The 43199-nt window shown below is 70.9% G+C and carries 24 protein-coding genes and 5 pseudogenes; 9 read left to right on the top strand and 20 right to left on the bottom strand.

Annotated elements, in window-relative coordinates:
* Positions 1-57: 57 nt before the first annotated feature.
* The 6 genes from ACFWRO_RS33685 to ACFWRO_RS33660 all read right to left on the bottom strand — a co-directional run bounded on the left by ACFWRO_RS33685 (position 58) and on the right by ACFWRO_RS33660 (position 16719).
* Entirely contained in the window at positions 58-585 is a 528-nt protein-coding gene (locus ACFWRO_RS33685; RefSeq protein WP_384517365.1) for a hypothetical protein, read from the bottom strand.
* On the bottom strand, positions 579-10976 hold the full coding sequence (locus ACFWRO_RS33680; RefSeq protein WP_384517361.1) for a LamG-like jellyroll fold domain-containing protein: 10398 nt from the start codon (positions 10974-10976) through the stop codon (positions 579-581). Before ACFWRO_RS33680 ends, ACFWRO_RS33685 begins: the two co-directional genes overlap by 7 nt.
* A 292-nt stretch (positions 10977-11268) precedes the next feature.
* Complete coding sequence (locus tag ACFWRO_RS33675; RefSeq protein ID WP_384517358.1) at positions 11269-12780, bottom strand: fatty acyl-CoA synthetase; 1512 nt, start codon at positions 12778-12780, stop codon at positions 11269-11271.
* A 106-nt stretch (positions 12781-12886) separates the two neighbouring features.
* A complete protein-coding gene (locus tag ACFWRO_RS33670; protein ID WP_384517355.1) occupies positions 12887-13984 on the bottom strand; it encodes a calcium:proton antiporter in 1098 nt (365 codons plus the stop codon).
* Between the two features lie 72 nt (positions 13985-14056).
* On the bottom strand, positions 14057-15613 hold the full coding sequence (locus ACFWRO_RS33665; RefSeq protein WP_384517353.1) for an acyl-CoA synthetase: 1557 nt from the start codon (positions 15611-15613) through the stop codon (positions 14057-14059).
* Positions 15610-16719: an NAD(P)H-dependent flavin oxidoreductase gene (locus ACFWRO_RS33660; protein ID WP_384517350.1), complete on the bottom strand. Its 1110-nt coding sequence runs from the start codon at positions 16717-16719 to the stop codon at positions 15610-15612. Before ACFWRO_RS33660 ends, ACFWRO_RS33665 begins: the two co-directional genes overlap by 4 nt.
* Before the next feature lie 170 nt (positions 16720-16889).
* Between ACFWRO_RS33660 and ACFWRO_RS33655 the strand changes: the two genes are divergently transcribed.
* On the top strand, positions 16890-18701 hold the full coding sequence (locus ACFWRO_RS33655; protein ID WP_384517347.1) for a serine hydrolase: 1812 nt from the start codon (positions 16890-16892) through the stop codon (positions 18699-18701).
* A gap of 26 nt (positions 18702-18727) precedes the next feature.
* Here ACFWRO_RS33655 and ACFWRO_RS33650 read toward each other — a convergent pair whose 3' ends face one another.
* The 6 genes from ACFWRO_RS33650 to ACFWRO_RS33625 all read right to left on the bottom strand — a co-directional run bounded on the left by ACFWRO_RS33650 (position 18728) and on the right by ACFWRO_RS33625 (position 27421).
* Positions 18728-19636 (bottom strand): LysR family transcriptional regulator, encoded by a 909-nt coding sequence (locus tag ACFWRO_RS33650; RefSeq protein WP_384517344.1) that lies wholly within the window; start codon positions 19634-19636, stop codon positions 18728-18730.
* A gap of 4 nt (positions 19637-19640) precedes the next feature.
* Complete coding sequence (locus tag ACFWRO_RS33645; protein WP_384517341.1) at positions 19641-20840, bottom strand: glycine C-acetyltransferase; 1200 nt, start codon at positions 20838-20840, stop codon at positions 19641-19643.
* A 57-nt stretch (positions 20841-20897) separates the two neighbouring features.
* Positions 20898-21926: an L-threonine 3-dehydrogenase gene (tdh, locus tag ACFWRO_RS33640; protein ID WP_384517338.1), complete on the bottom strand. Its 1029-nt coding sequence runs from the start codon at positions 21924-21926 to the stop codon at positions 20898-20900.
* A 170-nt stretch (positions 21927-22096) separates the two neighbouring features.
* Complete coding sequence (locus ACFWRO_RS33635; RefSeq protein ID WP_384517335.1) at positions 22097-23635, bottom strand: phytoene desaturase family protein; 1539 nt, start codon at positions 23633-23635, stop codon at positions 22097-22099.
* A 76-nt stretch (positions 23636-23711) separates the two neighbouring features.
* On the bottom strand, positions 23712-25973 hold the full coding sequence (locus ACFWRO_RS33630) for a tetratricopeptide repeat protein (RefSeq protein WP_384517333.1): 2262 nt from the start codon (positions 25971-25973) through the stop codon (positions 23712-23714).
* Between the two features lie 356 nt (positions 25974-26329).
* Entirely contained in the window at positions 26330-27421 is a 1092-nt protein-coding gene (locus tag ACFWRO_RS33625; protein WP_384517331.1) for a GNAT family N-acetyltransferase, read from the bottom strand.
* A gap of 202 nt (positions 27422-27623) precedes the next feature.
* Here ACFWRO_RS33625 and ACFWRO_RS33620 point away from each other — a divergent pair, with 202 nt between their 5' ends.
* On the top strand, positions 27624-27905 hold the full coding sequence (locus ACFWRO_RS33620; RefSeq protein WP_384517329.1) for a pyrimidine/purine nucleoside phosphorylase: 282 nt from the start codon (positions 27624-27626) through the stop codon (positions 27903-27905).
* Positions 27906-28015: 110 nt separating this feature from the next.
* Here the strand turns inward: ACFWRO_RS33620 and ACFWRO_RS33615 are convergent.
* Positions 28016-28159: pseudogene (locus ACFWRO_RS33615) on the bottom strand (DUF1345 domain-containing protein); the annotation flags it as partial.
* On the opposite strand from ACFWRO_RS33615, the pseudogene ACFWRO_RS33610 reads away from it, so the two are divergent.
* Positions 28146-28964, top strand: a pseudogene (locus tag ACFWRO_RS33610) (Tn3 family transposase); the annotation flags it as partial. The pseudogenes ACFWRO_RS33615 and ACFWRO_RS33610 overlap by 14 nt on opposite strands.
* 103 nt (positions 28965-29067) lie before the next feature.
* Here the strand turns inward: ACFWRO_RS33610 and ACFWRO_RS33605 are convergent.
* Complete coding sequence (locus ACFWRO_RS33605) at positions 29068-30330, bottom strand: MFS transporter (protein ID WP_384517326.1); 1263 nt, start codon at positions 30328-30330, stop codon at positions 29068-29070.
* A gap of 172 nt (positions 30331-30502) precedes the next feature.
* Between ACFWRO_RS33605 and ACFWRO_RS33600 the strand changes: the two genes are divergently transcribed.
* From ACFWRO_RS33600 to ACFWRO_RS33590, 3 genes and pseudogenes are all read left to right on the top strand, one after another.
* On the top strand, positions 30503-31063 hold the full coding sequence (locus tag ACFWRO_RS33600; protein ID WP_384517323.1) for a CGNR zinc finger domain-containing protein: 561 nt from the start codon (positions 30503-30505) through the stop codon (positions 31061-31063).
* Between the two features lie 759 nt (positions 31064-31822).
* On the top strand, positions 31823-32284 hold the full coding sequence (locus ACFWRO_RS33595) for a hypothetical protein (RefSeq protein WP_384517321.1): 462 nt from the start codon (positions 31823-31825) through the stop codon (positions 32282-32284).
* 353 nt (positions 32285-32637) lie between these two features.
* Positions 32638-34880: pseudogene (locus ACFWRO_RS33590) on the top strand (SpoIIE family protein phosphatase).
* Here ACFWRO_RS33590 and gdhA read toward each other — a convergent pair.
* From gdhA to ACFWRO_RS33575, 3 genes are all read right to left on the bottom strand, one after another.
* The gene (gene gdhA / locus ACFWRO_RS33585) at positions 34873-36219 is read right to left on the bottom strand and encodes an NADP-specific glutamate dehydrogenase (protein WP_384517318.1); all 1347 of its coding nucleotides are present in this window, start codon (positions 36217-36219) and stop codon (positions 34873-34875) included. The pseudogene ACFWRO_RS33590 and the gene gdhA sit on opposite strands and share 8 nt — an antisense overlap.
* A complete protein-coding gene (locus ACFWRO_RS33580) occupies positions 36216-36653 on the bottom strand; it encodes a hypothetical protein (protein WP_384517316.1) in 438 nt (145 codons plus the stop codon). Before ACFWRO_RS33580 ends, gdhA begins: the two co-directional genes overlap by 4 nt.
* A gap of 222 nt (positions 36654-36875) precedes the next feature.
* Positions 36876-38099 carry a cation:proton antiporter gene (locus ACFWRO_RS33575; RefSeq protein WP_384517313.1) on the bottom strand — a complete coding sequence of 408 codons (1224 nt, stop codon included), beginning with the start codon at positions 38097-38099 and terminating at the stop codon, positions 36876-36878.
* 102 nt (positions 38100-38201) lie between these two features.
* Between ACFWRO_RS33575 and ACFWRO_RS33570 the strand changes: the two genes are divergently transcribed.
* Complete coding sequence (locus ACFWRO_RS33570) at positions 38202-39092, top strand: MBL fold metallo-hydrolase (protein WP_384517311.1); 891 nt, start codon at positions 38202-38204, stop codon at positions 39090-39092.
* 64 nt (positions 39093-39156) lie between these two features.
* Here ACFWRO_RS33570 and ACFWRO_RS33565 read toward each other — a convergent pair whose 3' ends face one another.
* A complete protein-coding gene (locus ACFWRO_RS33565; protein WP_384517308.1) occupies positions 39157-40335 on the bottom strand; it encodes an acyl-CoA dehydrogenase family protein in 1179 nt (392 codons plus the stop codon).
* 173 nt (positions 40336-40508) lie between these two features.
* A complete protein-coding gene (locus ACFWRO_RS33560) occupies positions 40509-40709 on the bottom strand; it encodes a hypothetical protein (protein ID WP_384517305.1) in 201 nt (66 codons plus the stop codon).
* Between the two features lie 82 nt (positions 40710-40791).
* Between ACFWRO_RS33560 and ACFWRO_RS33555 the strand changes: the two are divergent.
* Positions 40792-41070 (top strand): annotated as a pseudogene (locus tag ACFWRO_RS33555) (siderophore-interacting protein); the annotation flags it as partial.
* Positions 41065-41526: a siderophore-interacting protein gene (locus ACFWRO_RS33550; protein WP_384517369.1), complete on the top strand. Its 462-nt coding sequence runs from the start codon at positions 41065-41067 to the stop codon at positions 41524-41526. The pseudogene ACFWRO_RS33555 and the gene ACFWRO_RS33550, both read left to right, overlap by 6 nt.
* Positions 41527-41547: 21 nt before the next feature.
* On the opposite strand, the pseudogene ACFWRO_RS33545 reads toward ACFWRO_RS33550, so the two are convergent.
* A pseudogene (locus ACFWRO_RS33545) lies at positions 41548-43199 on the bottom strand (AfsR family transcriptional regulator); the annotation flags it as partial.

The raw sequence follows: 43199 nt of genomic DNA, 5'->3' as shown, positions 1-43199 counted from the left end.
GGCGGGGTGGGCCGCCCGCCACGTGCGGCGGGCGCCCCCCCGACGGGTCAGGTGAAGCTACGACATGACTGTCGGGTTCTCCCCCGGAAAGTCCGGAGGAAGGCCGTCAGGTTCCACCGTGCCTGTCACCAGCCCGGTGAGGTACTCGGTGAGGGTGCCTTCGTACGTCGCCCAGTACCCGTTCCGCGTCTCGACGACGATGGTCCAGGAGTCGGGGCTGTTCCCCCCCGTGCGCCAGTAGAAGTTGTCGCCTTCCGCCGAGTCTCCCCAGGGGATCAGCCCCCCGGGCTCCGGATACGGAACGTACCCCTCGGTCATCTCTTCCTCGTGCAGTTCGGCGAGCGACCGCAACGTCTCCTTCATCCCTCGCACGAAGCCGACTTCCTCCCCGGGATCGGGAAGGTGGAGGCTCAGAAAATCGGCGAGAATGAACGCCGGGTACCGCTCGGCGAACTCCATGAAGTCCTGGGGGAGACCGGTTCCGAGTTCAGCGGAAACAGCAGCCCAGTTCAACGTCCTCGGCTGCGCCGACTTGATGGGACCGAGCGCCGGAATGGCTTGTTCGAGTCTGTCGATTTTCAACACGTCACCTGCGGATCCGGGATGTTCTTCACATTGACCGAGAACAGTCTCGTCTTCGTCTGCGTGAAGGCGTCCATCTGTATCGCTGTGGGTATGTTCTCGCGGCCGTTCCCGTATTCCAGTTTACCGAAGTAGAGAACCGGTTCAGACTTGAGGGTCTTCGCCATCCGATTCTCGCACCTCCTCATGTCGGGGGTGTTCATCTGCTGGAAGCCGGTGAAGATGTTCTCCTTGATCCAGTCCCCGTGGAACCTGTCGCCGAGAATGTGACTGCGATTGAAGGCGTACTTCTTGCCTCCCCGTTCCTGTTCGGAGACGAACCCCGGGGGCTCCCAAGTCCCCTTGCGGGGTCCGCGTGAGTTCGGAGGCTTCAGGTCCTTGGGACAGATGAGCGCGGCGACTCCCGTCGGCGTGTCACTGTCACCCTCGATGGTCCTCGCCCGGACCGTGGGCATGTACCGGAACCGCTCGGACCTGTCCCGGTCGCACGGGTTCTGGCCTCCGTTGGGCGCGCTGACTCCCGCGTCCGGGTTGTTGTACATTTCGGCGGCCTGTTCGGGTGTGAATCCGAAGGTCTGCATCATCTCCTGGAAGTCTTCCTGGGAGAACTGCTTCATGTACCCCGCGTCGAGCGTCCAGCGAGAGTCACCGGTGCCCCAGTCGAATTCGGGGCGTCGCGCCGGAGCCGGGTTGTTCGGGTTCTGAGCGATGATCTTGACGATGTTGACCACGGTCTTGCCAAGGCCACCACCGCCAGGTCCACGACCCGGACCAGAGCCAGGGCCGGGGCCGGGGCCGGGACCACGGCCTCTACCGCAATTCCGGGTACACGCGCCCGAGGCCGCGTTGCTGCTGTACGCCCAACTGCCGACAGTGCTGCGGGTGCCGATGTAGGGGCCTTGGTAGACGCTTGTCGTCGCCCAGCTGCCGACCGAGCTGGACGTCGCATTCATTGTCTGGTTTCGGATGTACTGGTCCGTGACCAGCACGGTGCCCGTGACGACCACGGTCCCGAAGATTCCCCAGAGCGCGGCTTCCCCACTGATGCCACCCGCCAACAGGGCGAGCGCACAAGGCGGGCAGTGACCCGTGGGGTCGGTCTCGTTGAGAGGGCCGGCGTTGCCGTACGTGTAGCGGTTGGCCTGGACGGACGGCGTGGGGTCGATCTGCCAGGTGTCGCGGCTGGTGAAGCCGCCGATCCCGGGCTGGTACCAGCGGGAGGCCATGTTGACCTCGCCTGTGGAGGCGTCGGTCCAGCCGGACTGGTAACCCAGAGCGGGGTTCGCGCCGTTGGCGGCGGTCACCTTGCCGAAGGGGTCGTAGGCCCGGGAGGACGCGACCTCGGTGCCGTCTGCCGTGAGGCCGGCGACGAGGTCGGTGTGCTGGTCGGTGACCGCCAGGCGGGCCGAACCGGCCGTTCCCGTCGTCGCGCTGGCGAGCAGAGTACCGCCGGGGTTGCGGATGTAACTGCTCGTACCGTCCTTGACGAGGTTGTTGGTGGCGCCGTCGTAGGCGAAGGCGGCGCCTCCGTGGCTCAGGACCCGGTCGAGGGAGTCGTAGGTGAAGGTGCTGGTGCCGTTGGTGATCGTGCGTTCGAAGGCGTCCGTGGCGATCTGGCGGCTGTTGCCGCCCTCGGTCACGGTCTTCTCGGTGCCGCGGGCGCTGTAGGTGATGCTCTGGCCGCCCCACGTCTCCAGCCGGTTGCGGGAGTCGTAGGTGCCGGTGATGTCCCCTCTCTTGGTCAGGTTTCCGGCCTTGTCCCACTCGAAGCCGGTCGTCGTGCCACCGATCGTCTCCGAGGTCATGCGACCCGCGAGGTCGTAGCCGTAGGTCTCAACGGCCGCCCCGGCCGTACCGGTGGCGCTCTTCTTCACCAGCCGGTCGTCGAGGTCGTACTCGTATGCCTGGCCCAGGACCTTGCCACCCGTGCCCAGCTTCGCGACGCTGTCGTCCACGAGTCGGCCCAGAGCGTCGTACGCGTACGAGCGCTTCGCGCCGATCGTCCACGTGCCGCCGGCGGCGGGGCGTGCGTACTCCTCCGCGGTCGGTCGCCCGGCCGCGTCGTAGCCGCTGCGCAGCTGTGTGCCGGTGAGCGGATCGGTCGTGGTGCTGAGGCGTCCGGCCTGGTCGTACGTGAAGCCCGTCGTGCCCGCGGCGTCGGTGCGGGAGGTCAACAGACCGTCCGCGTCGTACACGTAGGACGACGTGCCGGAGGGGCCGTCGGCGTTCAGGAGTTGACCGCGGTCGTTGTAGCCGTAGGTGTTGCCCGCGAGGACTCCGTCGCCCCCGAGGGCCGTGGGGCGGCCGGCGAGGTCGTACGACAGGCTGCGCGGCCTGGTGGCCACGGCGGTTCCGGAGCCGGTCTCACCGGTGAGACGGCCCAGGGCGTCGTACGTCTTCTGACGCTTGACGTTGCCCGGCAGCAGCTCGGTGAGGAGCTGCCCCGCCGCGTCGTAGACGTTCGTCCAGGTGCGGACGTCCGGGTTCCAGTGCTGGGTGGTGCCCGGTTCGATCGTGGACTCGGGCAGGCCCCACGTGTTGAACGTGTAGTACGTGGCCTTGCCGCGGCCGTCGGTCAGGCGCGTGCGGTTGCCCGCCGCGTCGTAGCCGAAGGTCGTGGTGATGGAGTCGGTGCCGGTGACCGGTTCGACCTGCTTGGTCATCCGGCCGAGGGCGTCGTAGGTGTAGGTCCGCCGGGCGCCGCCGGCGGAGACCGACGCGGTGACGTTTCCTTCGGCGTCGTACTCGGAGGACACCGAGCGCAGGACCGTCGTTCCGGTGCCGTAGTCCGACACCGTCAACGGCTTGCCGAGGACGTCGTACGCCGTGACGGTCTTGCGGCCGGTGGCGTCCTTGGACTCGGTCTTGCGGCCGAGGCCATCGTAGGCGGACCGGGTGACGCCGCCGAGCGGGTCGCTGACGGTCAGCGCCTCACCCGCGGTGTTGTACGTCGTCGCCGTACGGCGACCGCCGGGGGTCGTCCACTCGGCCAGGTTGCCCGCGTCGTCGACGACATAGCGGGTGACCAGGTGTTGCAGGGTCGGCTTGCGTTCGATCGTGGTGCCGGTGAGTCTGCGACCCAGTTCGTCGTAGGTGGACTCGGTACGTGCTCCTGTCGGGTCGGTCGCGGAGAGCCGCAGACCGGTCGGGGTCCAGGTGTAGGTGGTGACGCCCCCGCCGGACAGTGCCGTGGAAGTGCCGCCGAAGGTCGTGGCGCCGGGGGCTTGGAGGCCCTGGACACCGGCGATCGCCGGATCGGTCTTGCTGACGAGGTTGCCCAGCTGGTCGTACGCGTACGACGTCGTACGTCCGAGCGGGTCCGTGGTGGAGGCCGGCTTGCCCAGCCTGTCGTACGTCGTGCGCTTGGCAGCCGTGATCGGCGAGGCCGCGCCCGGCGCGGTGTAGTCGGGCAGCGTGACAGCGACGGGGCGGCCGAGCTTGTCCGTCTCCGTGCGGGTCACCAGACCACGTGCGTCACGCGTCTCGGTGACTTCGTCGAAGGTGTTGTAGCCGGTCAGGGTCGTGGGCGAAGCAGCCGTGGCGGCACCGCCGTTCTCCTCGACCTGCACCTGCGGCGCCGTCGCCTCGACCAGGCGGCCGAGCGCGTCATAACGGCTGGTGGCGGTGTTGCCGCGGGGGCTGACCTGGGCGAGAGCCAGTCCCCTCTGGTCGAAGGTGCCCGAGGTGACCCGGGTCCGGGTTCCGTCGGTGACGGTCGCCTTCTTCGTGTTGCCCGCCACGTCGTACTCGGTCGTGGAGGTCAGCTTCTTGCCGGAGCCGTCGATCGACTGCGTCTGCTCCGTGACCCTGTTGTCACCGTCGTAGGCGATCGTCGTCACGCGGTTGAGGCCGTTCGGGTCGAAGACGCTGCGCGTCGTCCGTCCGGTGGCGTCGACCGTGTGGACGGTCGTACGGCCGCCGTTCTCGGTCCGGGTGACCTCGTTGCCCGCGCCGTCGTACACCGCGGACTCCAGGACGATGTCCTTCTTGGAGCCGTTCGCCTGGGTGACACGCTTCGCCGTCTTCGACGCCTGGAGACCGTCGTCGTAGTAGGTGAAGGCGGTCGTGGCGCCCATCGCGTCGGTCGTCGAGGCCAGCCGGCCCGCCGGGTCGTACGCGTGGGAGGCAAGCACGAGGTCACGGGCCTGGCCGGACGGATCGCCCGTCCAGTCCTTCAGGACCGACTCGGCCGGCAGCCCGCGCTTGGTGAACGCGTGAGTGATCGCGTTGCCCGCGGGATCCGTCTCACGGATCACCCGGCCCAGCGCGTCATGGCCGAAGGTCGACTCGTTGCCCGCCGCGTCCGTGACGCTCTCGTTCAGGCCGAGGGCGTTGTAACGGTAGGTGGTGGTGCGGGTGGCGTCGCCGCCGGTGGTGTCCTCCGTCGACTCGGTGAGCAGCTGCCCGTCCGCGTCGTACGTACGGGAGACCTTCTCGGTGTGCGTGACACCGGTGATCTCGTTCTTGACCCCGGGGCCCGTCTCCGAGGAGACGCGCGACATGGAGTCATGGGCGAAGACGCGGGTGACACCCGCCGGGTGGGCGTCGGAGACCTCGGTCTCGGTCAGCTTCCGGCCGATGGCGTCGTACGTGTACGACACGACCAGCCCGCCGGGCGCCGTCGACTTCGCCACGTCACCGCTCGCGAAGTACGCGTAGGAGGTGGTGGCCCCGCCGGGGGTCTTCTGGGTGGCGACCAGCCCTCGAGGTGTGGTGCCGCCTCCCACGGCCGGCTCGCTGCCGGTCGTGTACGTGGTGACGACCGCGCGGCCGTCCGCCAGCATCACCGTGTCGGTCAGACCGAGCGCGGTGTACGAGGTGGTGGTCCGGTAGCGGTTGTCGCCCGAGCCGGTGGAGCGACCGTCGCGGACGGCCACCTGCTTGCCGTTGCGCGGGTCGAGCGGGTCGGAGGCGTTGTGGTAGTACTCCGCGAACGAGGTCCAACAGGAGTTCGCGTCCCGGCAGGTCGTGGTCGAGACGGTGTTTCCGCGCTCGTCGTGACCGGTGATGATCGCGTGACCGTTGGGGTCGGTGACCGTGTGGAGGAAGCCACCGACGTCGTACGAGAAGGTCGTGACCCCGCCGTCCGCGTCCGTCGACGCCGTCGGACGCTGGCCCCGGACTGCGTCGAAGGTGCTGCCGGTCTTCGCGCCCGTCGGGTCGGTGACCGTGACGGTCGAGGTCAGCGAGGAACCCGAGGCGTTGGTACGCGCACTGTAGTGCCGAGCGACCTGGTCACCGCTGAGGGTGCGCGGGTAGACGGCGACCTCGTCGATGCGACCGGTGAAGTACTGCACTCCGTCGCCCGGGGACGCGGGCCACCACTTGGTGTAGCCGGCGCCGATGTACGCGCGCTGGTTGGTTTCGTGGGTGACCGGAACAGTGGTGGCCTGGGCGACCTGCGCACCGTCGAGGTACAGCGTGTGGGTGGACCCCTGCGCTGTCACGACGGCGTGGTGCCACTCGTTGTCCGTGACCGTGTTCGGCGAGGTGTTGGTCGCGCCGACACCTCGGGTGAAGTACTGGCCGTGGAGCTTGTTGTCCGAGCCGACGTACAGGACCGGCGCGTAGGCGACGGCGTCCGGGAGCGGCTTCTCCTGGTCGCTGAAGAGCACACCCGGCTTGCTTGTCTTGAACCACAGCTCGACCGACAGGTCGGTGTTCGGCAGGTGGCCGCCGACGAGCTCGGCGTACCCGTCACCCGAGAACTCCGCCGCGGAACCGTCGCCGGGCCCGAAGGCGCCGGGGACACCGGGAGTCGCCTTGGTGTAGGTGCCGTGGGCACCGGCGGCCGCGACCTTGTTCACGACCGTCGTGCCGCCGGTCTCGTTCAGCTGCCAGTAGCCGGAGGGGGCGTCCGCCATGACGGCGCCCTGGTACTGGTCCCCGCTGCCGGTGACCAGGCGGTTGCGCGCCTTGTAGTGGTCGGCGACGGCCTGGGCGTCCAGCTCCTTCGTGTAGAAGGCGGCTTCGTCGAGTTGGCCGTTGAAGTAGCGGGTCGCACGGGCCTGCCCGTCCCACTCCTCACTGGAATAGCCACCGCCGAGGTAGGCGTGGGCCAGGGTCTCCGGCTTGACGACACCGGCCTTGGAACCGATCTTGGCACCGTCGAGGTACAGCGACTGACCGGTCGGCCCGCCGGTGATGACGACGTGGTGCCACTTGTTGTCGGTGACCTTCACCCCGCCCATCACGGGCCAGCCGGCGGACGGACCGTCCCACAGGTGGCCGCGGAGCTTGCCCTCTCCGTCGACGAGCAGACTCGCGTTCCACATCGTCGGGGTGGACCCGAGCTCGGCGTTCTGCAGACCGAGCAGGACACCACTGGGCTTGTCCGTCTTGAACCACAACTCGACGGAGAGCGAGGAGGCATCACTGATCGACTCGGACGGTACTGAGATCACGCCCTTGGACCCGTCGAGGGTCACCGCGCCGTCGTCACCGTCGAGGAAGGCGCCGACCCCGCCGAGGGTGACCCCTTCGCGGTAGGAGCCGTTGCCGCCGGCGGATATCTCGTCGACCGCCGCGGCGCCGCTGCTGTCGCCCAGGCGCCAGTAGTTGACGGGGTTCGCGGCCCGGACTGCGTCCGAGTAGGCCTGGGAGCCCGACGCGTAGCGGGGCGCGGAGATCTGCCACACGCCACCACGCTCGTCGGTGACCTTGGTGGCGCGCTCGGTGTCGCTGTCGTACTCGACACGTCCGCCGACCCGGCCCGAGGGCAGGGTGACCTTGGAGAGCTTCGAGGACCCGGTGCGGGCCGCGTGGTGCGCGCGCACGGAGCCGGCGTCGAGGGCACGGTGGTAGACCGCGACCTCGTCCATCAGGCCCTTGTAGTACCGGGTGCCGTACGTGCCGGCGCCGTCCCACGTGTGGTCGGTGAAGCCGCCGCCCAGGTAGGTGTACTTCTTGACGGAGTGGCTGACGGGACCGGCGAGGGTGCCGACGGCCTGACCGTCCAGGTAGAGCGTCTGACCGGTGCCCGTGCTGGTGAGCACGGCGTGGTGCCAGGCGTTGTCGGTGACGGTGGCCGTGGAGGTCATCGGGGTGAGGCCGCCATCGGCCTTCTCGAACGCTCCGCGCAGCTTGCCGGCCGAGTCGACGGCCAGCACCGGGTTGTAGACGTTGGGGTGCGTCGTGCCCAGCGGGTCGTCCTGGAAGCCGACGAGCACGCCGTTCGGCGTGTCCGTCTTGAACCACAGCTCCACCGACAGCACGGTGGACGAGGCCAGCGTCGACTCCGGCAGCTCCACCGAGGAGTTCGTGCCGTTGAACGAAGCGGCCTTGTTGCCCGTGCCGTTCAGGACCCCGGCGCTGCCGAGGGTGACATCACGGAAATGCCCGGCGTTCATGCCGGTACGGGAGACCGCCTCGCTCTGCGCGGCCTCGCCCTCGCTCTCGTTGAGCCGCCAGTAGGCCACCGGGTCGGCGTCCTGCACCATGCCCCGGTAGTGGGAGCCGCCGGTGTACTCGTACACCGTGCACGCGGTCGTGGACGAGGGCGGGCAGACCTTGGTCAGCAGGTCGCCCTGGTACGTGTACGACCAGACGAGCGCCGGTGCGGACGGGCCGACGGCGTCGGTGGAGACGGAGGCGACGTGCGCGCCGCTCCAGGTGAACCTCAGCGCCCGCTGCGACAGCGCGTCGGTGGCCTTGGTCAGCTTGCCGCCGGTGTAGGTGAGCAGCTGCTCACGGTCGTGACCGTCCTTGATCTTGGTCAGGAGTCCGGTCGCGTCGAAGGTGTACAGCGCCGCGGACGCGTCACGCAGCGTCCAGCCGCCGCCCTGCACGGACGTCAGTACGCCCATCGAACCGGATGGCGCGCTGTAGGTGCCGTCGCTGTTCTTGCCGAAGCGGACCTGTGCACCGTTCGCGAGGGTGATCACGACGCTGCCGTCGGGTTCGGCGGCCGCGCGCATGTCCCAGCGGGTGGCCCAGCCGGCGCCGAAGGCACTGGCCTTGCGCGGATCCTGCGAGTTGTACGTACGGACGACCACCAGCTCGGGGCCGATCGTGGGCACGGAGGCGTCGGTGGCCGCCGTGACGTAGTTGCCGGACCGTTCGCCGAAGGTCCTGCCGTTGTCGGCGCCGCCCAGGTGGGAGGTGATGACCGGCTGCGGGACCTGCGTGGTCAGGATCGACGGCACGGTCCGGGCCGACTGGTCCTTGCCGTCGTTGGCGTAGGCGTACCAGGCGTAGGTCTTCGCCCAGCTCAGCCAGCCCGAGGGAACGGTCCAGCTCGGCGAGGCCGCGTGCGTGTTGCCCCTGCAGTTCTTCCGCGTGTCCTTCCCCTCGACCTCACACACCTCGAACTGGTACGTCAGCCCGCTGGGGTACTTGTCATGGTCGGTGGCCGCGGTCCACAGAGTCGGAGTGAGGGTGTCCACGAGCGTGCCGCTGGGCGGACTCGCCGCGGTGACGTACGGCACCGCGTTGGCGGCGTCCACGCGCATCGCGGCAGGAGGCACGCCCTGTGAGGCGAAGGAGTTGACCTGGTACTCGTCCATCGTCCAGGCGATCGAGTACGTGCCTGGCGCGAGGGGCGCGATCCTGGCGTCGAGCGTGACCGTGGCACCCGGGGCCACGTCGTAGGGCATGTCGGTCCAACGGATCTTGGACCAGTAGTCCCCGCCGACCGGATTCCCGTTGCCGTCGTACAGGTCGTAGCGCAGCTTGAAGTTGCTGTTCTTGGGCCAGGTCTGCTGGCCCTGGTTGGTGACGGTGACCTTGAAGACGCCCTCGGAGGTCGCGGTGATGGGCGCGACGAAGTTGCCGAGCTGGTAGCTCGCGCCGTACTTGGTCCACGAGACATCGAGGCTGGGCACGCCGCTGCCGTCGTCGGAGTGGAACTGCTTCCAGCTCTTGGAGTCGTCCGTGGCCGCCTTGACCGCGAGGCCGTAGTTCGCCTTCCGGCCGTGCGTCCAGTCGTCGACGAGCTGACGCCCCTCGCCGCCGAGGGGGATGCTCTCCCAGGCCGGGGCGCAGGACCACGTCTCGGTGCCGGTGGGGCGCCAGCCGTGGGCGAAGCTCTTCGACCCGAGCGCCGGACCCGTGGCGGGACCGGGGAAGACGGACGTGCTGCCTTCGGACCAGTTCGACGTGATCGGGTGGACGGTCACCGGGCGCGCGGTGCACGACTGGGACCAGGAGTTGTACAGCGCCAGATTGGCGCTGATCACCCAGGCGTTCTTCAGGCTTCCGGTGTTCAGCCCGTCGAAGCGCAGGAAGCTCGCGGCCTTGTGGCCGCCGCCGTCGTACGTGCCGACCTTGAGCACGTCGGCACTGGAGAAGTTGGTGTTGTAGGGCGACTCGACGTACGTACCGGAGGTCGCCTTGACGCCGGTCACGGACGGGTCGACCTTGACGGGGTAGACCCGCTGGGGGTCCGCGAGCCACTTGCGGTCGAGGGAGACGACCAGCGTCTGGCGGCCCGCACGGCTCTCCAGGCGGTAGGTGACCCCGGAGGAGATGGCGCCTTCGGCGGCGTTCTCCGTGTGTCGGGAGTCCTCCATCCATCCTGCCGGCATGGCGGCCTGCTGCCGACCGGAGGCATCGGTGAAGACGACGCCGCCGTGGCCGTCCAGCTTGGCCGTGAGACCGTTCAGGACAAGGGGGAAGCGCCACTCGGTGGGAGCGGACCGGTCCTTGAGGACCAGCGTCTCCTTGACCGAGTCACTGCCCGCGACGAGCTGCACGTCCGCGGCGGGACGGACCTCCGAGTAGGTGATCGCGCTGCCTGTGGCCTCACCGATGGAGTGGGAGGCGCCCTCGATGGCGTACCCGAGCGAAGCGGTGTCGTTCACGCCGAGACGCACCAGGGGCGCGGCGTCGGCGTACGCGCCCAGGGCGATCTTGTTCTCGGAGGACTTGGGCTGCCAGGCGGGACTCGCGGCCGCTCCGCCGGACGGCGTCTCCGCGTTCCGGCTCTGGGTGAGCCTGGAGTCGATACCCTTCCACTTGCCGTCCCGGCCCAGGAAGTTGACCGGCTCGTTGTAGAACCGGGTGGTGTACGTCCCGTCCTTGTTCAGGAACGTACGGGCCTGCCTGCTGCGCTCGGCGGGCAGCTCGGCGCTGGTCTTCGGGTCGAAGCTCTTGCGCTGCGGCGTCGCGGGCGCGGCCACCTTGACGAAGGGCGTCCTGGCCGGCGGCCTGGGCGCACCGCCCAGCCCTTGGTCCGCGGTGCCGCCGTCCGGCGGGAGCTCGCCCGGCGCCTTGAGCGCTCCGCTGCGTCCCCCTCCCGCCGTGGCGTCGGTGGCATCGCCGGAGGCGCTGTGGCCCCGCCCGCGCGCCGTTCCCCAGCCCTGCTCGGGCAGTTCGCCGGCTCCACGGCCGGTCTTTGCGGTGACCCAGTTGTCCACCGCGAGTGCTGCCTGTTCTGTACCTGCCAGAACGGCCATGACAAATGCCACTAGGAGTACCAGTGGTCGCGCTGTGCGCACGGACTTCCCCCACATAGATGATCAGTGGGACTGTCCTACCGGCACACACAGCAAACTCACAACATTCGCCCGAATCCCTCACCCTCCCTCCGCAGCCCGAACACGGAGTCCCTCGCCTTGAAATAGTGACAAACCATCATGAACGCATGCCATCGCCCCTACTGGCACGTGAGAAAGGTCATGCAGGTTGCAGGAACTGTCTCTTCCTGTGCACATGCGACACCGTGCAAGGGCATCGGTTTCAGCCACCTCAGGCACTGTCCGGCGCGGCCGCGAAGCGGTCGCGGAGTTCTCGTTTCAGGATCTTGCCGCTGGCGTTGCGGGGGAGTTCGGGGACGAAGAGGATGCGCTTCGGGGCCTTGAAGGGGGCGAGCTTCTCGCGGGCGTGGGTGATCAGGGCGTGCTCGGTGACGTCCTCGTGGGGGACGACCACGGCTGTGATCGCCTCGATCCAGCGGTCGTCGGGGAGGCCGATGACGGCGACCTCGGCTACGGCCGGGTGGGTGTAGAGGGCGTCCTCGACCTGGCGTGAGGCGACCAGGACGCCGCCGGAGTTGATGACGTCCTTCACCCGGTCCACGACCGTGTAGTAGCCGTCGGCGTCGCGCACCGCGAGGTCGCCGGAGCGGAACCAGCCGCCGCGGAAGGCCTCCTTGGTCTCCTCGGGCTTGTCCCAGTAGCCGTCGCACAGCTGCGGGGAGCGGTAGACGATCTCGCCCGCCGTGCCGTCGGGAACCTCCTCGCCGTGCTCGTCGACGACCCTCGCCTCGACGTGGCGGACGGGGCGCCCGCAGGAGTCCAGGCGGCCCTCGTGCTCGTCCGGGCCGAGGACCGTGGCGAGCGGGCCGATCTCGGACTGGCCGAAGCAGTTGTAGAAGCGGAGTTCGGGGAGGTGCGAGCGCAGCCGCTCCAGTACGGGGACCGGCATGATGGAGGCGCCGTAGTACGCCTTGCGGAGGCCGGAGAGGTCGCGGGTCGCGAACTCCGGGTGGTTCGAGAGCCCGATCCAGACCGTCGGCGGGGCGAAGAGGCTGTCCGCGCGGCCGGCCTCGATCAGGTCGAACAGGACCTTGGGGTCCGGGCCGTCCACGATGGTGTTCTCGGCGCCGACGGCGAGGTACGGCAGCAGGAAGACGTGCATCTGCGCGGAGTGGTAGAGGGGCAGCGAGTGGACCGGCCGGTCGTCGGCGCTCAGGTCCAGCGCCTCGATGGCGCTCGCGTACTCGTGGACCAGCGCCCGGTGCGTCATCCGGGCGCCCTTGGGCAGCGCCGTCGTCCCCGAGGTGTAGAGGAGCTGGACGTACTCGCGGGCGTCGCGGTCGGTGTCGTACGTGTCGGGTTCGGCGAGCGCGGTGAGGAAGGAGTCCTCGGTGTCCCGCAGTGCCCGTACGGGCAGGTCGGCCGGGACGCGGTCGGCGAGCGCGGGGTCGGCGAGGACGAGCGAACTCCCCGACTGCCGCAGGATGTAGTCGAGGTCCTCGCCGGTGAGGTGGTGGTTGACCGGGACGTGGATGAGGTCCGCGCGCGAGCAGGCCAGGAAGGCGATCAGGTACGCGTCGGAGTTGTGGCCGTACGTCGCGACGCGGGCGGACTCCCCGAGCCCGTAGCGCTCCCGCAGGACGGCGGCCCCGGTGGTCACGGCCGCGTCCAGCTCCGCGTAGGTCCAGGAGCGGTCCGCGTACCGGACGGCGATCCGCTCGGGGGTGCGCTGGGCGGCCATGCGCAGGACGCCGTCGACGGTGCGGCTGAGGAGTCGTTCCATGGCGCGATCCTCGGCGGCCCGGGGTGGCGGGTCAAGTACGCATGCCGCCCCGTCAAGTACGCATGCCGCCCCGTCAAGTACGCATGCCGCCTCGGCGCCTTGGAGGTCAGGGGCTGAACGAGAGGAAGACGAAGGCCGCGAAGATGGAGAGGTGGACGCCGCCCTGGAGGAGCGTGGCCCGGCCGGGCACCACGGTCAGGGCGCTGACGACGGCGGTGAGGACGAGCAGCACCATGTGGACCGCCCCGAGGCCGAGGACCAGCGGCCCGGAGAGCCAGATGGAGGCGAGCGCGATCGAAGGGATCGTCAGACCGATGCTGGCGATGGCGGAGCCGTACGCCAGGTTGAGGCTGGTCTGCATACGGTCCCGGCGCGCGGCCCGTACGGCGGCGAGGGTCTCGGGGAGCAGCACCATCAGGGCGATGACGACGCCGACGACCGCCTTGGGCAGCCCGGCGGACTCGACGCCGTCCTCGATGGTGGGCGAGATGAGCTTGGCGAGGCCGACGACCGCGACGAGCGCGAGGACCAGGAGGCCGACGCTGGCCCAGGTCTGCTGCTTGGCGGGCGGATCGGCGTGGTCCTCCGCGGAGTCCTGGCCCTCCCGCGGGACGGGCAGGAAGTAGTCGCGGTGCCGGACGGTCTGGACGGCGACGAAGACTCCGTACAGGAACAGGGAGGCGACGGCGGCGAAGGCCAGCTGGGCGCCGGAGAACTCCGGGCCCGCGTGGCTCGTCGTGAACGTCGGCAGGACCAGCGTCATGGTCGCGAGGGTGCAGACGGTGGCGAGGGCGCCGCCCGATCCCTCGGCGTTGAAGACGGCGATGCGGTTGCGGAGGGCGCCGACGAGCAGCGAGATGCCCACGATGCCGTTGCAGGTGATCATGACGGCGGCGAAGACGGTGTCCCGCGCGTACGTGGCGGTCTTCTCGCCGCCGCCCGCCATGAGGGTGACGATCAGTCCGACCTCGATGACGGTGACGGCGACGGCGAGGACGAGCGAGCCGTAGGGTTCGCCGACGCGATGGGCGACGACCTCCGCGTGGTGGACGGCGGCGAGCACGGCGGCCAGCAGGCAGACGGCCGCGATCGCGACCCCGAAGCCGGCCAGATCACTTCCCCACGTGAGTGCGAGGTCGACGGCCGCCACGACCGGTCCCCATGTCGTCCACTGTCGCGCCAGGCCTGCCGTGCTCGAACTCATGATCTGTATCCTGCCACAAAGCGGCATTCGCCCGTGTTGCCCGGTCCGCCGTCAGGGTACGTGGGGGCGGCGTCAGAGGGGGCGGTCGTGGCCCTCCCAGTAGGGCTCCCTGAGCCTGCGCTTGTAGAGCTTGCCGTTGGGGTCGCGGGGCATCGTGGTGATGAAGTCCACGGACTTGGGGCGCTTGTAGCCGGCGAGGTGTTCCTCGCAGTGCGCCAGGATGGCGGCGGCGAGGGCCTCTCCCGGCGTGTGCCCCTCGGCCGGTTCGACCACCGCCTTGACCTCCTCGCCCCAGTCGGCGTGCGGGATGCCGAAGGCGGCGGCGTCGGCGACGGCCGGGTGGGTGAGGAGCGCCGACTCGATCTCGGCGGGGTAGATGTTGACCCCGCCCGAGATGATCATGTCGATCTTGCGGTCGCGGAGGAAGAGATAGCCGTCCTCGTCCAGCACGCCCAGGTCGCCGACGGTGAAGAAGTCGCCGATGCGGTTCTTCGCCGTCTTCTCCTTGTCCTTGTGGTACGCGAATCCACCCGTGGACATCTTCATGTAGACGGTGCCGAGTTCACCGGCCGGGAGCCGGTTGCCGTCGTCGTCGAAGACGGCGAGCTGGCTGATCGGCCAGGCCTTTCCGACCGTGCCCGGCTTCTTCAGCCAGTCCTCCGCGGTGGCGAACGCGCCGCCGCCCTCGCTCGCCGCGTAGTACTCCTCCACGCAGCTCCCCCACCAGTCGATCATCGCCCGCTTCACGTGGTCCGGGCAGGGCGCGGCGCCGTGGATGGCGTGCCTCATCGACGAGACGTCGTAGCGGCTCCGCACCTCCTCGGGGAGCGCGAGCAGCCGGTGGAACTGGGTCGGGACCATGTGGGTGTGGGTGCAGGCGTGCGCGTCGATGAGCCGCAGCATCTCCTCGGGCGTCCACTTGTCCATGAGGACGAGCGGATGACCGATGTGCAGGGCGGCGCTCGCGAACTGCAGGACGGCCGTGTGGTAGAGCGGCGAGCAGACGAGGTGCACGTTGCCGTCGAAGGGCCGGATCCCGAAGATGCCGAGGAAGCCGCCGAGGTACGTCTCCTCCGGGAGCTTGCCGGGCAGCGGGCGGCGGATGCCGCGCGGCCGGCCCGTGGTGCCGGAGGTGTAGTTCATGACCCAGCCGAGGGTGCGGTCCTCGGGCGCGGACTCCGGGAATCCGTCGAGGAGTTCGGCGTACGGGCGGAAGCCGGGGATCGCGCCGACGGCGTGGCGGTGGGTCGCGGGCAGTCCGGCCTCGTCGGCGGCGGCCGTCGCGGCGGCGGCGAACCGCTCGTGGGCGAGGAGCACCTTGGCGCCGGAGTCGGCGACGATCCAGGCGATCTCGGGCCCGACCAGGTGGTGGTTGACGGGCACGAGGTAGAACCCGGCCTGGGTCGCGGCGAGATGGGCGACGAGGAACTCGACGCCGTTGGGCAGGACGACCGCGAAGGCGTCACCGCGCTCCAGGCCCGCCGCGCGCAGTCCGTGGACCAGCCGGTTGGCGTCGGCGTGCAGCCGCCCTGCGGTCCACTCCTCGCCGTCGGGTGCGATCAGGACCGTACGGGAGGGGTCGGCGACGGCCTGGGACCAGAAGCCGTTGGCCTGCTGCTGCTCACTCATGAGGTGCTCCTTCCCGCGATGCGGTTGATGCGGTCGACGGCCTTCTCGAAGCCGCGGGTGAGCTCGTCGAAGACCTGCTGGACGCTGCGTTCGGCGTTCATCCGGCCGACGATCTGGCCGACCGGGGTGCCGAGCAGCGGCTCGACCTCGTACTTCTGGATACGGGAGACGGCCTCGGCGACCAGCAGTCCCTGGAGGGGCATGGGGAGCGTGCCGGGGCCGTCCGCGTCGTCCCATGCGTCGGTCCACTCGGTGCGCAACTGGCGGGCGGGCTTGCCGGTCAGGGCGCGGGAGCGGACGGTGTCGCCGGAGCCGGCGGCGAGGAGTTTGGCGGTCAGCGCGCGGGAGCGGAGGTCGGCCTCGGTGGTGGTGAGCCAGAGGGAGCCGAGCCAGACGCCCTGGGCGCCGAGGGCGAGTCCGGCGGCGATCTGTTCGCCGCTGCCGATGCCGCCCGCGGCGAGGACGGGCAGCGGGGAGACGGCGTCGACGACTTCGGGTGTGAGGACCATGGAGGCGATCTCGCCGGTGTGGCCGCCGGCCTCGTAGCCCTGGGCGACGACGACGTCGATGCCGGCCTCGGCGTGGTGGCGGGCGTGCCGGGCGCTGCCGGCGAGCGCGGCGACGAGGACGTCGTGGTCGTGGGCGCGCTGGACCACGTCGGCGGGCGGGGAGCCGAGGGCGTTGGCGAGGAGCTTGATGGGGTAGTCGAAGGCCACGTCGAGCTGGTTGCGGGCGACCTGTTCCATCCATCCGGTGATCCGCCAGCCGGAGACCTCGCCCTCGGCGAGCTCGGGGACACCGTGCTTGGCGAGGGTCGTACGGACGAACTCGCGGTGCCCCTCCGGGATCATCGCCTCGACGTCGGCCTCGCTCACCCCCTCGACCTTCTTCGCGGGCATGACGACATCGAGGCCGTACGGCAGTCCGTCGGTGTGGTCCTGCATCCAGTCGAGGTCACGGGCCAGGTCGTCGGGGGCGGTGTAGCGCACCGCGCCGAGCACGCCGAACCCGCCGGCTCTGGTGATGGCGGCGGCCACCGCGGGGAAGGGCGTGAAGCCGAAGATGGCGTGCTCGATCCCCAGTTTTTGGCTCAGCTCCGTCTTCATGGGGGGCAGGATGCCGCAGGGGCTCTGCCGAGGGAAGAGATTTTCTGATGCTGCGTCAGATTCTTTGTTCCGCCGCCCGCTTCCTTGACCCGCACCCACCCCGGTAAGAAAGTTTCAGGCGTTGCGCGTGTGGCCGAAGGATTCTTTCAGTGGCGTGGGAGAGGGTAGGGATGACGGAGGACTACATCGGTCGGCGGGCGTTCGGCGGCCGGCTGCTCGCCCTGGGAGGTGCGGTGATGGTCGGCTCGGTCCCGGGAGCCGCCGCGGCCTCGGAGCCCGGGGCCGGACCGCACGACGGGCGGCAGTCTTGGCCGCCGGGCGGGCGGACGACCCTGCGGCGCGGGTCCGCCGAACGGGCCGGGCTGCTCGCCGCGCACCTGGACCTGCTGGTCGCCGACGCCGAGACGTACCTCGCCCCCTCCCCCCGGCACCCGTGGTACGCGGGCGCGGTGCTGCTCGCCGGGCGGGGCGGGACGGTCGCGCTGCACCGGGCGATCGGGCACGCCGTCCGGTACGCGGCGTACGACGAGACGACCGACACCGGTGTCGAGCTGCCGGCGGAGCGGCGGATCCCGATGGCGGAGGACACGGTCTTCGACCTGGCCTCGGTCTCCAAGCTCTTCACCTCGATCCTGGCGGTGCAGCAGATCGAGCGCGGGGCACTGGAGCTCGAGGCGAAGGTCACGGCGTATCTGCCGGAGTTCGGGGGCGGTGGGAAGCAGGACATCACGGTCCGTCAGCTGCTCACCCACACCTCGGGGTTCCGCGCCTGGATCCCGCTGTACAAGGAGCCGACGCGGGAGGGAATGCTGCGGCTGCTGTGGGCGGAGGCGCCGGCGAACGCGCCCGGGACGCGCTATCTCTACTCCGATCTGAATCTGATCTCGCTGCAGCTGATCCTGGAGGAGATCACCGGTCGCACTCTGGACACCCTGCTCCGAACCGAGATCACCGCTCCGCTCGGGATGCACCGCACTCGTTTCAATCCCCCGCTCTCGTGGCGGCCGAAGATCGCGGCGACCGAGGACGCCCGGCTCCCCTGGTCCGGGCTCGACCGGGGCATGGTGTGGGGCGAGGTCCACGACGAGAACGCGTTCGGCCTGGGCGGGGTCGCCGGCCACGCGGGCGTGTTCTCCTGCGCCTGGGACCTCGCGGTCCTCACCCGCACGCTCCTCAACGGCGGGGCGTACGGTCACGCCCGGATCCTGGCCCCGGAGTCCGTGGAGCTGATGTTCACGGACTTCAACACCGCGTTCCCCGGCGACGAGCACGGCCTCGGCTTCGAGCTCTACCAGCACTGGTACATGGGCGCCATGGCGACGCCGCGCTCGGCGGGGCACACCGGCTTCACCGGAACCAGCCTGGTCCTCGACCCGACCACCGACGCGTTCCTCGTCGTCCTCGGCAACTCGGTCCACCCGGTCCGTTCGTGGCGCTCCGGCTCGGCGCCCCGCGTCGCCGCCGCCGACCACCTCGCCCGCGCAGTCCCCGTCCGCCCCGCGCGCGGCCGGTCCTCCTGGTTCTCGGGCATGGCGAGCGCGACGACCTCGATGCTGACCCTGCCGCCGGTGCCGGGCGCGGCCCGCGTGGAGTGCGCCCTGTGGTGGGACACCGAGCCGGGCGTGGACGCCGCCCACCTGGAGGCCTCCACGGACGGCGGCGCGACCTGGGCGCCGGTGCCGTTCACGACCGTACGCACGGGGCAGGAGCCGGTGCCGCACCCGGCGGGTTCGGTGAGCGGCTGGTCGGGGCGGGTCTGGCACCGGCTCACGGCGGACCACCTTCCGGCGGGCGCCGGCGCCGGCACCGGACCCGTACGGCTGCGGTGGCGGTACGCGACCGATCAGCGCTACGTCGGGCGCGGGGTGTACGTCGACACCCTCAGGGTCCTGGACGCCTCGGGGCGGCCCCTGTTCGACGACGCCCGGCCGGCGGACGCGTCCCGGATCGAGGCCGTGGGCTGGACGGCCTCGGCGGACTGAGCCCGGGCCCGCTTCCGGCTTCCGGGTCAGGCGCCCGGGCCCGCCGCGTCCCGCAGGGCCGCGAGGACCGGGCTGATGAGCGGGTGGTGCTCGGCCCCCCGACGTACCGCCGCGAAGACGCGGCGGGTGGGGGCCACGCCGTCCACCGGGCGGATCGCCACCTCGTCCAGGGCGGCGCCCCGCAGCGCCGAGCGCGGTACGAGCGCGACGCCCGCGCCCGCCGCGGCGAGGGCGACGACCGCGCGGAAGTCGTCGGAGGAGTGCTCCAGGCGTGGCGCGAATCCGGCGTACTCGCAGGCCAGGACGGTCACGTCATGGCAGGGGTTGCCCGCGGACTGGCCGATCCAGGCGTCCTTGGCGAGAGCGGCGAGGGCCACCTGGTCGCCGGCCGCGAGGGGGTGCCCGAGCGGCAGGACGGCGTCGAAGGGCTCCGCGTAGAGCGGTACGCGGGTGAGCCGGGCGTCGTCCTCGCCGGGAGCGCCCCGGTACTCGACGGCCACGGCGACGTCGACCTGGCGGTCCAGGACCATCAGCAGGCTCTCGTCACCCTCGGCGTCCCGGACGCGGACCCGGATGCCGGGCGCGGTGCGGGCGAGGCCTGTGATGGCGGGGGCGACGACCAGGCCGATGCCGGTGGCGAAGGCCGCGACCGTGACCGTCCCGGCCTCGCCGGAGCCGTACGCGGCGAGCTCGGACTCGGCGCGCTCCAGCTGGGCGAGGACCGCGTTGGCGTGGCTGAGCAGGATCTCGCCGGCCGGGGTGAGCCGGGCGCCCCGGGCGTTGCGCTCGACCAGCCGGTGGCCGGTCTCCTGCTCCAGGGCCGCGAGCTGCTGGGAGACTGCGGAGGGGGTGAGATAGAGCGCGGCGGCAGCCGCCGTGACCGTGCGGTGGTCGGCCACCGCTCGGAGGATGTGCAGCCGCCGCGCTTCGATCATTCCCCTAGTCTCGCAGGGCGGCGCGCGCGTCGACGAACGCGTCCACAGCCCGGTTCACATCATCGGACGAATGCGCGGCCGAGAGCTGGACGCGGATGCGGGCCTGGCCCTGCGGTACGACGGGGTACGAGAAGCCGATCACGTACACACCGCGCTCCAGGAGCAGCTCCGCGATGCGCCCGGCCTCCGACGCGTCGCCGATCATGACGGGCGCGATGGCGTGGTCGCCGGGGAGGATGTCGAAGCCCTCGGCGGTCATCCGGGTGCGGAAGAGCTCGGTGTTGGCGCGCAGCCGCTCGCGCAGGTCGCCGGCGGACTCCAGCAGGTCGAGGACCTTGAGGGAGGCGGCGGCGATGACCGGGGCCAGGGTGTTGGAGAAGAGGTACGGGCGGGAGCGCTGGCGCAGCAGGGCGACGATCTCGGCGCGGGCCGCGACATAGCCGCCGGAGGCGCCACCGAGGGCCTTGCCGAGGGTGCCGGTGATGATGTCGACGCGGTCCATGACGCCGTGCAGCTCGGGGGTGCCGCGCCCGCCGGGGCCGACGAAGCCGACGGCGTGCGAGTCGTCGACCATGACCATGGCGTCGTAGCGCTCGGCCAGGTCGCAGATCTCGGCGAGCGGGGCGACGTACCCGTCCATGGAGAACACGCCGTCGGTGACGATCAGCTTGCGGCGGGCGCCGCCCTCGGTGGCCTCCTTGAGCTGCTGCTCCAGGTCGGCCATGTCGCGGTTGGCGTAGCGGAAGCGGCGGGCCTTGGAGAGCCGGATGCCGTCGATGATCGAGGCGTGGTTGAGGGCGTCGGAGATGACGGCGTCCTCGGCGCCGAGCAGCGTCTCGAAGACGCCGCCGTTGGCGTCGAAGCAGGAGGAGTAGAGGATCGTGTCCTCCTGGCCGAGGAAGGAGGACAGCCGGGCCTCCAGCTCCTTGTGCACCTCCTGCGTACCGCAGATGAAGCGCACGGACGCCATGCCGTAGCCCCAGCGGTCCAGCGCCTCGTGGGCGGCGGCGACCACCTCGGGGTGGTCGGCCAGGCCGAGGTAGTTGTTGGCGCAGAAGTTCAGCACCTCGCCGGGCTGCCCGCCGGCGGTGACGGACACCGTCGCGGACTGGGGGGTGCCGATGACGCGCTCGGGCTTGTGCAGACCGGCGGCGCGGATCTCGTCGAGGGTGGTGCGGATGTCGTCGCGTACGGAGTCGAACATGTGGGTTCCTTAGCGGGAGGTCGGACGCGCGGAGGAAGAGGCGAGGGAGCGCGGTGGTCAGACGGTCCAGTCGAGGATGACCTTGCCGCCCTTGCCGGACGCGGCGTCGTCGAAGGCGGCCTCGAAGTCGGTGTAGGCGTAGCGGCCGGTGATCACCGGGGCGAGGTCCAGGCCGGCCTCCAGGAGGACGGACATCGCGTACCAGGTCTCGAACATCTCGCGGCCGTAGATGCCCTTGATGGTGATCATGGAGGTCACGATCTTCGCCCAGTCGACGGCGAAGTCCTCGGCGGGCAGGCCCAGCATGGCGATCTTGCCGCCATTGGTCATGTTCGCGACCATGTCGCGCATCGCGCGCGGGTTGCCGGACATCTCCAGGCCGACGTCGAAGCCCTCCTTGAGGCCCAGCGTGCGCTGGCCGTCGGCGATCGTCTGCTCGGCGACGTTCAGCGCGAGCGAGACGCCCGCCTTGCGCGCGAGGTCGAGGCGCTCCTCGCTGACGTCGGTGATGACGACGTGGCGCGCGCCGGCGTGCTTGGCGACCGCGGCGGCCATGATGCCGATCGGGCCCGCGCCGGTGACGAGGACGTCCTCGCCGACGAGCGGGAAGGAGAGCGCGGTGTGCACGGCGTTGCCGAACGGGTCGAAGATCGCGGCGACGTCGAGGTCGACCGCGACGCGGTGCACCCAGACGTTGGACGCGGGCAGGGCGACGTACTCGGCGAACGCGCCGTCGCGGCCGACGCCCAGGCCGACGGTGGCGCGGCAGAGGTGGCGACGGCCGGCCAGACAGTTGCGGCACTTCCCGCAGACGAGGTGGCCCTCGCCGCTGACCAGGTCGCCGACGGCGATGTCCACGACGTCACGGCCGGTCTCGACGACCTCGCCGACGAACTCGTGGCCGAGGGTCAGCGGGGTGGCGATGGTCCTCTGGGCCCAGCCGTCCCAGGAGCGGATGTGGAGATCGGTCCCGCAGATACCGGTCCGCTTGACCTTGATCAGTACGTCTCCGGCGCCGATCTCCGGCTCCGGCACGTCCATGAGCCAGAGTCCGGGTTCTGCCTTGTGCTTGACCAGCGCCTTCAATGTCCTGGCTCCCGACGTGCGTGTCCTGTGACCTTCGGGGTCCGGGCACGGTTCCGTGCCCAAGATCCCTCAAGGGAAATCTTCCTTACGTCAGCCTCGCGGTCCATCGAGGTTTTCTTAAGCACCGCCACAGGTGAGCTTCACGCCTGGTCGGGACAGGCACATGGAGCTCACCGTCCGAGCGCCGCCATCGCCGCGTTGTGGCCGGGGATGCCGCTGACCCCGCCGCCGCGCACGGCCCCCGCGCCGCAGAGCAGCACGTTGGTGTGGCCGGTCTCGACGCCCCAGCGGCCGGTGCCCTCTTCCCCGTAGGGGAAGGAGAGGTCGCGGTGGAAGATGTGGCCGCCGGGCAGCCGCAGGTCGCGTTCCAGGTCGAGCGGGGTCTTCGCCTCGATGCAGGGCCTGCCGTCGGCGTCGAGGGCGAGACAGTCGGCGAGCGGCTCGTCGAGGACGGCGTCGAGTTCGGCGAGGGTCGCCTTGAGGAGGGCGGCGCGGGCGCCGTCGTTGTCGGCGGCGAACAGCCGGGCGGGGGTGTGCAGCCCGAAGAGCGTGAGTGTCTGGTAGCCCCGGCCGGCGAGTTCGGGGCCGAGGATGCTCGGGTCGGTCAGCGAGTGGCAGTAGATCTCGGAGGGCGGCGCGGTGGGCAGCCGGCCCTCGGCCGCCTCGGCGTACGCGGTGGCCAACTGGCCGTATCCCTCGGCGATGTGGAAGGTCCCGGCGAAGGCCTCGCGCGGGTCGACGGAACGGTCGCGCAGCCGGGGCAGCCGGGTGAGCAGCATGTTGACCTTGAGCTGGGCGCCTTCGGCGGGCGGCGGGGGCGTCTCGCCGAGCAGCTCGGCGAGGGCCTGCGGCGAGGCGTTGACGAGGACCTGCCCGGCGGCGACCACGCCCTCCCCCTCCGCCGTGCGGTAGGTGACCTCGGCGCGGGCGCCGTCGGTCTCGATACGGACGGCCTCGTGACCGGTACGGATCTCCGCGCCCGCCGCGCGGGCGGCGTCCGCGAGGGCGTCGGTGAGCGCGCCCATGCCGCCGACGGGGACGTCCCAGTCGCCGGTGCCGCCGCCGATGACGTGGTAGAGGAAGCAGCGGTTCTGGAGCAGCGAGGGGTCGTGGGCGTCGGCGAAGGTGCCGATTAGGGCGTCGGTGAGGACGACGCCCCGGACCAGGTCGTCGGCGAAGGTCTCCTCGACGGCGGCGCCGATCGGCTGCTCGAAGAGCATCCGCCAGGAGGCCTCGTCGCCGACGCGGGAGCGGAGCTCCTCGCGGGTGGGCAGCGGCTCGGTGAGCGTGGGGAAGACCCGTTCGGCGACCTGGGCCGTACGGGCGTAGAAGCCCTGCCAGGCCTCGTACTCGCGATCGGAACCGGTGACGGCCTCGAAGGAGGCACGGGTGCGGTCCGCTCCCCCGCCGACGAGAAGACCGCCGTCTCCCTTCGGGGTGTACGAGGAGATGGACCGTTTCCGCACCGCGAAGCTCAGCCCCAGCTCGCGCACGATCTTCGGCGGCAGGAGCGAGACGAGGTAGGAGTACCGGGAGAGCCGGGCGTCGACTCCGGCGAAGGGCCGGGTGGACACGGCGGCGCCGCCGGTGGTCCCGAGGCGTTCCAGGACGAGGACGGTACGTCCGGCCCGGGCCAGGTAGGCGGCGGCGACGAGTCCGTTGTGGCCACCGCCGACGATGACGGCGTCGTACGAGCGCTGTGCGGTCATGTCTCTTGCTAACACGCGAAGATCGCCGGGGGAACCCCGCGGGAGCGTGCGGCCGGTGTCCGCGCCCGGCTTGGGCTCATGCCCCCGGCGTACGGGCGTCGGTGCCGCCGGCGCCGCGCGGGGCGGCCGCGCTGCGGTACAGCTCGGTGGCCTCGGTGTGGCGGCCGAGCCGTTCGAGGCAGTGGGCCTCGTCGTGGCGGGCCGCCAGCGTGTCGGGGTGCTCGGGGCCGAGGGTACGGGCGCGGGCCTCTGCTACCTGACGGTAGACAGCGAGGGCGTCGGGCCAGCGCGCGAGCCAGCCCAGGCCGACGGCGATCTCGCGGCGGCTGACGAGCGTGTCCGGGTGGTCGGCGCCCAGGACGCGCTCCCGGATCGCGCACACCTCACGGGACTCGGCCACGGCCTCCTCCCAGCGCGAGAGCCGGCCGAGGTTGACGCCGAGGCCGTGGCGGGCGCGCAGCGTCTCCGGGTCGTCGGGGCCGAGCACCCGGGTGCGGGCGGCCACCAGGTCGCGGTAGAGGTCGAGGGCGTCGCCGCTCCGGCCGAGCCGGCCCAGGCAGATGCCGACCTCGTAGCGGGTGGCGAGCGTGTCGGGGTGGTCGGGGCCGAGGACGTCGGAGCGCGCGGCGGCGACCTCGCGATAGGTGGCGAGGGCCTCCGACCAGCGCTCCAACTGACCGAGGTCGTAGGCCACTTCGTACCGCGTCACCAGGGTGTCGGGGTGCTCCTGGCCCAGCAGCCTGCCGCGCGCCTCCGCCACCTCCGTGGCCATCCGGTACGCGTCCTCCCGGCGTCCGAGGCGCCCCAGGTTGAAGGCCAGGTTGTGGCGACAGCGCAGGGTGTCGGGATGGTCCGCGCCCATGGTGCGTTCGCGCGCGGCGAGCACGTTCACGTACGCCTGGTGCGCCTCGACGTGCCGCCCGAGCCTGCCGAGGACGTACGCGGTCTCCTGGCGGGCGGCCAGCGTGTCGGGGTGGTCGGCGCCGAGGACCCGCTCGCGCGCCTCGGCCACCAGGACGAACTGGTGCAGGGCGTCGGCGGGGCGGGCGAGTCTGCTGAGGGTGAAGCCGAGTTCGTACCGGCTGGCGAGGGTGTCGGGGTGGTCCGGGCCGAGGACGCGGCGGCGGTCCTCGACGACGGACCGGTGCACGTCCTCGGCCTCCTCCCAGCGGCCGAGCCGGCCGAGACCGAGCCCGGCCCGGTGGCGTCCGGCGAGCACGGCGAGGAGCTCCGGCGGCGCGGTGGCCCGCTCCTGGCCGTCCGGGGAGGGGGCCGGAACCACGCGGGACGCGGTCGTCCACTCCCCCGTGAGCTCGGTGGCCGGGTCGTACGCCGCGTGGCGCGACGCGGTGCGATCGCCGGTCACTCGGTGCCCGGCGGTCATCTCGCGTGCCCAGGAGGGCAGTCGGAGAGACCCGCCATCGGCCGGCGTCCGCGCGGGAGGGACGGGAGGGACCGGCGGGAGTTCGGTGGGGCCGGGTCCGAGTCCGGCGCGGGCCGAGATGATCCGACGCCGCAGGACGCCCGCGTCGTCGGGCCGGTCGTCGGGGGTCTTGGCGAGCAGGTCGAGCACGATCCGGTCGAGGTAGTCCGGAAGTTCGGCCCGGTGGGTCCGCAGCGGTTCGGGCGGGGTGTCGCGGTGGCCGACGAGGACGGCCCAGGCGTCCTCCAGATTGAAGGGCGGGGCTCCGGTGGCGATCTCGTACAGCACGCAGCCCAGCGAGTACAGGTCGCTGCGGTGGTCGACCTGGCCGCCGCTGATCTGCTCGGGCGACATGTAGTGCGGGGTGCCCATCGCGATGCCGGTACCGGTGAGCTGCGAGGTCTGGCCGATGTTGTCGCCGAGCCGCGCGATCCCGAAGTCGCAGATCTTCACGGCTCCGTCGCCGAGCCGCATGATGTTGGCCGGCTTGAGGTCGCGGTGGACGATGCCCTGGCGGTGCGTGTAGGCGAGGGCGTCGGCGACCTGCTCGGCGATGTCCACGACGTCCTGCACGGGGAGCGGGTGCTGCTTGTTCTCCTCCATGAGCTGGCTGAGGTTCTGCCCCTCAAGGAGCTCCATGACGAGGAAGAGCACCCCGTCGTACTCGCCGAAGTCGTGGACGACGGTGACTCCCCGGTGCTGGAGGGAGGCGGCGACCCGGGCCTCGCGCCGGAACCGTTCCCTCAGCACCGTCACGAAGTGCGGGTCCCGCTGGGGCCCGAGCGGTTTGAGGCACTTGACCGCGACCCGGCGGCCGAGCGACTCGTCGGTGGCCCGCCACACCTCGCCCATACCGCCGCGCCCGATCACGTCGTGCAGCCGGTACCGGCCCTGGATCAGCCTGGTTTCCGCCATCGCGTGCTGTCGCCCCCGTATGTTCTTCGCGCCCTCCCCGGCCCGTTCAGTATGGCCGCCTGATTGGGAGTTTGTACGGGGCGGGACGCGCGTCGGGGCCCAGGCGGGACATCGCGTTCAGAATGTGACCTGGCGGCAACCGCCGGCGGAGCCCGGCCGGTACCGAACGCAGCGGATCGCCCGTCGCGGTGAGCTGGTACGTGACGGCCTCGGACGGCGGCGCGGGTCTGCCGTGCAGCTCGTGGGCGTAGAGGGGCAGGCGGTCGTACGCGAGTGACACCACGCGCCGCCCGGTGATTTCGCGCGCCGGTACGAGGGTGGGGTTGAGGGGCGGGCGGCGCAGAAGGGCAGGGTGATCATGACTCCTTCCAGACGATGGAATCGATGAGCCAGTCACCGCCCGCGGTCTTCGCGAACTGCGTGTGCTGGCGTCCCCAGCCCGAGAACGGCGCGCCGTCGCGGATGCCGTGCTTGTAGAAGAGGGAGGTCCGCAGGGCGCGATCGGCGGTGACGAGGGTCGACCAACTGACCTCGAACTCCTCGAAGTCGGTCAACTCCGTGCCGTTCAGAAAAATCTCGCGGGGCGCCAGGAACTCCTCCACGTCCATCCGGAAGACGTCCTGGCCGTCCTCCGCAACGTACTCGATCACGGCCTCGGGCGCGAGGACCGCCCTGGCCGCGTCCAGGCTGACCGGCTCTCCGGCGCGGCGCGTGAACGCTCCGAGGAAGGCGGACAGCGCCCGGTCGACGGCGCGTTCGTCCGTGGAGCGCACCGGGGCCTTGCGCCACTCGTCGGCGAGCACGGCGAACTGCGAGTCGCTGCACCAGGCGTTCTTGAGGAACGCGCTGTCGCGCAGGACGGCTTCGTGGCGCATGCCGATGCGGCGCATGAGGGCCGCGGACGCGAGGTTCCGTACGTCGCAGATGCCGATGACCCGGTGCCAGCCGAAGTCGTCGAAGGCGATGTCGAGCGCGCCCGAGACGGCCTCCGCGGCGATGCCCGTGCCGTGGACGTCCGGGTGGAAGGCGAACCCGACCTGCCCGGTGTCCGGTTCGCCCGGTTCACGCCGGAGCAGCACCTCACCCACGACCCGCCCCGACGCGTCCTCCACGACCAGGTCGAGCCAGTCACCGGCCTTCGCGAGCGCCTCCCCGGCGATCAGTCGCTCGATGGTCTCGGCGGTCACCTCACGGGTGTGCGGCTCGTGCGGAAGGTAGAGCGCGACCTCGGGCAACGAGCGGTGGGCGTAGACGGCTTCGAGATCGTCCCGCCGTACGGGACGCAGACTCAGCCGCTTGGTCCGCACGGGGTAGGACGGGTGCACGGGGGCGGCGGGGTCGGCGGGGTCGGCGGGGTCGGCGGGGTCAGCTTCGGCTTCGGCTTCGGCTTCGGCTTCGGCGGGCAGGATCGTTTCGTCGGGTGTGGCCGGGTCGGTCGATTCGGGCATCGGGTTCTCCGTTCGCGCGCGGTGATCACGAACAGTGTGCAGTGCGTGTTCCTTCGGCGGACGCCCGACGACCTGACCATCGGGGCGGCCACCGAATGGACTGAGCGCTCACCTGGCAGCCCGCGCCGCTAAAGTGCCCCTGCCCGTGGCCGGAATGTGATGACCCGGCCACCTCTTCCGCCTGATTCGCACAAGGATGCACATGTTTACGGTCAACGAGTACTTCGACGGCACGGTCACGTCGATCGCGTTCACCCAGGAGCAAGGCCCGGCGACCATCGGCGTCATGGCTCCCGGAGAGTACGAGTTCGGCACCGCCGCTCCGGAGATCATGCACGTCGTCAGCGGCGCTCTGACGGTCATGCTGCCCGGCGCCGGCGAGTGGGAGACCTTCACCGCCGGGGAACACTTCAAGGTCCCCGGGGACAGCAGCTTCCAGCTCAAGGTCACGGTGGAGACCGCCTACCTCTGCGAGTACCGCTGACTGAGGACCCGGCCTTCCTGAAACACCGCGCAGGGGCGGCAGTCGACCGACTGCCGCCCCTGCGCCGCGTTCGCACGCTCCAGGGCCCCGGGCGGCTGGCCCCGGCTTCGTCAGATGCTGTCCAGGGCGGAGACGAGGCTGGCCACCGTGACGGTGTTGAAGACGAACGCGATGCCCGAGTTGGCCGTCACCGTCCGACGCACCTCCCGAGACAGCACGTTGACGTCGGTCGTGCCGAAGGTCGTCATGACCGAGCTCAACACCGGGCCCTCACCCAAGTACTACGGTCACGAACGCGGCGCGACCTGGCTCAACGCCGTCAACGACCAGGTCGCCGGGATCGGCGCGATGGTCGTACGTGGCACCCCGCGCGACAGCCTCTACACCCTGCTGAACCTCGATGGCGGAGTGAAGCCGGAGATGGTGGCGACCGACAACGCCTCGTACTCCGACATGGCCTTCGGCCTGTACAAGATGCTCGGCTTCCGCTTCGCTCCGCGCTTCCGCGACCTCTCGGACCAGCGGTTCTGGCGAGCCGACCTGCCCGAAAGCGACAGCAACAGCAGGGAGCCGGCCGAAGGGTACGGGCCGCTGGATGCCGTGGCCTTCAACAAGGTCAACCTCAAGCGGATCACCACGCACTTGCCGGACATGCTCCGGGTCGCCGGGTCGCTCATCACCAACCAGGTCCGGGCCTACGACCTGCTGCGGACGTTCGGCCGGGAGGGCCACCCCACCCCACTGGGGGCGGCGTTCGCCGAGTACGGGCGGATCGACAAGACCATGCACCTGCTCGCCCCGGTCGACCCGGTGGACGACACCTACCGGCGCCTGATGAACAGGTAGCTCACGGTCCAGGAGTCCCGCCACCGTCTCACCCGCGCGATCTGCCACGGCGGCAGGGGCCAGATCCGCCAAAGGTACCGCGAGGGCCAGGAGGACCAGCTCGCCGCCCTCGGCCTGGTCCTCAACGCGGTGGTGCTGTGGAACACCCGCTACCTGGACGCCGCCGTCGCCCGGCTGCGTGCAGAGAGCCACGAGATCAAGGACGATGACCTCTTGGAGTGACTGCGGTTTCCGGGGCACTCGTGGGGAGCGGTTGGTGGCGGTGGCGGTTCCGCGTTGCTGCACGCGGACGGCCCCGGTGCCGTGGCTTCCGGTGTCAGTGGGAACCGGTTTGAAGCGGGAGTGGGGGTGAGGGGTGTGTTTCAGCATCGCGGAGGCCTTGGGTGGTGACCCGGGAGGCGAGTGGGATCGCGGCGAGGGTGAGTCCGAGGGCTGCGGCGATGAAGGTGGCCCGGATCCCCAGGCCGCGTCCGAGCAGGCCGCCGCCGAGGGCTCCGAGGGGGACGACGCCCAGGACGATCAGCCGGTAGGCGGCGGTGACGCGGCCGAGGAGTTCGTCGGGGACTGCTGCTTGGCGCAGGGTGCTGACGACGATCTGGTTCAGTGAGGTGGCAAGAGCGGCACCGAACATGGCGGCCAGGGCCAGAAGTGTGCTGTTGCCCAGTCCGAGGACGGCGTAGCCGGCGGCCGGGGTGAGGGCGGCGAGCCAGGTGGTGGGGCCGCCGCCGATGCGGGGCACGACGTGTTCGGCAAGCAGTGAGCCGGCGATCGCGCCCGCTGCGGGAACGGCGATGAACAGGCCGTAGCTCGACATCGCCAGTTGGTACGGGCCGGTGATCAGCAGGACGAGGAGTCCACCAGTGGCCGCGCTGAAGAAGTTGATCGCCGCCGAGACGAACGCGACTCGGCGCAGCAGGTCGTGGCGCCAGAAGTGGGCCCATCCAGAGCGGATGTCCTGGGTAAGGGTGGTCGGGTTCGAGCGGCGGTGCTCGTGGTCCTTGCCGGTGGGGCGCAGCCCGGGCAGTAGCAGGGCCGCCAGGCCGGCGAGGGCGAACGCGGCCGCGCCGGTGTAGAAGGCCGCCGATGCCGCCAGCGCGAACAACGCCGCGCCGGCAGGCAGACCGATGAACGTGTTGATGACTGACTGCGTGGCGAACAGCCTGCCGTTGGCGCGCTCGAGCTCCTCGCGGGGCAGGAGACGGGGCGGGATGGCCAGGGCGGCGTTGTCGACCATCGTTTCAGCACAGCCGGCAATGAACACAGCGGCGTAGAGAAGTGCGACGTGGTGCCATCCGTTGGCCAAGGCGAGTGCGAGCAGTGCGAACCCCGCTGCGCGCAGCCAGTTGCCGACGATGAGTATCCGGCGTCTGTCCATGCGGTCGGCCATCGCACCGGTGGGGAGGGTTGCGAGCAGCCAGGGCAGGAACTGCACCACCGTCATGCCCGCCACCGCGAGCGGGTCACGGGTCAGCGTGGCGACGAGCAGCGGTGCGGCTGCCTGCAACACCCCGTCGGCGAGGTTCGAGGATGCTTGGGACGTCCACAGTGCGGTGAACGGTCTGAGGGCGGCGACGGGCACGATCGTTCTCCTGGTGGTGGTCTCATGGGTGATTGGTCAATTGGGGATGATGCCAAGAAGATCACCTCACATGCAATAATGCTTTTGCCCGTGAGAGTCGCCTCACAGGCGCGAGCGCCTTTGCCGGCGAGAGGAGCTGATGGTGAGGTTCGGCCACATCGCGGGTGACCGCATGCTCGACCTGGTGAACACCGTTGCCTGGCGGCTCGGCGGGCCCGAACGAGTTGAGTCCCTGAAGACCTTCTCCGACGTCGTCGAGTGGTGCGTTGAATCCGACCTGATCAGCACAAGTGAGGCCGCGGCCTTGCATGACCTCGCCGGTCGGGACGGCGCCGGGGCCGAGCGGGAACGGGAACAGGTCACCGAAGCGCGAGAGAGGGCCTACGGAGCCCTCTTCGATGACGACCCCGAAGCCGCCGCAGACCTCGCGAGCATGTACCGGGCGGCGATCGCCACAGCCGACCTGGTTCACGCAGGCGACCGCTGGCAATGGCAAGACCGGGACACCAACCTCTGCCTGCCCCGCAATCGCATCGTCCGCGGGCTTGTGGCTCTTGCTCAGCGCGACGACCTCGACCGCCTCCACCAATGCGAAGACGCCAAGTGCGGATGGGTCTACCTCGACACATCACCGCGGCGGAACCGTCGCTGGTGCAACACGAAGGACTGCGGCGACCGCAACCGCGCCCGCGCTTACTACGCTCGACAGAAGGCGAAGAGCCACCAGCCCTGATTCATCCACCGACTGCGATCGCGGCTCGCGACGTCGAGACTCAATAGGCGCCCCAGGTCGGTATGGCTGGACGCACATCCCGACCTCATGGCGTGACGCGACAGCGCCAAGCGTTGTGGTGCTCACACGCCGGATGATCATGAACCCCGGGCGGTCTCTCAAAAATGACCAGTCGCGAGAGTTCTGCGACAGCCCCCGGGACGGTCACGAATCCGCAGGTCGCCACTCGCAGAACCCCTCTCAAAACCGGCGTGTTGTGCGAGACGGTTCTGACAGACTGCGCGGGTGGACCTGACGCGGTAGAACGAAACGACTGTCCGAAGTGTGAGGCCCCGGCGGGCAGCGCCTGCCGGACCCGGAGCACGAGGTGCGCGACGAAATACCACGCCGCCCGCTTCATCCTCGTGCCCGCGCTCCGCGAGGAGCTGGAGGTCCTCGTGCCGGAGGACCGCGACCCAGGGCGGGCGTGGACGGCGGGCCCGCCCGCCGAGGCGCTGCCGGCCACCGCGACCGCCAAGCCGATCCGGATCGGCTACGCCCCCTGCTCGACCGCCCAGCGGGAACTCACCTCCCAGCTCGCCGCGCTCGAACCGGTTTGCAAGCGGATCCTCTCCGAGAAGATCTCCACCCGGATCAAGACCCGGCCCGAGCCGGAGAAGGCCCTCAAGCTCGCCTACGACATCACGTGGGCCGCCCCCGTCCAGGCGGTCATCCTCACCGTCCACGAGCTCAAGCGCCTGGCCGCAACGCCGCCGAACTGTGACCCTGTCCGGCCAGCTCCAGGGCGCCGGCGTCCAGCTCGAACTCCTCACCGGCCCGCTCACCGGCATCTACGACCTCAACGGCATGGGCGCCATGTCCTTCGCCGTCGCGCTGAAGAACAAGGGCGTCCCCGTCCCCGACATCACGAAGAAGCTGACGATCAAGACGGGCAAGAACGCGGGGCGCCACCCCTCGGTCGCCTCGCTGTACCGGGCGCTCACCGAGGCCGAGGAAGCCGCCGTGTCGGACGACGCGCCGGTCATCGGCCCCCGCCGTCCGGTCCGCGCCAGCATCACCGGCCCCGGCAGCGGCACCGACCCGGAGCTGATGGAACGGCTCACCGCACAGGCCCTCGGCGGCGACACCGTGTTGGACGCCCCGACCCGCCAGGCTCAGGACAGCACCGGCGACGTGATGACCCAGCTGCTCGCGCAGTCCCGGACCGGAGACGACCAGTGATCCCCATGCCGCCCCACCGCTGGAAAGGGCCCAGGCATCCTCGGCGCCGCCGGACCCGGAGAACACGGTCCCTTCGGCCCCTGGCCCGAACCCGAAGAGGCCGAGACCGCTCCCGAAGCCAGCACGCCCGAGCCCGGCAAGAGTAGGGGAACCCCAGCAAGATCAATCTCACCGGGATTTCTTGTATACCCCAACTACTCACACCCGGAACGGGCACCTCCTTCAAACTCGATGCAGAATCGCGTTCGAGTGTGCGCATGACCGATCGCGCACCGTCAAACCGCCCCCCGGGGCGGGCAGGTCACCACCCCTACCCGGTGGCCGACACTCGCCACCTTCCGGACAATTGCCCCATGAGGACCGATGTGGACGCCTTCCTCTGCCGTCTGGCCCGCGAACTCAGACCACGGACGAACGAGTCGGTCGACGCCCTTCTGCTGCGCTTGCGCAGCGAGCTTCCCGAGCCGTGGCAGCACGAGGACCTCGTCGCCCTCGCATCGGAGGAGACCGCCGCCCACGTCACCGCGTTTCTGGACGTGCTCGAACACGGCCTCGACGCGGCCGAGGTCGAGGCGCCGCCCCAATCCCTCGAGGTCGCCCGCAGGTACGCCCGGAGCGGCATGCCGGTCAGCACGCTCCTGCGCGCCTACCGGCTCGGTCACGTGGGCCTGCTGCAGTTGTTCCAGGCGGAGGTCCCCCGGCTCACGGGCGACCCGGAGCTGATCAACGCCGCGGCGATGCAGCTCACGGCGAAGGGGTTCGCGTACGTGGACCGCAGTTCCACGCGCGTCGTCGCGGCCTACCAGGAAGAACGCGACCACTTGCTGCAGCGGCGGCTCCTCCTGGCCAACGAGGCGAGCCGGCGGATCGGGACCACCCTCGACATCGGCCGTACCGCCGAGGAACTGGCGGACGTGGGCAGCGACGACTTCGCCGGCCTCGTCACCGTCGACCTCCTCGCCGCCGTCCTCGACGACGAGGACGCGCATCCGCCCTCGGGCCCGCCGCCACTCCGCCGCGTCGCTCAGCGGCCCGTGCCGGACACCGACTCCGCGGAGTTCCCCAGCCCGACGGACCGGACGCACACCTATCCGGCGGAATCGGAGCCGGCCCGCGCATTGGCCACAGGCCGGGCCTTGCTGCACCGCGCCCCGGACTCCGACGCCCCGGGGTGGTGGCTGCCGACGGCGGAGCGCGGCGGAGCGTACGCCCCGACGGCTCCCACTCGGTCCTGTTGGTGCCTCTGCTGGCCCGGGGAGAGACCCTGGGCCTCGTCCAGTTCTTCCGTGCGGGGAGCACGGCCCCCTTCGACGAGGACGATCTCCACCTCGCCCAGGAGATCGCGGCCCGAGCGGCGGTCTCCATCGACAACGCCCGCCGGTACACCCAGGAACGTTCCACCGCGCTCACCCTCCAGCGCAGCCTGCTGCCGCAGCAGGCGGTTGAGCAGTCAGCCGTCGTCGCGGCGACCCGCTACCTGCCCAGTGGGTCCCGCGCGGGAGTGGGCGGCGACTGGTACGACGTCATTCCGCTGTCCGGCGCCCGGGTCGCCCTCGTCGTGGGCGATGTCGTCGGGCGCGGTCTGCGCGCCGCCGCCACCATGGGCCGCCTCCGAACCGCCGTCCGTGCCTTCGCCGACATCGACCTGATGCCCGACGAACTGCTGACGCACCTGGACGACGTGGTCATCCGCCTCCAGCACGAGGAGGGGCAGGACGCGGGCGAGACCAGCGCCACCTGCCTGTACGTGATCTACAACCCCATCTCCCGCGTCTGCTCCCTCGCCAGCGCGGGGCACGTCCCGCCGGCGGTGGCCACTCCCCCGGACCGCGAGGGCGAGTCCCCAGCACCGTCGGACTCCCGGTCGGTCGAGTTCCAGGAGATACCGATCGGCCCCCCGCTGGGCCTGGGCGGACTCCCCTTCGAGACAACCCAGTTGGAGCTGCCCGAGGGCAGCCTGCTGGCCCTGTTCACCGACGGCCTCATCCAGAGCCGTACGCGCGACGTGGACACCGCCCGCGCGCTGCTGAACGACGTCCTCGCCGGAGCACCGGAACCGCCGGAGTCGGCAGAACCCGCGTCGGCGGAGGCGGCGGGTACGGCGGAGTCGCCCGAGGCACCCGAGTCGCCCGACGAGATCTGCGACCGGATCCTTGCGGCCCTGCTGCCCAGCCGTCCCTCCGACGACGTCGCCCTCCTGGTGGCACGCACCCGGGCACTCGACCCGGGCCACGTCGCCACGCTGGACCTCCCCTCCGACCCCGCCGCCGTCTCCGGCGCCCGCCGCTTCACGTCCGACACGCTGACCGTGTGGGGACTGGAGGAGCTGTCCTTCGCCACCGAACTCATGGTCAGCGAACTGGTGACGAACGCGATCCGCTATGGCAAGACCCCCATCCAGTTGCGGCTCATCCTCCAGTCCACCCTGACGTGCGAGGTCTCCGACGCCAGCAGCACCGCTCCGCACCTGCGCCGCGCCCGGACCTACGACGAAGGCGGCCGCGGCCTGCTGCTCGTCGCTCAGCTCGCCGAGCGCTGGGGCGCTCGGCACAACCGCGAGGGCAAGGTCATCTGGGCCGAGCAGGCCCTCAGATGACGCCCTGTGCCGCCATGGCCTCGGCGACCCTCAGGAACCCGGCCGCGTTGGCGCCGAGCACGTAGTCGTCCGGGTTGCCGCCGTACGCCTCGGCGGTGGCGCGGCACTGGGTGTGGACGTCGCGCATGACCTCGGCCAGCCGGGACTCGGTCCGCTCGAAGGACCAGGTGTCACGGGCGGCGTTCTGCTGCATCTCAAGGGCCGACGTGGCCACGCCGCCCGCGTTGGCGGCCTTACCGGGACCGAAGAGGACTCCGGCCTCGCGGAACACCGCCACCGCCTCGGGCGTACACGGCATGTTCGCGCCCTCGGCCACGGCGCGCACCCCGTTCTTGACCAGGGCGACGGCATCCTCGCGGCGCAGTTCGTTCTGGGTCGCGCAGGGCACGGCGATGTCGCACGGAACGTCGAACACCGTGCCGCGGGCCGAGAAGCGCGCGCTCGGCCTCGCCTCCACGTAGTCGGAGATCCGGGCGCGCCGCACCTCCTTGAGGTCCTTCAGCAGCTCCAGGTCGATGCCGTCCTCGTCGACGAGGTACCCGGAGGAGTCGCTGCACGCCACCACGCGACCGCCCAGGGCGTGGACCTTCTCCACGGCGTACACGGCCACGTTCCCGGATCCGGAGACCACCACGCGCCGTCCGTCGAAGCCGTCGCCGCGGGTGGCGAGCATCTCCTGGGCGAAGTACACGGCGCCGTAGCCGGTGGCCTCGGTGCGGGCGTGGGAGCCGCCCCAGCCCACCGGCTTGCCGGTGAGGACGCCGGACTCGTAGCGGTTGGTGATCCGCTTGTACTGCCCGAAGAGATAGCCGATCTCACGCCCGCCCACGCCGATGTCCCCGGCGGGCACGTCGGTGTGCTCCCCGAGGTGACGGTAGAGCTCGGTCATGAAGGACTGGCAGAAGCGCATGACCTCGCCGTCCGAACGCCCCTTGGGATCGAAGTCCGCGCCGCCCTTGCCTCCGCCGATCGCCATGCCCGTCAGCGCGTTCTTGAAGATCTGCTCGAAGCCCAGGAACTTCACGATGCCGAGGTTGACACTCGGGTGGAACCGCAGCCCTCCCTTGTACGGCCCGAGGGCGCTGTTGAACTCCACCCGGAAGCCGCGGTTGACGCGGACGGCCCCCCGGTCGTCGACCCACGGCACCCGGAAGATCAGCTGTCGCTCCGGCTCGACCAGCCTTTCCACGATCCCGGTCTCGACGTATTCCGGGTGCCGTTCGAGCGCCGGTGCGAGGGACTCCAACACCTCGGCAGCCGCCTGGTGGAACTCGGCCTCCCCGGGGTTCCGCCGGCGGACCTCCGTGTACACGGCCTCGATGTGTTCGCTGATGGTCACCGCTGTGTCCCGCTCTCCTCGGCTCCGGACACGTTCGACCCGGAGGTGTTCGACCCGTACTTCTTCGGGTTGAGACGATCAGAGATCCGGTCGACCGTCCAGACCGCACGGAGTGCCGGAGCGTTGAGTACGGGCGAGGGAGGGAACCAAGGACGCTTCCGCCATACGGCTCCGAGGTCCTCGTGCGGCTCGTCGCCGACGACCCCGCGCTCGACGAGGCCATCGCCGAACTCAGGTACGGCACGGTCGCGTTGAACGCCTGGACCGGGGTCGGTTACCTCACCGCGACGGCCACCTGGGGCGCGTTCCCCGGCCACACCCTCGACGACGTGCAGAGCGGCATCGGGATCGTGCACAACGCGCTCCTCCTGGACGGTCCTGAACGCACCGTCGTCCGCGGCCCGTTCCACCCGGCGCCCCGGGCGCTCCTGCATGGGAGAACGACCCCCTGTCCCCCAAGCCTCCCTGGTTCGTCACCAACCGCACGGCGGGCACGACGGGCCGGCTCCTCACCGACTTCGCCGCCTCGCCCCGCTGGACCGCGCTGCCGAAGATCTTCACTTCCGCGCTGCGCGGCTGAGGCGCGGCGCCCGCCGTCGGTCCGACCGACCTGCACCCGACGGCCCCGGTCGAACGTCGGCCGGGGCGGTCGCGGGTCACCGGCCCGGACCCTCCGTGGTGGGCAACGCGTCGGGCTGCGGGTGGCGTTCGAACCAGCGGGCGACGGGTTCCAACGTGACGCCGTGCAGGAGGACGCTCAGCAGGACGGTCGCGGCGGTCACGTGGACGACGAAGGCGGCGTCGTCGCCCTTGAGCTGGGTGTACGCGAGGACCGCGAAGACGATGGAGGTGACACCGCGTGAGCCGAGCCATGCGATGGCGCCGCGCTCGGCCCGGCTCAAGGGTGTGCCGATGAGCGCGGCGGCCACCGGCACGATCCGCGCGACGGTGAGGACGAGCAGCGCATAGCCGACGACCTGAAGCTCGATGCCGTCGGCGAACTCGTCGGCGACGAGCCCGCCGAAGGTGAACCAGACCGCCAGGGCCATCAGATGGCTGATGTCGTGCACGAGGTCGAGGTTGTGGCCGCCGACGGCGGCCGCGGCCTGGGCGTAGCACAGGCCGGTCACGAACGCCGCGACGAATCCGTTGCCGCCGATCAGGACGGAGACCGCGTAGGCGAGGAACGGCAACGCCAGACTGGCCAGACGCAACCCGGTGGCCGTGGCCCATCCGGCGTCCAGGCACCGCCGCACCAGCCAGGCGGCCAGGAAGCCCAGGGCTCCGCCGACCAGCACCGCGTACACGGCCCCCTTCACGACGTTCAGCACCAGGTCGGCGAACGTGTCCCCCTCGGCCGTGACGAGATTGGCCACGCAGAACACGAACAGGGGCGAGATCAGCCCGTCGTTGAAACCGCCCTCGATGTTCAGGGCGGCCCGCACCCGCAGCGGAACTCGCGCGTCCCTCAGGAACATCAGGAGCGGGGCGAGGTCCATCGGCATCACCACGAGCGCGGCCACGGCCAGGAGCCACCAGTTCGTGCCGGGAAAGAGCAGGGCTCCGATGAGGGTCGCGAGGACGACGGAGCCCGGCAGGGCCAGCCCCAGCAAGCGCCTCTCTCCCACCGTCTCGCCCAGCCGTTCGTACCCTCGTGTCTCGGTGGCGTCCGTGAACAGCATCACGGCCAGCACGAGTTCGACAGCCCTCTGGAAGGCGTGCGTGTCCAGGTCGAAGGAGAGGGCCGGATCGTCACCGCCGGCCAGTACGATCCCGGCCACCGCGAACGCGATGGGCGCGGTGACGCTCCAACGGGCCAGCCGTTCCGACACCAGGGACCACACGAACAGCAGCGACAGGAGGACGACGGCGGCGACCATGAGGACTCACAGGAGCAGGAAAGGGATGAACCGAGCATTAGGAACATCCTGGCAGGGCTCAATCCGATCACCGCGAGACCCGCGGACGAAGGAGTGACGACCATGCTCACCCCGGGATACACAGAAGTGACGTACGGCGCGGTCACCGTGCTCGTCGGCGCCGAGCGAGGCGCCTACCCGTACGCCAACTCCGTACTCGTACGCGGCACCGCCGAAACGCTGGTCATCGACCCGTCACTGTCGCTCGTCGGATCGGCACCACCCGCGGACGCGATTCTCGTGAGCCACGCGCACGAGGACCACGTCGCCGGTCTCGGATCCTACGAGGCGCCCGTCCACGCCCACGAGAAGGACCTCGCCGCGCTGCACTCCCGCGCGGTCATGGCGGCCGGCTACGGCCTCCCACCGGACGCCACCGAGCGCGTCGACCTGATGCTGCGCGACGAGTTCCACATACGGGACCGCCCCGACGCGACAGCGTTCACCGACGGCACGGTCTTCGACCTCGGCGGCCGCACCGTGACCGTCGTACACCTCCCCGGCCACACCGCGGGCCACTGCGGCTTCCTGATCGAACCGGACGGCTTCCTGTACGTGGCGGACATCGACCTGACGTCGTTCGGGCCGTTCTACGGAGACGTCGGCAGCAGCCTCCTGGACTTCGAGGCGTCCGTGCGCCGGTGCCGGGAGATCGGTGCCCGCTGGTACGGCACGGCCCATCAGAAGGGCGTGATCGAGGGCGCTTCGGAGTTCTCCCGGCGGCTCGACGCCTTCGTCGGGGTGGTGGAGAAGCGGGACACGACCCTCCTGGCGTTCCTCGAGGAGCCGCGGACGGTCGAGGAGATCGCCGAGCGGAGACTGGTCTACCGGCCGCACGTCGAAGGCGCCCACGTGAAGCCGGTCGAACGACGGACCGCGGTGCAGCACCTGGACCGGTTGATCGGCGCGGGGCTGGTCACGGAGGTCGAGGGCGGACGGTTTCGCGCCAGGTAGCACCACCGCGGCCTCGGTATGCGACAACTTCGGTACGCGACAACTAGAGCAGCAGTCGCAAGGCTCAGCGGCGGACGCGGGGCATGCCCAGGCCGATCCAGGAGATGATCTCCCGCTGGATCTCGTTGTTGCCGCCGCCGAAGGTGAAGATGACCGCCGAGCGGTAGCCGCGTTCGAGTTCGCCGTGCAGGACCGTGCCCGCCGAGCCCTCCTTCAGCGCGCCGGCGGAGCCGACGACCTCCATCAGCCAGGCGTAGGCGTCGCGGCGGGCCTCGGAGCCGTAGACCTTGACCGCGGAGGCGTCCTGTGGGGTGAGGGTGCCGTGGTGGACGGCGTTCACCATCTGCCAGTTGAGGAGTTTCATCGCGTCGAGCCTGGCGTGCGTACGGGCGAGGCTTCGGCGGACCCAGCCGAGGTCGATGACCCTGCGGCCGTCGGCGAGCTTGGTGTCGGCGGCCCAGCGCTGGACGTCGTGGAGGGCCCGGATGGCCATCGTGCCGTGGGCGGCGAGGGTCACGCGCTCGTGGTTGAGCTGGTTGGTGATGAGCCGCCAGCCCTTGTTCTCGTCGCCGACGCGGCGGGAGACCGGGACGCGGACGTTCTCGTAGTAGCTGGCGGTGGTGTCGTGCGAGGCGAGGGTGTTGATGAGGGTGCAGGAGTAGCCTGGGTCGCTCGTCGGGACGAGGAGCATCGTGATGCCCTTGTGGGCGGGGGCGTCCGGGTCGGTGCGGACCGCGAGCCAGACCCAGTCGGCGGTGTCGCCGTTCGTCGTCCAGATCTTCTGGCCGTTCACGACGTACTCGTCGCCGTCCCTGACCGCCCGCGTCTTGAGCGCGGCGAGGTCCGTACCGGCGTCGGGCTCGCTGTAGCCGATGGCGAAGTCGATCTCGCCCGAGAGGATCTTGGGCAGGAAGTACGCCTTCTGCTCGTCGGTGCCGAACTGCATGATCGTCGGGCCTACGGTGTTCAGGGCCATCAGCGGCAGCGGAACGCCCGCCTGGGCGGCCTCGTCGAAGAAGATGAACTGCTCCATGGGGCTGAGCCCCCGGCCCCCGTACTCTGCCGGCCAGCCGACCCCGAGCCAGCCGTCGGTGCCGAGCCTGCGCACGGTCTCGCGGTAGAAGCGCTTCTGCGCGGCGGGGTCGGCGTAGCGCGCGTGGACGTCGTCCGGCACGAGTTCGGCGAAGTACGCACGCAGCTCCTCGCGCAGGCGGTGCTGGGCGGGCGTGTACTCGAGGTGCATGGGGCCTCCCGTGGCGGCGTCCTGGGTACCGTGCGCGCGACGGCGGCCACGGTAGAACGTGTTCCACAAATGGGGAAGCCCCTCGACAGCCCTGGCTCGGAGGGGGGTGGAGAGAGTGCGGGCCAAGGCTGTCGGGTGGTGGGCTGGTCGTCTGGGTCGTCTGTCAGGTGGGCTCAGGGCAGGAGCTCGTCCAGGGAGGCGCGCCCCTTCTCCGCCATGCGGCGCTCCGCCCACGCGATGCTCTTCGGATTCACGTCACGTCCGGAGGCGAGGATCAGGTCCTCCGCCGTGTATTCGCCCTCCGACCCGGCATGCAAGAGGCGGTCGGGCGTCGGGCTCTCCCCCGGAGATGTCTTGTCGGACTCAGCGTTCATGCCGCCTCCTCGTTCTTCCGGTACCGGCCATTCTCGTGTCCGGTGACCGTGACCGCATCCGGGCCACCGGACCGGCGGGCCGGACCAGCAGGTGAAGCTGTACTTTCCGCGCCCCGGCCAGTCCGAGCCCGTGCTGCCCGCCCCGGACCCTGCCGGTGACGGGATGCGCTGGTACGCGGCGTACGCCGCGATCCCGGAGGCCGAGCGGCCCTGGATGCGCAGCTGTACGATCCGGGCCCGTGATCCCCGCGCGGCGACCGTCGACATCGACTTCTATCTGCACGACGACGACCGTACGAAGGAGGGACCCGCGACACGCTGGGCGCGGGCCGCGCGGCGCGGCGACACGCTCGGGATGTTCGGGCCCTCGGCGTACTTCGCCACGCCGGTGACCGCCGGCGCGGCGGACTGGACGCTGCCGGCCGCCGACGGCTGCTCGCTCCCCGCGCCGGCGACCGTCGCCGAGGCGCTCCCGGCCGGCCACCGGGCCGTCGCCTTCGTGCAGGTCACCGACGCGGCCGAGGAGCAGGCGCTCGACACGGCCGGCGATCTGACCGTGCACTGGCTGCGCGGGGACGTCTCGCCGGCCGACGCGGTGCGCGGGGCGGCGCTGCCGCCCGGGACGCCCTACTCCTGGCTGGCCGGGGAAGCCGGGGCCGTACGGGCGCTGCGGCGGCACCTGGTCGAGGAGCGCGGGTACGACCGGCGCGCCGTGCACTTCGCCGGGTACTGGCGCCGCCACCTCACCCAGGACGACGCGCCCACGCCGGAGGACCTCGCGGAGGCACGGGAGCGGTCGGTGTCGGCCGAGGGCTGAGGGGCGCGTCCGCCTGAGGCTTCAGACGAGGGCCGCCGCCTCCCGTACGGAGAGGGCGGCGCCCTCCTCGTACCGTCGCGCGTACGTCGCCTCGTCCAGGGCCTCGCGCAGCGCCCGCTCCGCGTGGGCCCGCACCGCCGACTCGGTCTGCTCGGTGAAGGGGCGGAAACCGGCCCCGCCCGCGTCGCCTCGGTGGGCGTCGTACGCGGCGAGCAGGCGAGCGCCGTCCTCGGCGTCGTGCGGGCCTCCGCGTCCGGCCCGGGCCCAGGCCGCGGTCGGGAACAGGCCGACGACGAGGTACGGGGCGACGAGGTAGGCGAGGCCTTCGACGTCCCGTACGGCCCGGGTCAGCCGGTCGGCGGCGTCGGCGTACGCGCCGTCGAGGCAGTCGAGCCAGCCGCGCAGTGCCCCGGTCACGCCGAGGAAGAGGTCGGGCGTGTCGCCGCGGAACTCCGCCTCCATGCGATCGACCTGCTCCCGGGCGAGGGCGGTGCGCCCGGTGTGGCCGTAGTGCTGGGCGAGCAGCAGTCGGGCCGTGCTCACGGGCTCCCCGCTCGACTCGGCGGAGGCCTCGACGGAGGCCTCGACGAGGAGTCGTTCGGCCGACGCACGTTCCTCCCTGCCCGTCTCCGTGTCCATCGACGGGAGGCGCAGCCGTACGGCGGCGAGTCTGGCCTTGAACACGGTGGCCTGGGAGCGGGCGCCGAGCCCGGCTGCGGCCCGCGCGGCGAGTTCGTAGTCGGCGGCGGCCTCGGCGAGGCGGCCCGACCGTTCGTACGCCTCGCCGCGCGCGGAGCGGGACTCGGCGATGCCCCAGGCGTCCCGCTCCCGCTCGAAGTGGGCGAGCGCGGCTTCGGCGTCGGCGGGGCGGTCGCCGAGAAGCTTGGCCCGCAGGAGGTGGGTGAAGGCCAGGTCCCAGCCGAGGCCCTCGGCGCGGGAGGCGGAGAGGAGGGCGTCGAGGGTCTCGTCCAGGCTGCGGAACTCGCCGGTCATCAGTCGGGCGAAGAACCACATGGTGCCCGGCTGGCGGCAGTTCTGCGGCATGCCGGGGCGGTAGGCGGAGACGATGGCGTCGAGGCGGGCGCGGGTCTCGGGCCGTTCGAGGGCGGTGGCGCCCTCGCCGCCCTCGGACGCGAGGACGAGCAGCCGGCAGCCGCGTCGCGCCTCCCACAGCTGCTCCTCGGACCAGGGCGGTGGGGTGTCGGTGCAGCGGTCGGCAAGGGGCACGGCGTGTCGGACGGGCGGGGCGAACGGATCGGGGCCGAGGGCGGCCGCCGCCTGTGACCAGACGCGGGCGTCGGCCTGCCGGGCACGGAGCTGCCAGAACCAGCTCATGGACAGGACGAGGCAGAGCGCCTCCTGCTCCGCGCCGAGGTCCACGGCGGTCCGCAGGGCGGCGGTCACGTTGCCGTGCTCGGTTTCGAGGCGCCTGAGCCAGACCGCCTGGCCGCCGCCGCGGAGCGCGGGGTCGGCGAGGCGGGCGAGCTCGCGGTAGTGGACCAGGTGCCGGCGCTCGGCCTCCGCCCGGTCCCCGGCCTCGTCCAGCCGCTCCCCCGCGTACTCCGCGACCGTCTCCAAGAGCCGGTAGCGCATGCCGCCGTCGTCACCGGGGGCCGCGACGACGAGCGACTTGTCGACAAGGGAACCCAGCACATCGAGAGTGTCCGCCCCGG

It is taken from the genome of Streptomyces sp. NPDC058579 (assembly GCF_042718575.1).
Classification (GTDB): domain Bacteria; phylum Actinomycetota; class Actinomycetes; order Streptomycetales; family Streptomycetaceae; genus Streptomyces.
This window is presented reverse-complemented; position numbering and strand designations above follow the sequence as displayed.

What these genes read in the sequence shown, in the direction of transcription:
- ACFWRO_RS33680 (WP_384517361.1), bottom strand. Translation starts at nt 10,976, where the DNA reads ATGGCCGTTCTGGCAGGTACAGAACAGGCAGCACTCGCGGTGGACAAC.
- ACFWRO_RS33675 (WP_384517358.1), bottom strand. Translation starts at nt 12,780, where the DNA reads ATGGAACGACTCCTCAGCCGCACCGTCGACGGCGTCCTGCGCATGGCC.
- ACFWRO_RS33670 (WP_384517355.1), bottom strand. Translation starts at nt 13,984, where the DNA reads ATGAGTTCGAGCACGGCAGGCCTGGCGCGACAGTGGACGACATGGGGA.
- ACFWRO_RS33665 (WP_384517353.1), bottom strand. Translation starts at nt 15,613, where the DNA reads ATGAGTGAGCAGCAGCAGGCCAACGGCTTCTGGTCCCAGGCCGTCGCC.
- ACFWRO_RS33660 (WP_384517350.1), bottom strand. Translation starts at nt 16,719, where the DNA reads ATGAAGACGGAGCTGAGCCAAAAACTGGGGATCGAGCACGCCATCTTC.
- ACFWRO_RS33655 (WP_384517347.1), top strand. Translation starts at nt 16,890, where the DNA reads ATGACGGAGGACTACATCGGTCGGCGGGCGTTCGGCGGCCGGCTGCTC.
- ACFWRO_RS33650 (WP_384517344.1), bottom strand. Translation starts at nt 19,636, where the DNA reads ATGATCGAAGCGCGGCGGCTGCACATCCTCCGAGCGGTGGCCGACCAC.
- ACFWRO_RS33645 (WP_384517341.1), bottom strand. Translation starts at nt 20,840, where the DNA reads ATGTTCGACTCCGTACGCGACGACATCCGCACCACCCTCGACGAGATC.
- ACFWRO_RS33635 (WP_384517335.1), bottom strand. Translation starts at nt 23,635, where the DNA reads ATGACCGCACAGCGCTCGTACGACGCCGTCATCGTCGGCGGTGGCCAC.
- ACFWRO_RS33630 (WP_384517333.1), bottom strand. Translation starts at nt 25,973, where the DNA reads ATGGCGGAAACCAGGCTGATCCAGGGCCGGTACCGGCTGCACGACGTG.
- ACFWRO_RS33625 (WP_384517331.1), bottom strand. Translation starts at nt 27,421, where the DNA reads ATGCCCGAATCGACCGACCCGGCCACACCCGACGAAACGATCCTGCCC.
- ACFWRO_RS33620 (WP_384517329.1), top strand. Translation starts at nt 27,624, where the DNA reads ATGTTTACGGTCAACGAGTACTTCGACGGCACGGTCACGTCGATCGCG.
- ACFWRO_RS33600 (WP_384517323.1), top strand. Translation starts at nt 30,503, where the DNA reads ATGCTCGACCTGGTGAACACCGTTGCCTGGCGGCTCGGCGGGCCCGAA.
- ACFWRO_RS33580 (WP_384517316.1), bottom strand. Translation starts at nt 36,653, where the DNA reads ATGCAGGAGCGCCCGGGGCGCCGGGTGGAACGGGCCGCGGACGACGGT.
- ACFWRO_RS33575 (WP_384517313.1), bottom strand. Translation starts at nt 38,099, where the DNA reads ATGGTCGCCGCCGTCGTCCTCCTGTCGCTGCTGTTCGTGTGGTCCCTG.
- ACFWRO_RS33570 (WP_384517311.1), top strand. Translation starts at nt 38,202, where the DNA reads ATGCTCACCCCGGGATACACAGAAGTGACGTACGGCGCGGTCACCGTG.
- ACFWRO_RS33565 (WP_384517308.1), bottom strand. Translation starts at nt 40,335, where the DNA reads ATGCACCTCGAGTACACGCCCGCCCAGCACCGCCTGCGCGAGGAGCTG.
- ACFWRO_RS33560 (WP_384517305.1), bottom strand. Translation starts at nt 40,709, where the DNA reads ATGAACGCTGAGTCCGACAAGACATCTCCGGGGGAGAGCCCGACGCCC.
- ACFWRO_RS33550 (WP_384517369.1), top strand. Translation starts at nt 41,065, where the DNA reads ATGTTCGGGCCCTCGGCGTACTTCGCCACGCCGGTGACCGCCGGCGCG.